The sequence below is a fragment of the Acinetobacter sp. AOR34_HL genome (assembly GCF_027854795.1).
GTDB classification, from domain to species: domain Bacteria; phylum Pseudomonadota; class Gammaproteobacteria; order Pseudomonadales; family Moraxellaceae; genus Acinetobacter; species Acinetobacter junii.
Genome location: NZ_JAKTID010000036.1, coordinates 1 through 57,671, shown reverse-complemented (window position 1 = coordinate 57,671; position 57,671 = coordinate 1). Strand labels below are relative to the sequence as shown.

At 38.9% G+C, this 57,671-nt stretch carries 56 protein-coding genes (1 of these 56 running past the window's edge); 27 read left to right on the top strand and 29 right to left on the bottom strand.

What is annotated here, in order from left to right:
- Window positions 1-1,538 carry the 3' portion of a glycerol-3-phosphate 1-O-acyltransferase PlsB gene (plsB, locus tag MKL32_RS05805; RefSeq protein ID WP_270900299.1) on the top strand. The gene continues 1,018 nt to the left of window position 1, outside the view, so only the last 1,538 of its 2,556 coding nucleotides appear in the window; the start codon falls outside the window, past its left edge; its stop codon occupies window positions 1,536-1,538.
- Window positions 1,539-1,597: 59 nt separating this feature from the next.
- Here plsB and MKL32_RS05800 read toward each other — a convergent pair whose 3' ends face one another.
- Window positions 1,598-2,563 (bottom strand): putative solute-binding protein, encoded by a 966-nt coding sequence (locus MKL32_RS05800; RefSeq protein WP_151711279.1) that lies wholly within the window; start codon window positions 2,561-2,563, stop codon window positions 1,598-1,600.
- Window positions 2,564-2,687: 124 nt separating this feature from the next.
- Complete coding sequence (locus tag MKL32_RS05795) at window positions 2,688-3,506, bottom strand: NAD-dependent epimerase/dehydratase family protein (RefSeq protein ID WP_151816762.1); 819 nt, start codon at window positions 3,504-3,506, stop codon at window positions 2,688-2,690.
- 19 nt (window positions 3,507-3,525) lie between these two features.
- On the opposite strand from MKL32_RS05795, the gene recG reads away from it, so the two are divergent.
- Window positions 3,526-5,571: an ATP-dependent DNA helicase RecG gene (gene recG / locus MKL32_RS05790; RefSeq protein ID WP_004964361.1), complete on the top strand. Its 2,046-nt coding sequence runs from the start codon at window positions 3,526-3,528 to the stop codon at window positions 5,569-5,571.
- Window positions 5,564-6,223, top strand: coding sequence for a ComF family protein (locus tag MKL32_RS05785; RefSeq protein WP_204379089.1), 660 nt, complete (start codon window positions 5,564-5,566; stop codon window positions 6,221-6,223). The genes recG and MKL32_RS05785 overlap by 8 nt, the downstream gene beginning before the upstream one ends.
- Here the strand turns inward: MKL32_RS05785 and MKL32_RS05780 are convergent.
- The gene (locus MKL32_RS05780; RefSeq protein ID WP_005403262.1) at window positions 6,213-6,599 is read right to left on the bottom strand and encodes an NUDIX hydrolase; all 387 of its coding nucleotides are present in this window, start codon (window positions 6,597-6,599) and stop codon (window positions 6,213-6,215) included. The two genes, MKL32_RS05785 and MKL32_RS05780, sit on opposite strands and share 11 nt — an antisense overlap.
- A gap of 9 nt (window positions 6,600-6,608) precedes the next feature.
- On the bottom strand, window positions 6,609-7,193 hold the full coding sequence (locus MKL32_RS05775) for a TIGR00730 family Rossman fold protein (RefSeq protein ID WP_004964372.1): 585 nt from the start codon (window positions 7,191-7,193) through the stop codon (window positions 6,609-6,611).
- 150 nt (window positions 7,194-7,343) lie between these two features.
- Here MKL32_RS05775 and MKL32_RS05770 point away from each other — a divergent pair, with 150 nt between their 5' ends.
- Window positions 7,344-8,357, top strand: coding sequence for a magnesium and cobalt transport protein CorA (locus MKL32_RS05770; protein ID WP_004964376.1), 1,014 nt, complete (start codon window positions 7,344-7,346; stop codon window positions 8,355-8,357).
- A 1-nt stretch (window position 8,358) separates the two neighbouring features.
- Window positions 8,359-8,886 carry a hypothetical protein gene (locus MKL32_RS05765; RefSeq protein ID WP_039047480.1) on the top strand — a complete coding sequence of 176 codons (528 nt, stop codon included), beginning with the start codon at window positions 8,359-8,361 and terminating at the stop codon, window positions 8,884-8,886.
- 54 nt (window positions 8,887-8,940) lie between these two features.
- On the opposite strand, the gene MKL32_RS05760 is transcribed toward MKL32_RS05765, so the two are convergent.
- The 9 genes from MKL32_RS05760 to dxs all read right to left on the bottom strand — a co-directional run bounded on the left by MKL32_RS05760 (window position 8,941) and on the right by dxs (window position 17,808).
- Window positions 8,941-9,228, bottom strand: coding sequence for an STAS domain-containing protein (locus MKL32_RS05760; RefSeq protein WP_004964385.1), 288 nt, complete (start codon window positions 9,226-9,228; stop codon window positions 8,941-8,943).
- An 11-nt stretch (window positions 9,229-9,239) separates the two neighbouring features.
- Window positions 9,240-9,872: an MlaC/ttg2D family ABC transporter substrate-binding protein gene (locus MKL32_RS05755; RefSeq protein ID WP_004909421.1), complete on the bottom strand. Its 633-nt coding sequence runs from the start codon at window positions 9,870-9,872 to the stop codon at window positions 9,240-9,242.
- Between the two features lie 19 nt (window positions 9,873-9,891).
- Window positions 9,892-10,566 carry an outer membrane lipid asymmetry maintenance protein MlaD gene (gene mlaD, locus MKL32_RS05750; protein ID WP_004909422.1) on the bottom strand — a complete coding sequence of 225 codons (675 nt, stop codon included), beginning with the start codon at window positions 10,564-10,566 and terminating at the stop codon, window positions 9,892-9,894.
- Window positions 10,566-11,342, bottom strand: a complete 777-nt coding sequence (gene mlaE / locus MKL32_RS05745) for a lipid asymmetry maintenance ABC transporter permease subunit MlaE (RefSeq protein ID WP_004909424.1) — start codon at window positions 11,340-11,342, stop codon at window positions 10,566-10,568. The genes mlaD and mlaE overlap by 1 nt, the downstream gene beginning before the upstream one ends.
- A complete protein-coding gene (locus MKL32_RS05740) occupies window positions 11,339-12,157 on the bottom strand; it encodes an ABC transporter ATP-binding protein (RefSeq protein ID WP_004909426.1) in 819 nt (272 codons plus the stop codon). The genes mlaE and MKL32_RS05740 overlap by 4 nt, the downstream gene beginning before the upstream one ends.
- Before the next feature lie 95 nt (window positions 12,158-12,252).
- Complete coding sequence (locus MKL32_RS05735) at window positions 12,253-12,468, bottom strand: hypothetical protein (RefSeq protein ID WP_004909429.1); 216 nt, start codon at window positions 12,466-12,468, stop codon at window positions 12,253-12,255.
- A gap of 111 nt (window positions 12,469-12,579) precedes the next feature.
- A complete protein-coding gene (locus MKL32_RS05730) occupies window positions 12,580-14,508 on the bottom strand; it encodes a DEAD/DEAH box helicase (RefSeq protein WP_270900298.1) in 1,929 nt (642 codons plus the stop codon).
- 451 nt (window positions 14,509-14,959) lie between these two features.
- On the bottom strand, window positions 14,960-15,790 hold the full coding sequence (locus MKL32_RS05725; protein ID WP_151760306.1) for an inositol monophosphatase family protein: 831 nt from the start codon (window positions 15,788-15,790) through the stop codon (window positions 14,960-14,962).
- Window positions 15,791-15,912: 122 nt separating this feature from the next.
- Window positions 15,913-17,808, bottom strand: a complete 1,896-nt coding sequence (gene dxs / locus MKL32_RS05720; RefSeq protein WP_005403268.1) for a 1-deoxy-D-xylulose-5-phosphate synthase — start codon at window positions 17,806-17,808, stop codon at window positions 15,913-15,915.
- A 306-nt stretch (window positions 17,809-18,114) separates the two neighbouring features.
- Here dxs and ribA point away from each other — a divergent pair, with 306 nt between their 5' ends.
- The 3 genes from ribA to aroE all read left to right on the top strand — a co-directional run bounded on the left by ribA (window position 18,115) and on the right by aroE (window position 20,995).
- Window positions 18,115-18,717, top strand: coding sequence for a GTP cyclohydrolase II (ribA, locus tag MKL32_RS05715; protein WP_005403269.1), 603 nt, complete (start codon window positions 18,115-18,117; stop codon window positions 18,715-18,717).
- A gap of 131 nt (window positions 18,718-18,848) precedes the next feature.
- Complete coding sequence (gene hemF / locus MKL32_RS05710; protein ID WP_201898013.1) at window positions 18,849-19,790, top strand: oxygen-dependent coproporphyrinogen oxidase; 942 nt, start codon at window positions 18,849-18,851, stop codon at window positions 19,788-19,790.
- Window positions 19,791-20,206: 416 nt separating this feature from the next.
- Window positions 20,207-20,995 carry a shikimate dehydrogenase gene (gene aroE / locus MKL32_RS05700; RefSeq protein WP_039047484.1) on the top strand — a complete coding sequence of 263 codons (789 nt, stop codon included), beginning with the start codon at window positions 20,207-20,209 and terminating at the stop codon, window positions 20,993-20,995.
- Window positions 20,996-21,044: 49 nt separating this feature from the next.
- Here aroE and MKL32_RS05695 read toward each other — a convergent pair whose 3' ends face one another.
- Window positions 21,045-23,366, bottom strand: coding sequence for a hypothetical protein (locus tag MKL32_RS05695; protein WP_204379097.1), 2,322 nt, complete (start codon window positions 23,364-23,366; stop codon window positions 21,045-21,047).
- A 239-nt stretch (window positions 23,367-23,605) separates the two neighbouring features.
- Here MKL32_RS05695 and MKL32_RS05690 point away from each other — a divergent pair, with 239 nt between their 5' ends.
- Window positions 23,606-25,429 carry an acyl-CoA dehydrogenase C-terminal domain-containing protein gene (locus MKL32_RS05690; protein WP_004909455.1) on the top strand — a complete coding sequence of 608 codons (1,824 nt, stop codon included), beginning with the start codon at window positions 23,606-23,608 and terminating at the stop codon, window positions 25,427-25,429.
- Window positions 25,430-25,482: 53 nt separating this feature from the next.
- Here MKL32_RS05690 and MKL32_RS05685 read toward each other — a convergent pair whose 3' ends face one another.
- Window positions 25,483-26,151: a hypothetical protein gene (locus MKL32_RS05685; RefSeq protein WP_075696874.1), complete on the bottom strand. Its 669-nt coding sequence runs from the start codon at window positions 26,149-26,151 to the stop codon at window positions 25,483-25,485.
- Window positions 26,152-26,494: 343 nt separating this feature from the next.
- Between MKL32_RS05685 and MKL32_RS05680 the strand changes: the two genes are divergently transcribed.
- Complete coding sequence (locus tag MKL32_RS05680) at window positions 26,495-26,764, top strand: PspC domain-containing protein (protein ID WP_204379087.1); 270 nt, start codon at window positions 26,495-26,497, stop codon at window positions 26,762-26,764.
- Between the two features lie 64 nt (window positions 26,765-26,828).
- Here MKL32_RS05680 and MKL32_RS05675 read toward each other — a convergent pair whose 3' ends face one another.
- Window positions 26,829-27,938 carry an HPP family protein gene (locus tag MKL32_RS05675; RefSeq protein ID WP_204379086.1) on the bottom strand — a complete coding sequence of 370 codons (1,110 nt, stop codon included), beginning with the start codon at window positions 27,936-27,938 and terminating at the stop codon, window positions 26,829-26,831.
- A gap of 196 nt (window positions 27,939-28,134) precedes the next feature.
- Here MKL32_RS05675 and MKL32_RS05670 point away from each other — a divergent pair, with 196 nt between their 5' ends.
- Complete coding sequence (locus MKL32_RS05670; RefSeq protein WP_151760311.1) at window positions 28,135-28,887, top strand: sulfite exporter TauE/SafE family protein; 753 nt, start codon at window positions 28,135-28,137, stop codon at window positions 28,885-28,887.
- A 113-nt stretch (window positions 28,888-29,000) separates the two neighbouring features.
- The gene (locus tag MKL32_RS05665; RefSeq protein ID WP_204379085.1) at window positions 29,001-30,416 is read left to right on the top strand and encodes an SLC13 family permease; all 1,416 of its coding nucleotides are present in this window, start codon (window positions 29,001-29,003) and stop codon (window positions 30,414-30,416) included.
- A 51-nt stretch (window positions 30,417-30,467) separates the two neighbouring features.
- On the opposite strand, the gene MKL32_RS05660 is transcribed toward MKL32_RS05665, so the two are convergent.
- A complete protein-coding gene (locus MKL32_RS05660) occupies window positions 30,468-31,262 on the bottom strand; it encodes a TIGR03915 family putative DNA repair protein (protein WP_204379084.1) in 795 nt (264 codons plus the stop codon).
- A gap of 2 nt (window positions 31,263-31,264) precedes the next feature.
- Window positions 31,265-32,527, bottom strand: a complete 1,263-nt coding sequence (locus tag MKL32_RS05655; RefSeq protein WP_204379083.1) for a putative DNA modification/repair radical SAM protein — start codon at window positions 32,525-32,527, stop codon at window positions 31,265-31,267.
- Window positions 32,528-32,828: 301 nt separating this feature from the next.
- Here MKL32_RS05655 and glyQ point away from each other — a divergent pair, with 301 nt between their 5' ends.
- On the top strand, window positions 32,829-33,818 hold the full coding sequence (gene glyQ, locus MKL32_RS05650) for a glycine--tRNA ligase subunit alpha (protein WP_004964427.1): 990 nt from the start codon (window positions 32,829-32,831) through the stop codon (window positions 33,816-33,818).
- The gene (gene glyS / locus MKL32_RS05645; protein ID WP_204379082.1) at window positions 33,818-35,887 is read left to right on the top strand and encodes a glycine--tRNA ligase subunit beta; all 2,070 of its coding nucleotides are present in this window, start codon (window positions 33,818-33,820) and stop codon (window positions 35,885-35,887) included. Before glyQ ends, glyS begins: the two co-directional genes overlap by 1 nt.
- A gap of 45 nt (window positions 35,888-35,932) precedes the next feature.
- Here the strand turns inward: glyS and MKL32_RS05640 are convergent, their stop codons facing one another.
- The 3 genes from MKL32_RS05640 to MKL32_RS05630 are packed head-to-tail and all read right to left on the bottom strand — an operon-like array spanning window position 35,933 to window position 39,166.
- The gene (locus MKL32_RS05640) at window positions 35,933-36,652 is read right to left on the bottom strand and encodes a retron system putative HNH endonuclease (protein ID WP_070154435.1); all 720 of its coding nucleotides are present in this window, start codon (window positions 36,650-36,652) and stop codon (window positions 35,933-35,935) included.
- Window positions 36,649-38,217, bottom strand: coding sequence for an AAA family ATPase (locus tag MKL32_RS05635; RefSeq protein ID WP_204379081.1), 1,569 nt, complete (start codon window positions 38,215-38,217; stop codon window positions 36,649-36,651). The genes MKL32_RS05640 and MKL32_RS05635 overlap by 4 nt, the downstream gene beginning before the upstream one ends.
- A 1-nt stretch (window position 38,218) precedes the next feature.
- Window positions 38,219-39,166, bottom strand: a complete 948-nt coding sequence (locus MKL32_RS05630) for a retron St85 family RNA-directed DNA polymerase (protein WP_204379080.1) — start codon at window positions 39,164-39,166, stop codon at window positions 38,219-38,221.
- Between the two features lie 363 nt (window positions 39,167-39,529).
- On the opposite strand from MKL32_RS05630, the gene MKL32_RS05625 reads away from it, so the two are divergent.
- The 3 genes from MKL32_RS05625 (at window position 39,530) to MKL32_RS05615 (ending at window position 41,172) form a co-directional block, all read left to right on the top strand.
- Window positions 39,530-39,946 carry a hypothetical protein gene (locus tag MKL32_RS05625; RefSeq protein ID WP_005403282.1) on the top strand — a complete coding sequence of 139 codons (417 nt, stop codon included), beginning with the start codon at window positions 39,530-39,532 and terminating at the stop codon, window positions 39,944-39,946.
- A 36-nt stretch (window positions 39,947-39,982) separates the two neighbouring features.
- The gene (locus MKL32_RS05620) at window positions 39,983-40,429 is read left to right on the top strand and encodes a hypothetical protein (protein ID WP_004909481.1); all 447 of its coding nucleotides are present in this window, start codon (window positions 39,983-39,985) and stop codon (window positions 40,427-40,429) included.
- Window positions 40,430-40,584: 155 nt separating this feature from the next.
- A complete protein-coding gene (locus MKL32_RS05615) occupies window positions 40,585-41,172 on the top strand; it encodes a hypothetical protein (protein ID WP_004909486.1) in 588 nt (195 codons plus the stop codon).
- 57 nt (window positions 41,173-41,229) lie between these two features.
- Here the strand turns inward: MKL32_RS05615 and MKL32_RS05610 are convergent, their stop codons facing one another.
- Window positions 41,230-42,501 (bottom strand): hypothetical protein, encoded by a 1,272-nt coding sequence (locus tag MKL32_RS05610; RefSeq protein WP_151816716.1) that lies wholly within the window; start codon window positions 42,499-42,501, stop codon window positions 41,230-41,232.
- A 121-nt stretch (window positions 42,502-42,622) separates the two neighbouring features.
- Here MKL32_RS05610 and MKL32_RS05605 point away from each other — a divergent pair, with 121 nt between their 5' ends.
- Together MKL32_RS05605 and MKL32_RS05600 are read left to right on the top strand one after the other, a co-directional pair.
- Window positions 42,623-43,402 (top strand): class I SAM-dependent methyltransferase, encoded by a 780-nt coding sequence (locus MKL32_RS05605; protein WP_125297294.1) that lies wholly within the window; start codon window positions 42,623-42,625, stop codon window positions 43,400-43,402.
- Between the two features lie 18 nt (window positions 43,403-43,420).
- Window positions 43,421-43,963 (top strand): hypothetical protein, encoded by a 543-nt coding sequence (locus tag MKL32_RS05600; RefSeq protein ID WP_112986986.1) that lies wholly within the window; start codon window positions 43,421-43,423, stop codon window positions 43,961-43,963.
- 46 nt (window positions 43,964-44,009) lie between these two features.
- On the opposite strand, the gene MKL32_RS05595 is transcribed toward MKL32_RS05600, so the two are convergent.
- The gene (locus MKL32_RS05595; RefSeq protein ID WP_026057391.1) at window positions 44,010-44,573 is read right to left on the bottom strand and encodes a hypothetical protein; all 564 of its coding nucleotides are present in this window, start codon (window positions 44,571-44,573) and stop codon (window positions 44,010-44,012) included.
- Window positions 44,574-44,774: 201 nt separating this feature from the next.
- On the opposite strand from MKL32_RS05595, the gene MKL32_RS05590 reads away from it, so the two are divergent.
- Entirely contained in the window at window positions 44,775-45,410 is a 636-nt protein-coding gene (locus MKL32_RS05590) for a class I SAM-dependent methyltransferase (protein ID WP_039047069.1), read from the top strand.
- A 1-nt stretch (window position 45,411) separates the two neighbouring features.
- Here MKL32_RS05590 and MKL32_RS05585 read toward each other — a convergent pair whose 3' ends face one another.
- Window positions 45,412-45,879 (bottom strand): Holliday junction resolvase-like protein, encoded by a 468-nt coding sequence (locus tag MKL32_RS05585; RefSeq protein WP_004909502.1) that lies wholly within the window; start codon window positions 45,877-45,879, stop codon window positions 45,412-45,414.
- Between the two features lie 130 nt (window positions 45,880-46,009).
- Between MKL32_RS05585 and MKL32_RS05580 the strand changes: the two genes are divergently transcribed.
- From MKL32_RS05580 to yccS, 4 genes are all read left to right on the top strand, one after another.
- Entirely contained in the window at window positions 46,010-46,654 is a 645-nt protein-coding gene (locus MKL32_RS05580; RefSeq protein ID WP_004909505.1) for a ParA family protein, read from the top strand.
- A 121-nt stretch (window positions 46,655-46,775) separates the two neighbouring features.
- Window positions 46,776-47,873 (top strand): AI-2E family transporter, encoded by a 1,098-nt coding sequence (locus MKL32_RS05575; protein WP_039047116.1) that lies wholly within the window; start codon window positions 46,776-46,778, stop codon window positions 47,871-47,873.
- A gap of 107 nt (window positions 47,874-47,980) precedes the next feature.
- Window positions 47,981-48,562 (top strand): superoxide dismutase [Cu-Zn] SodC, encoded by a 582-nt coding sequence (gene sodC, locus MKL32_RS05570; RefSeq protein ID WP_270900297.1) that lies wholly within the window; start codon window positions 47,981-47,983, stop codon window positions 48,560-48,562.
- 228 nt (window positions 48,563-48,790) lie between these two features.
- Window positions 48,791-50,941, top strand: a complete 2,151-nt coding sequence (yccS, locus tag MKL32_RS05565; protein ID WP_270900296.1) for a YccS family putative transporter — start codon at window positions 48,791-48,793, stop codon at window positions 50,939-50,941.
- A gap of 20 nt (window positions 50,942-50,961) precedes the next feature.
- Here the strand turns inward: yccS and craA are convergent, their stop codons facing one another.
- Both craA and MKL32_RS05555 read right to left on the bottom strand, forming a co-directional pair.
- Window positions 50,962-52,197, bottom strand: a complete 1,236-nt coding sequence (gene craA, locus MKL32_RS05560) for a chloramphenicol efflux MFS transporter CraA (RefSeq protein WP_270900306.1) — start codon at window positions 52,195-52,197, stop codon at window positions 50,962-50,964.
- 364 nt (window positions 52,198-52,561) lie between these two features.
- On the bottom strand, window positions 52,562-52,933 hold the full coding sequence (locus MKL32_RS05555; protein WP_129261515.1) for a hypothetical protein: 372 nt from the start codon (window positions 52,931-52,933) through the stop codon (window positions 52,562-52,564).
- A gap of 182 nt (window positions 52,934-53,115) precedes the next feature.
- On the opposite strand from MKL32_RS05555, the gene MKL32_RS05550 reads away from it, so the two are divergent.
- From MKL32_RS05550 to MKL32_RS05540, 3 genes are all read left to right on the top strand, one after another.
- Window positions 53,116-53,988, top strand: a complete 873-nt coding sequence (locus tag MKL32_RS05550) for a DUF4349 domain-containing protein (protein WP_151711274.1) — start codon at window positions 53,116-53,118, stop codon at window positions 53,986-53,988.
- Window positions 53,989-54,096: 108 nt separating this feature from the next.
- Window positions 54,097-54,687, top strand: a complete 591-nt coding sequence (locus tag MKL32_RS05545; RefSeq protein ID WP_262578495.1) for an NAD(P)H-dependent oxidoreductase — start codon at window positions 54,097-54,099, stop codon at window positions 54,685-54,687.
- 12 nt (window positions 54,688-54,699) lie between these two features.
- Window positions 54,700-55,014, top strand: coding sequence for a putative quinol monooxygenase (locus MKL32_RS05540; protein WP_262578497.1), 315 nt, complete (start codon window positions 54,700-54,702; stop codon window positions 55,012-55,014).
- Between the two features lie 259 nt (window positions 55,015-55,273).
- Here MKL32_RS05540 and MKL32_RS05535 read toward each other — a convergent pair whose 3' ends face one another.
- The 3 genes from MKL32_RS05535 to MKL32_RS05525 all read right to left on the bottom strand — a co-directional run bounded on the left by MKL32_RS05535 (window position 55,274) and on the right by MKL32_RS05525 (window position 57,655).
- A complete protein-coding gene (locus MKL32_RS05535; protein ID WP_262578499.1) occupies window positions 55,274-56,038 on the bottom strand; it encodes a nucleotidyltransferase domain-containing protein in 765 nt (254 codons plus the stop codon).
- Window positions 56,039-56,136: 98 nt separating this feature from the next.
- On the bottom strand, window positions 56,137-56,841 hold the full coding sequence (locus tag MKL32_RS05530; protein WP_243483912.1) for a hypothetical protein: 705 nt from the start codon (window positions 56,839-56,841) through the stop codon (window positions 56,137-56,139).
- A 67-nt stretch (window positions 56,842-56,908) separates the two neighbouring features.
- The gene (locus MKL32_RS05525; RefSeq protein WP_004912080.1) at window positions 56,909-57,655 is read right to left on the bottom strand and encodes an IS5 family transposase; all 747 of its coding nucleotides are present in this window, start codon (window positions 57,653-57,655) and stop codon (window positions 56,909-56,911) included.
- Window positions 57,656-57,671 lie beyond the last annotated feature (16 nt).

Here is a 57,671-nt window from a genome sequence, read left to right as displayed (position 1 = left end):
TTGCTGCTGGCGACAACCTCAATCTTCCATTTGTAGGTCAATTACTTCGTGGCGGTGGTGCATTCTTTATTCGTCGTTCTTTCCGCGGTAATGCACTATATACATCTGTATTTAAAGAATATCTTTACAGCATTTTGTCGCGCAACACCCCGATTGAATACTTTATTGAAGGTGGACGTTCACGAACGGGACGCCTATTGCCACCTAAAACAGGTATGTTAGCCATGACGATTCATGGTCATCTACGTGGACGTGCCAAACCAATTGTATTCGTGCCAACCTATATCGGTTACGAACGCTTGATGGAAGGTTCAACTTACGTTGGCGAGATGCAAGGTAAGCCTAAAGAAGCAGAATCTATTTTTGGTATCTTAAAAACCTTACGCAAAATCGAACGTATTTTTGGTAAGGTACATGTGAATTTTGGTGAGCCTGTTTTCTTAGATGATATTTTGAAGCAGCATCAAGCAGAAAATATCCAAATCGAGAAAAATGATGCACCTATTCCAGCTGAAATTTCGAAAGTCGTTTCTAGCTCAGCAAATCTAATCTTAGAAAATATTAACCGTGCGGTTGTCATTAACCCTGTTTCATTATTATCTCTGATCTTATTGGCAACGCCGAAGCATACGCTTGATGAAGAAATTTGTGCTAAGCAACTTGATATTTATCGTGATTTAGCGACTCAACATCCTTATGATGAACGCACTCAAGTGACTTCATTATCTGGCAAAGAAATTATTGCCTATGGCTTGAAATTAAAACTGATCAAACGTGTTCACCATGTGCTTGGTGATATTATCGCGATCGAAGACAATCAAGCGGTATTGTTGACTTACTTCCGTAATAACATTTTGCATGCCTTTGTTTTACCTTCACTTGTTGCATCTTTAGTGGAACACAACGGAAAGATCAATAAATTAGATTTAAGTAATGTAATTCGTACTTTGTATCCATTCTTAAAAGCTGAATTGTTTATGAAGTGGCAAGCTTCTGAGTTGCAACAACATATCGACAGCTATGTAAATGCTTTGGTTCAAATTGGTTTAATTTTCCAAGACCATGACGGTAATTTATTTAGCCCTACTCCAAACAGTGAAGAGCACCAAAAATTACTGACCTTGGCAATGCCAGTAAAACAAAGTCTTGAACGTTATTATATGACGTTGGCACTGATCACTCAGCGAGGCTCAGGCAACATTTCAACCAAACAAGTTGAGGAGTTAAGCCACTTATTAGGTCAGCGCTTATCTGTGTTATATGAATTCAATTCACCAGAATTCTTTGATAAGGCCTTATTCCAAAGCTTTATTAAAGTTCTGACTCAGCAAAACTATATTCGCAACAACGAGCAAGGCTTCATCGAATATGATGATAACTTTAGTGAAATGGCTGCAGGTGCTCAGTTAGTTCTAGATGAAACCACTTTACAGATGCTGCAACATATTACTACGTTTAGTGATGAAGAATTAGCTACTGCTTTGGAAGCAATGGCTTCTCAGCAAGCGAAACGCCGTCTAAAACGTAAGAAATCATAATCTCAACGTTCATCTCGAAATACAAAAGCCAAATCTAAGATTTGGCTTTTTTATCTTTCTCATTTGCGACATTCAAGATATTTTGGGTCATCGATACATCGAAGTCGTTTAATCAATTCTACAAAAAAAGCATCGTAGTATCCTTGTTCAACATATCGATTACGGATTTTCGCAACTAATGCTTCATAACCTTGTTTCTCAAAGTCTGAAATATCTGCCCAGTAATAAGCAGGCAAGTGATTTTCCGATTGAATCGCCTGTGCGGCCAATACATTACTATTTTTGACAAACCATGTACGAACATGATGCCCAAAATTTGCAGGATATGATTTTGGTTTAATCACAATATTCATTGCAAAATAAGCAACTGGGAAATTCACAACCTGTGTCGCTTCACCAAACTCTTTCTTGAGATTGTAGGGTAAAATTCCATAAGCAGGCGCCGCTAGAATATCAATCTTATGCTGTTTAAATAAATCAATTGCATTAGAAAAATCAACATAAGTCGCTTTAGCAGCAACACTTTGTACTAAAGCTTGTTGTGGTGGGTTATCTTCTAGAATCCCTATGCGCTTGTTTTTGAGTTGGGATACTTTACTGATCTGTTGAGTATTCATGATCATATATGCCGTTCCGATCGGAATCATACCAACCACTTCATACTTCGAACTGATCATTCTTTTTTCAACATTCGGATTATTCATAAGTTGCAAAAACATTCGTGCAACACGATTATTCGAAATTAAGCCAATTCCACCAGTGCTTCCCATAAATGAGTTGTAGCGGTAGGTATTAAAGTTTGATGCGATTAAACCTGTACATTTATTTTGCTCAAAAGCCTGAATCGCATCTTTTTCAATTTTAAAATAGCTGAATTTTAATTGAACTTGGCTTTGCATATCTTGCAAACGACGACTGATATCGCCTTTAGAACTCAAAGGCTCAAAAACACACCAAACCTGCTCACCAGCCCAGCTTGTTGTTCCCATAAATAACAGCAAAATTAAATAAATTATTTTTCTCATATACAACCTTCAATGCCTCACTGCAAACTACGTGCAAACTTAGGCAGTTCCTTAACGGAATGTGTTGGTAATTATCAATCAAGATTCATACCAACTTTTCAATCATGATCGCAGTTTAATCTAATTATTTTTCATTAATATGTACGAACAGCGCGGCTTCATAGTCATTAAAGCAAATCAAATGGTCAAATTCAAAACCAGTTTTAGCAATTCGAGTCGCATAAATACGCTTTCCAGTGTGCTGTTCAGACTCCAATTTCAATGCTGTCAAACCTAATTTTCGCTGAAACCAAAGCAAAATTTCATGCATCGCAATAGGTCTATTATTACTGAGAATATAACTTGATTCAGGACTTTCCAAAGTCGCCAACAAAGCTAAAAAACGAGCTAAATCATTTATATGAATACGGTTACTAAAGTGAATCGTCGGATAGCTCTGTGTACGCTGGGCAAGCTTTTTTAAACGCTCAACGGATACACCATAAATACCTGTTGGACGAACAATCACAGCCTGTTGTGGATAGTAGGATTGCCATAATAACTCCATTTTTCGTAATAGCTCTCCTTGTTCATCTATTGGACGTATATCAGACTCATCATCCACAAGCTCTCCTGAGTTTTCACCATAAACGCGTGTTGAAGAGACGATAATGATCCGTTTGACAGGATGATGTTGTAAAGCTTTAGCAATTGGTTCCACACTATCGACATAGGTATGTTGATAAGCATCAATTCCACTTTCACTTGGTGAAAGAATCACATATACCACATCGATTGGTTCAAATTCACTTAAATCAAGATGATGAGCATCTTGAATATGGTGTGTTGCGTAATGATCTGTTTTTTCAGTACGGCTAATTGTGCTAATGTGGTGACCTTGCTCAAATAAGTGTTTAGCGACACGCTGAGATGTTTTACCATAACCAATAAATAAAATATGCATACCGATCCTTGACCAAAAAATGACTTCAGTCCAGCAATTACAAGGCGTTGGTGCTGCCGCAGCAAGCCTACTAGAAAAGCTCCATATTTTTAGCACGGATGATCTACTGTTTCATCTTCCGCGTGACTATGAAGATCGTAGCACTATTATTCCAATGAATCAGCTGGTTGTTGGACGTAGTTATTTGCTTGAGGGGGAAGTTAAATCTATTGATTTCCCACCAGGAAAAAAGAAATCCTTTGCTGCGTTGCTACAAGATGATTTTGGCAAAGTCACCTTACGTTTTTATCATATTTATAAAGGTTTAACGGATCGTATAAAACCAGGTGCACGTTTAAGAATCTTTGGTGAAGTGCGTGTCGGTGCACGAGGCTTAGAGCTTTATCATCCTGAAATACAAGTCATTCAACGACATACCGCATTACCCAAAACTCAGTTAACAGCGATATATCCAAGCACGGAAGGTCTAACACAACCTAAGTTGCGTGAATATGTTCGCCAAGCACTAGAACATCATAGCGATGCTTTACCTGAATTACTGCCCGCCAAATACAGTAATGGCTACGAATTAAAAGAAGCTCTGCACTATATTCACGAACCACCGATTGATGCCAATATGGTACAACTCAATCAAGGCTCACATCCTGCACAGCAACGATTGATTTTTGAAGAACTGGTCGCGCATCAAATCAGCTTACTTACACGTCGTGCTTATATTCGACAAATAGCAGCACCTCGCTTTAGCAGCAGCAAAGTTTTAGCAAAGCGCCTTTTAGATGCCCTGCCTTTCCAGATGACCAACGCACAAAAAAGGGTTTCTAAAGAAATTCTACATGATCTGAAGCAAGATCAACCCATGCTGCGTTTAGTTCAAGGAGATGTGGGTGCAGGTAAGACATTGGTTGCAGCCGTTGCAGCATGCCATGCTTTAGAAGCTGAATGGCAAGTGGCGCTGATGGCACCCACCGAAATCTTGGCTGAACAACACTATTTAAATTTCAAACGTTGGTTTGAGCCTTTAGGCATAAAAGTAGCTTGGCTTTCAGGTAAACAGAAAGGTAAAGCACGAACATTAGCAGAGCAGGAAATTAAAGAAGGTCACTCACAACTCGTTGTCGGAACGCATGCCCTATTCCAAGACAATGTAGAATTCTCGAAGTTGGGCTTAGTGATTATTGATGAACAACACCGCTTTGGGGTAGATCAACGACTTGCATTACGTAATAAAGGCGTTGATCAATTTACACCACATCAATTAGTGATGACAGCGACCCCTATTCCACGCACACTCGCAATGAGTGCTTATGGTGATTTAGATACCTCAATCATTGACGAGCTACCACCTGGACGAACCCCGATTCAAACTGTCACGATTCCTCTGGATCGTCGAGAAGAGGTCTTACAACGTATCGCCAGTAACTGTCGTGAAGGTAAACAAGCCTACTGGGTTTGCACTTTAGTTGAACAATCTGAAACCTTGGATGCCCAAGCAGCAGAAGCAACTTTTCAAGAAATTAAAGAACGCTTCCCTGATCTAAATGTGGGATTAGTACACGGCAAAATGAAAGCTGATGAAAAGCAAGCTGTCATGCAAGCCTTTAAAGACAACCAGTCACAACTTTTGATTGCCACCACAGTGATTGAAGTGGGTGTCGATGTGCCCAATGCATCCATTATGGTGATTGAAAATGCGGAACGACTTGGACTTTCTCAATTACATCAGTTACGTGGTCGAGTTGGTCGCGGTGCAACAGCTAGTTTTTGTGCCCTACTCTACAAAACGCCACTATCACAAAATGGACAAGAACGTCTTTCCATCTTGCGTGAAAGCAACGATGGCTTTGTGATCGCTGAAAAAGATTTGGAAATACGTGGTCCAGGTGAATTACTAGGTACCAAGCAAACTGGTGATATGGGGTTTCGTGTCGCACGCTTAGAACGTGATGACCATTTGCTCACCCAAGCACATTATGTTGCTGAACAATTACTCAAAGATTATCCACAACATGCTGAAGGACTATTAAAACGCTGGCTACCTGAAGCACCTCGATACGCTTATGTTTAAATTATTGAGCCGAGGAGCACAACAAGTTGCTGATTATTTCACAGCATGTCACTTATGCGATATTGGTGTCAGAGCACACCATGGTGTTTGTCAAAGTTGCTGGCAACAATTACCATGGTTAAAACATAAAATCGAACGACATCAGCAAGATATACTTGTTGCCTGTCATTATGAATATCCGATCAGCCAACTCATTCAACAATTTAAATACGAGCAACAGTTACATCATCTTCGATTACTTAGCGGACTATTACTGGAACTTAAGCTGCCAAAAGTACATGCCATCGTACCAATGCCTATTTCAAATGATCGACTGATGGAAAGAGGTTTCAATCAATCACTTTTAATCGCTAAGGAACTGAGCAAAGTATTGAATATTCCAGTATGGCAGCCCGTGCAACGACTAGCCCAACATTCTCAAAAAGGTTTAAGCCGCTTAGAGCGATTGGAAAATATAGAAGATCAATTTGTCGCTAAAACACATCTTCAATTGATTTATAGAAAAGTGCTGATTATTGATGATGTCGTGACCACAGGCAGCTCTATCAATGCCCTCAGTCAAGTATTAAAACAGTTGGGGTGCCAACATATATACTCAGCCTGTTTAGCCGCTGGTGGTGTTAAACAGGCAAATCATGATGTTATTGTTTAAGACACCAAGGAATGACAACCTCGGTAGTTAATGGTGCAAGCAAAATAGACTCTTCATGCAAATCAATCCATTTCATTTCCGCGATTTCAGCCGCAATTTCAGGTTGTTGATGGAGTTCGACAACAAACAGATGGCTAATTAATTGATGATCAGGTTCATTTGCTGTTGCTGTCTCATATCGCCCCAAATACTGCTTGATGTCACAAGTAGACCCAATCTCTTCTAAAATTTCGCGCTGAATTGCTATTTCAGGCGCTTCATTGGGTTCAAGCTTTCCGCCAACTTGCATAAACACACGCGTGTTCTTTTTTCTTACCAATAACAACTCATTTTTGTCATTCATGATAATGGCAGCAGCGACAGTGATTGTTTTCAAAGGTTATCCTCAAGCTTGAATTTCATTGCGAGACGTCCATTTCGGAACTGCGGGTTGATATTTCTGAAATGCTGCTAAAATATCATGAATATTATCAGACACAATCAAGGTATCTACAAATCGAGCTTGGCTAAAACCATGCTCAACTGAAGTTTGTAACATTTTAATCAGATCATCATAAAAGCCATTAATATTTAAAAATGCACAAGGCTTTTGGTGAATCCCTAATTGATTCCATGTCCACTGCTCGAAAATTTCTTCCAAAGTCCCTGCACCGCCAGGTAATGCAATAAAACCATCTGCCAATTCAGCCATCTTGGTTTTTCGTTCATGCATATCTTTCACAACATATAGTTCGCTAAGTTCAGCATGCGCAAGCTCACGATCAACCAAAGCTTCAGGAATAACACCAATCACTTTGCCACCTGCTTCAAGCGCACTATTGGCAACCACACCCATTAAGCCAGAACGACCACCACCATAAACAAGGGTCAAACCTTGTTCAGCAATTATTTGACCTGTTGCTTGAGTGATTTGTTCATAAACCACATCATTACCGAGAGAAGAACCGCAAAAAACACATATAGAATTCATACAATTAAAACCGTTTTATATAACTGTCATGCTGATAAAGTAGGCTATGAAACAAGATTTTTGACAAAATAGCGTTTAGGCAAGTGTTTTTAGTTCAATCCTTGTCTAAAATACACGCTGACTTTCATAAACTGCGCGAGGAAAAAAGACATGCTTGAAGCCTTTTATGCCACAGAGCGCGGTAGTCTAGAAGATGCAACGATCAATGGGAGTTTTGATCTGCATCCTGAATTAGTTTGGATTGATTTAATCGCTCCATCACAAGAAGAACAACAATGGGTACTTGATGCTTATGAGCGCAACTTACCTACTCTCAAATCACTTGAAGACATTTCCTCATCCGCACGATTTTACCGTGATGATGATGGTATTTTGCATATCAGCACATATTTTTTAACAAAGAATAAAAATTATCAGGTAGATGGTGATACTGACGACTCATCACATATGCTTGCAATGGTACAAACCGTCGCATTTATTTTGCATAAAGATCGTTTATTTACCATGCGTGGTGAGAAGCTCGTCGCTTTCCGTGCATTCCGTGCCCGTGCGCGTCGCAATGACTATGATATGGACTATAAAGATCCGACGTGGATCTTATTAGGGTTACTAGAAGCAAAGCTTGATGAACTTGCGGATATCTTAGAAGATATCCACAAAGACTTAGAAAGATACTCCACAGAAGTACTCAATAATCATCATCGTGAAAAGATCTTAGATCTAGATGACATGATTACACGCCTAGCACAACAAGAAGATATGCTTGGAAAAGCACAATTATGTTTGATTGATTTGCGTCGAGTTCTTACCTTTTTATCTCGCCCACGTGCATTAGGCAGTCATATCTATGATGCAGATATTCGAGAATTAAGCGAGGATGTACGCTCACTGGTCGAGCACGATGCTTTCTTATTCCAAAAAGTACGATTCTTACTCGATACCACTTCTGGGTTCATTAACACTGAACAGAATGACACGATTCGTCGATTCTCTATTTTACCAAGTATGCTTGCACCACCTATGCTGATTGCAAGTATTTATGGGATGAATACAGATGAATTACCATTTGCTCACGGAAGTTTAAGCTTTCTCATCGTCGCTGGCATATTAATGGCTTTCTTAGTACTACCAATGGTCTACTTCAGATGGAAGAAATGGATATAAAATGAAAGGGTTATTCCTTTGTATAGGCATAACTCTTTCGATACCCACAACTTTTGCCTGCGCACCGCTTTCCCCAAATGATGTGTTTATTGCCCGCGTTAAGTCTGTTCAGAAGATCAATTCAATTAATCATACTAAATTCAAATTACAGCATCCTGACTTTGTATTTAAAAATTTGTTATCTAAAATCATTTCACCAAGACCTAAAGAATGGATGAGTGACTTTCCAGTTAAAACGATAAAAACGAATGACTTAATTATGGGCTTAGCATACCCATCAAATCATAATACATCCCAAAAATATCAAATTGTTTCTTTAGCATTATTAGATTGCAAAGAAAATACCATATCGATTGATCTTCCTATTGCATCATTTGCCGCATGGAATAGAAGAATTAAAGGCTGTAATAATGAATCATCTATCAGATTACTAGATGGTTTTTTAGAACATGACGAAAGCTTTTATTTAAAAAAACTACATCAAAAATATCCAACTTGCGAAGCTCTTTTTTCAGCTTATCCAAAATAATACTAATAAAAAAGAGAGCTTTAATAGCTCTCTTTTTGTAATCTACAAAACCAATTAAATTAACTTTAAGTCATCTTGTAGATGGCAAGCTTGGATGATCTTTAACATCTTTTCAGAAACATTTTTAAAATGTAATCCTTTACTCTCTGGAGTTTGACGTAACCATTGCACCAAAACAGCCAAAGATAAAGTATTACCATTTTCAAGCTGAGCAAGGTCAACAACTAAAGGAAAACTTTGATGTTGCTGAATATATGCTAAACCTGATTGATAAACTTGCTCTGCATTTTCAAAATCAATCGTCTTAGGAACGACGAGTTGTTGGTCGATATATTGAATCACCCGTCACCTACTTATTTTTTATTTACAGCTGCATCAGCATCTGGTTTAAAGGTCGCAATCGCTTTATCAATATTTCCACCATTACGCTGAACTGTAGCAGCAAACTGGTTACGGAATTGTAAGCCTAGATCAATACCAGAAACATTGATATTACGCACTTTCCATTGATCCCCTTTGTCCGTTAATTGGAATGACACAGGGATCTTCTCGCCATTATGCATAAAGTCTAAAGTCACCACAGGATTTTTGCTGTTAGTCGACTTAAACGGACGCATTGTATAACTTTCATTAGTATATTTCGCGAAAGCACCGCCATAGTTTTCGATAATCACTTCACGGAAGTTTTTCTCAAATTGAGCACGTTGTGCAGCATTCGTGTATTGGTTATTTGCATAAGTACCCAATACGATACGAGTAAATGCTTGCGAATCTACATATGGATCAAGATTTTGACGGATAATCGTTCTGACCAAAGCTGGATTGTTTTGCAACTTCGGTTTATCAGCTTTCAAACGAGTAATTAAACCATCTGCAACACGTTTTACGAAATCAGGTGGGGTCTCTTTTGGCGCTGCAAAAGCGGCACTCGCAAGCATTGTCGATAATACGCTTGCTGTCAGTGTCTGTTTCAATAATGTATTCACTTCAATCTCCTAACCTGAATTACTCAACAAACGAAGGTTCTGCATCATCCGTAGCAGGTTGAGAAGCTGAACTTTCTGTTGATGAGCTTGATGTGGATTTACCCGCACCACCAGTAATAAATTTACTGATTAAATCTTCTAAATCCATTGTGCCTTGAGTGTTTGAAACGACGTCACCACGTTTCAAGTAGTTGACACCACCACCTGGTACGACTTTCAAATATTTTTCACCCAATAAGCCATTGGTTGCTACCATTATATAAGCATCTTCGTCCAGACTCGTGATGGAGGTCATGTTACCGATCAGTTGCTGTTCCATTTCTTTTTGTTTCGCAGCATCAGCTTGTTGATAATCAGAGCTATAGCGTAATTCCTCAAGTGCATTCTTCTGAACTTCTTTTAACTGCTCAGCATTAAAGCTCGTTAACTTACCATCCAATTCGAATTTCACAGTCGCTAAACGTGTGATTGGATCTAATGTAATAGATTCAACACGACCAATCGTTACACCACTCATCGTAACTTTTGCACGTGGTTTTAAACCATTCACATTGTCAAACTGCGCTGTCATGCTGTAGCTATCACGTAAATTTGTGCCAACTAAACCACTGACTTTCATTGCAAGAAAAAATAGAGCGATACCGAAGATAATGACAAAAATACCTACGGCCAGCTCACTAGTACGTGATTTCATTAAATCCCTCCGAACATGACCGCAGTCAACACGAAATCAAAACCTAATACACAAAGTGAAGAATACACGACCGTTCTCGTCATCGACGTCGCAATACCTTCTGGAGTTGGATCGCAGGCATAACCTTGATATACCGCTACCCATGTACAAATCAATGCGAACACTACGCTTTTGATAATGCCATTAACAACATCATGTCCAAATTGCACACTACTTTGCATTCCACCCCAAAATGAACCTTCGTCCACTCCGAGGAAATCAACACCAACTAATTTTCCACCGACAATACCAATTGCAGCAAAAATGACAGTCAGCATCGGTAAACTTACAATACCTGCCCATAAACGTGGTGAAACGATTTGCTTTAACGGATCAACACCAATCATTTCCATACTGGCAAGCTGTTCGCTCTGTTTCATCGAACCGATTTCAGCAGTAAGTGCCGAACCAGCACGTCCTGCAAATAATAATGCGGCGACTACAGGTGCAAGCTCACGAAGTAATGTCAAAGACACCATCGTCCCTAACATTGCTTCACTACCGACATTCACCAAAATCGAATAGCCTTGTAAACCCAGTACCAAACCAATGAATAAACCAGAGACAGAGATAATCAATAATGACATCACTCCGACACGGTACATTTGGTAGATAAAACGCTGAAATCCGCCTTTGGATGGCATTGAAAATAAAATCTGAATCAACATTAGTGACGCTGCACCAATGCCTTTCACCCGCTCAATAACGAGTCTACCTAACCAGGCAATCGTATTCATGGACGAACCTCGTTATCTAAATAAGCTTGATGAGTAAATTGATATTCGACAGGTCCTTCAGCTGATCCTGTTAAAAATTGGCGCACAAATGGTGAAGCATGATTTTCTAATTGTTCAGGTGTACCTTCACCCTGAATTTTACCTTCAGCAACAACATAAATATAATCAGCAATCGATAAGGTCTCTGCCACATCGTGCGATACGATAATCGTTGTTAAATCTAATGCTTCACGTAAAGAACGAATTAATCGAGTTAAAACACCTTTCACAATCGGGTCTTGCCCAGCAAAAGGTTCATCATACATAATCAATTCTGGATCAAGTGCAATCGCACGTGCTAAAGCTACACGACGATTCATGCCTCCAGAAAGTTCCGATGGCATTAATTGTTCTGCACCGCGTAAACCAACAGATTCAAGCTTTAAGGCAACAAGCTCTGCAATGATATGTTCAGGTAACTTCGTATGAGCTCGTATCGGAAATGCAACATTTTCATATACCGACATATCAGTAAACAGCGCACCACTTTGAAATAACATTCCCATACGCGCACGAGCTGTAAATAGCTCAGGACGAGACATTGCTGCTATATTTTTACCATCGATTAAAACCTCACCCCGATCAGGAGTTAATTGTCCACCAATGAGTCTTAATAATGTTGTCTTACCTGTACCTGACGGCCCCATGATTGCAGTAATCTGACCACGTCGAATTTTGAGACAAACATCATCATAAATGACACGTTCCCCTCGATTAAAGCTCAAGTGTTTAACTTCAATTAAGGCTTCAGTATCGCGAGGAGTTTTATTATTCATAAGGGCATTCATTCCTGCACTTTTTATGCACGCATACTATACACTGAAAGATTAAGCACTTGTTTTTATTTTGATAAGGGATGTATCAAGATTATTTAATTTATGTAGTTATTCTTAGACGCGGATTCACTCGCAACATGCATCGTATTATTGGCATTAAAACTGTCAGAATTGTTTTCATCAAACAATGCATATGCAAAGAATAATCCATTACATAACATGAGAATGACAAATAGACACGGTAGCCCTTCATTGCAAACGAAAGACCATGCTTGAGCAACAAAACTGTTATTTTGCTTAACATTATTCATTTTTTATATAAAATTTGAACTAGAACACATTTTTCCCGATTCTACATGAATATCAAGTAATAAAAAAGCCAGTTTTTCAACTGGCTTCTTCATTTTATCGTTTTTTAACGATTAGAAGTCGTTTTTACGACGACGGTCGCCACCGAAAGTTTCTTCACGTGTACCGCGTACTGGACGATCTTCACCAAATTTACGCTTAGGACGGTCTTCACCACCGAATGTACGTTTTGGACGATCTTCACCACCAAAGCTACGCTTTGGACGGTCACCGAAGCCACCTTCACGTTGAGGTGCTGGACGATCACCAAAATCACGTTTCGGACGATCACCGAAGCTTCCTTCACGACGTGGTTTATAATCTACACGATTACCACGGTTGTCATCATTCGAGTCAAAACGTGGTTTATCGTTGTAGCCACCTTCACGACGTGGACGATCAGAATTGAATTCACGACGTGGGCGATCTTCACCACCAAATGTACGCTTTGGACGATCATCAAAACCACCTTCGCGGCGTGGACGATCAGAATTGAATTCGCGACGTGGACGATCTTCACCACCAAATGATGGACGTTCACCACGTGGTTTATCATCAAAGTTACGACGTGGACGGTCTTCAAAACCACCTTCACGACGTGGACGATCAGAATTGAATTCGCGACGTGGACGATCTTCACCACCAAATGATGGACGTTCACCACGTGGTTTATCATCGAAGCTACGACGTGGACGATCATCACCACCTTCACGACGTTTGAAATTGCTTTCGCCTTCAAAACGACGACCGCCACCAAAACCACCACGACCACGACCGCCGCCATCACGACCACCGCGACCACGACCGCCGCCATCACGACCTGAACGTGCAGGAGGTGGAGATGGCTCTAAACCTTCAATTTCAGACACATTTAAACGTGCATCTAAATAATCTTCTAAAGCACGGATTTTGCCACGCTCACGATAAGTCGCAAGTGTAATCGCTTGACCTGTACGACCCGCACGACCTGTACGACCAATACGGTGTACATAGTCTTCATTTTTCATCGGTAAACCGAAGTTAATTACGTGAGAAATGGTTGGTACGTCTAAACCACGTGCTGCAACATCAGTTGCAACTAAGATTTTTGCACGACCTTCACGAATACTACGTAAACGACGGTTACGAACTGTTTGTGGCATAGCACCATGCAATGCAACAACTGAGTGGCCTGCTTCAGCCAATTCTTCAGCAAGCATGTCTGTATCTTCTTGCGTGCTTGCAAATACAACAGCTTGATCTACTGACTCGTCAGATAACCAGTGTGTAAGTAATTTTTTCTTATGCTCAAAGCCATCAGTCCAATGTAATGTTTGAGTTACATCAGTATTAGTACTGTGGCCTGTTTCGATTGCGATACGTTGTGGATCATTCATCATACGTTCAGCAAGACGAATAATACGATCAGCAAAAGTAGCAGAGAACATTAATGTTTGATTACGGTTTGCAGCTAACTCACCAATTGCTTCTAGATCTTCAGAGAAACCTAGATCAAGCATACGGTCAGCTTCATCGACGATTAAAGATTCAACTTTATCAAGTTTCAATTGACGACGATTAACCAAGTCAAGTAAACGACCTGGAGTAGCAACAATAACTTGCGCGCCTTTAAGCTGTTGAATTTGCTTACCAAAAGGCATACCACCCATAATTGCAGCAATACGAACACCTTTCATATGACGTACAAATGCAATCGCATCTTGGCTTACTTGTTGAGCCAATTCACGCGTTGGGCATAAAACTAAAATACTTGGTTGGGTAATCGCTTTCATGCGCTCTTTAAATGGCACGAAAGTTTCTTGACCAGCTAAAGCATTTAATGTTGGGAGTAAAAATGCTGCTGTCTTACCAGAACCAGTCTGGCTAGAAACTAATAGATCTTTTCCTTCTAACGCAGCTGGAATCGCTTGTTCTTGCACAGGAGTTGGACTAGTAAAACCTAAACCTTCTAGGGCTTGTTGTAAGGTTTCGTGCAAAGAAAATTCGGCAAAAGTTTTGCTCATAGAGAGTTTCACCCTAATGGGTGCTCCATTTTAATAAATACAAAAAATAGACATCGGCAAAAAGCGGCAAAGCGACTCAAGCTGAAAATATATGAAATTCAGCGGCAATCCGGATAACGACGATGTGGACTAACGCACGCTTGATTACTGCCTCAACCTGAAGAATCGCTAAGCGATTTGGGCGCAAGATGTGGTCCTCTCTATGGACAGCGTGCGCATAATATGAATAGAACTGAATGTTCAGGTAATGAACTGGAATTTAAGTGCGTGGGCGGATTATAGCAGAATAATTTTAAAAGTCACCCTTTTTAATAGGTTTTTCTACTGGATCACCTTTATTATTTGTATCTGACCGATTAAAGAAGATGAAATTATAAAAATAACTCCTTCATTATTATCAGATCATAATAAAAAAAACCCTCAAATTATTGAGGGTTTTTTAATCTAAAATTTATTTTGCAGCTTCGCTCCATGCTGGAACTACTGCTTGCATTAGTGGTTTTAACATTTTCATTGAACAAGCAATGACTTGACCATTTTCCATTGAATCATTACCACCACGAGCATCCACAACCACACCGCCCGCTTCTTTAACAATTAACTCACCTGCAGCGATATCCCATGGTTTTAAACCTAATTCAAAGAAACCATCAAAACGACCCGCAGCAACATATGCCAAATCTAATGCTGCTGAACCTGCACGACGAATTTGAGCTCCAGATTTTGTGACTGCCAATAACGAAGCAAAGTGTTGCTCTGCATAAGAAACGATTTCACCATTACGCTTTGCACGATAAGGATGACCGACTGCTAGGAATGTTTTATCTAAACTATCTTTGACATTTGCACGAATACGGCGTTGATTCATTACTGCGCCACGACCACGGCTTGCAGAGAATAATTCATCACGAACTGGATCATAGATCACACCGTGTTGTGTCACGCCTTTGTGTTGTACAGCGATAGAAATACAAAAGTGAGGGAAACCATTGATAAAGTTTTGAGTACCATCTAAAGGATCAATCACCCAACACCAATCAGCGTCGTGACCTTTACCTTCTTGCATACCAAACTCTTCACCTAGGAAGCTATGATTTTTATAGCTTTTGCGAAGTGTATCTATTGTAAGTTGTTCCAAATAACGATCAACACGTGTTACTGGACCATCAATGCCTTTTTCTTCAACTTGTAAATCGAGTTTATGACGATTTTGATGTGCCTTTAAAAGCTCTTGACCAACTGTTTGAGCCGCACGCGCAGCCATAACCACCATAGGTTCCATTGAACACCCACTACAAATTTGAAGATTTTGACAAAGAATAATGCATAAAAGCCCTTACATTCTATCAAATATAAGGGCTTTTAGGGGAAAAATGTTTACGAAAAATTGTTTCCGTTATTTATCTAAAACCAAGCACGTTCAATTGAAGCTAAAATCCCATACGCATCCAAACCACAATCGGCAAGCATTTGTTGATGTGTAGCTTGATGTAAAAACTCATCTGGCAAACCCAAATTGAGGATTGGCTTTACGATTTTTGCTTGTGCGAGGAATTCATTTACTGCACTTCCCGCACCTGCCATCACGGCATGTTCTTCAACAGTTACGAAAAGCTGAGTTCGTTCAGCAAGTGTGCGTATCATTTGTTCATCCAATGGCTTCACAAAACGCATATTTACCACACGCACACCTATTGCATGCTTATTCGCAAATTGTTGCGCTGCTTCGACTGAAGCTACCACTCGACTCCCGAAAGCCAAAATACTAATCTGCTGATCTGCATCCAAATTAAATTCTGCAACAATTTCAGCTTTACCAATCTCTAAGGCAGTCATTTGTTGTTGAATTTCTACACCTGTTCCAGCACCACGTGGGTAACGAACTGCTGTTGGACCTTTATAATGATATGCAGTGTGTAGCATTTGACGACATTCATTTTCGTCTTTTGGCGCCATAATCACCATATTAGGTACAGTACGCATATAGGCATAATCGTATGCACCTGCATGCGTTGGACCATCTTCGCCAACTAATCCAGCACGATCAATACCAAAAGTGACATCTAAATTTTGCAATGCTACATCATGAATCAACTGATCGTAGCCACGTTGCAAGAAGGTTGAATAAATCGCGACAACAGGCTTTAAACCTTCACACGCCATACCCGCTGCTAAAGTCACTGCATGCTGTTCAGCAATCGCAACATCAAAAAAGCGCTCTGGGTATTGCTGTGCAAACTTCACCATGCCAGAACCTTCACACATTGCAGGTGTGATCGCTAATAAACGTGCATCTTGTGCAGCTTCGTCACATAACCACTGTCCAAATACATCTGAATATTTAGGTGGTGATTTTTTAACTGGTGCTGAAGCAGTAGGTGTAATCTTAGTAATGGCATGATAGGTAATCGGATCTGCTTCTGCTGGAGCGAAACCTTTACCTTTTTTAGTGTAAACGTGAACTAATCGCGGACCTTTGCGTTTTTTTAATGCGTGGAAGACTTGAGCAAGTTGTTCAACATTGTGCCCATCAAAAGGTCCGAAATAGTCAAAACCAATCGCTTTAAATAAGTTATCAGCTGCATCTGTTGCAGATTGATGCAAACGCGAATTGTATGTCCATTTTGGATGTGGCTGAACATAAGCTTCGCCCTGTTCATTTACATTGACCAATTGACCAGTTTCCCAAATCGCAGCGAGATGTTTTGCAAAACCACCCGTGCTGCATGAGATCGACATATCATTATCGTTCAATACCACGATTAGATCAGCATTATGTGCAACAGCATCATTCATGGCTTCAAAAGCCATCCCTGCTGTCATTGCACCATCACCGATAATCGCAACAACTTCGCAAGGCTTTTGCTGATAACGGCGAGCGAGTGCCATGCCTAATCCAGCAGAAATTGCTGTTGAAGAATGTCCTACACCGAAAGTATCAAAATCAGATTCATCTCGTGCTGGAAATGCAGCTAAACCACCTTTACTACGAATTGTGGTAATACGTTCTCGACGCCCAGTCAGGACTTTGTGAGGATATGCTTGATGCCCTACATCCCAAACTAAACGATCATCTGGTGTATTGAAACAGTAGTGCAAAGCAACTGTCAGTTCAATCACACCTAAATTTGCGCCAAAGTGACCACCACTTTGTCCTGCTGCATACAAAATATATTGACGCAACTCATCTGCCACTTGAGGGAGTTGGCTTTGCTCGAGCTGACGTAATTGCTCAGGATGATCGATTTCATCCAACAATGGCGTAACAGGGCGTTGAGTTGGAATTTCGGTATACAACATAATGTGGCAAAGCCTTTTTAAGCCTGGCAAATCCGAAGCTGGGTTAAATGGGGGTGATCATACAATTAAATATGATGCACCTTCAATCAGCCACATGTGCGAATGATGTAGTGCTGAACATTCTCTTGCATACATTTACAGTATAGCCATCAGATTATCCTGAATTATGTCACTGTTTATCAACTATTATTATGTGCTTTGTATGAAAAAGAAAAACTTGTGTGAAAAATCAGACATTCTAATTCACGCAATCTTCACACATTAGGCTATACTTTGACAGTTTTTCTGATAATGGTGAATAAATCTGTGCCGATTGAATTTATTGCAACATCAAAGCTACCAACTGCTTTCGGTGACTTCAATATTTCCGTGTTTCAAGACCCAAAGACGGGTGAAGAACATGTGGCGCTTTCTAAAGGTTTAGAAACTCCACCAAATACTCCTGTTTTAGTTCGTATTCACTCAGAGTGTCTTACGGGCGACGCTTTTGCCTCACTGAAATGTGACTGTGGTCCTCAACTGCAAGCAACCCAACGTTTGATCAATGAAGCAGGTCAAGGTGTCATCCTTTATTTACGTCAAGAAGGTCGTGGCATTGGATTGACCAATAAAATCCGAGCTTATGCACTCCAAGATCAAGGGCATGATACGGTTGATGCTAATCTTCTGTTGAATCTTCCTGCTGATGCACGTCGTTATGATATGTGCAGTATTATGCTCGATCATCTCCAAGTGAAAGAGGTTAAGTTGATTACTAACAATCCTCTAAAACTTAAAGCACTCACCGATCTTGGTATTAATGTTGTTGAACGTGTACCACTTACTGTTGGAAAAAATCCGTTCAACGAGCAATATTTAAAAACCAAACGTGAGCGTATGGATCATCTTTATCAAAAAGATGACTTCTGATTCACCTTCTTAAACGTTTAAAAATAAAGCAATCAAGGGATTTTTAATCAGAATGATTAAAAATCCCTTATTTTTTTTATGGTTTTATGTTTTGATGTTACTAATACATAGATCACCTCAAGAGGATCATCATGCAGCATCCAACTTCAGCTGATATTCAACGTGTTCGTGAATTTTTACTTGATCTACAAACACGAATTTGCGCAGGTTTAGAACAACAGGAACGGGCAGGCGGTGGAACCGCTGAGTTTATCATTGATGATTGGGAGAGAACCGAAGGCGGTGGTGGTCGCTCTCGAGTTCTACAAAATGGTGAAGTAATCGAAAAAGGTGGGGTGATGTTTTCCCACATTAACATCAGCAAACTACCTGCTTCAGCGACAGAACGCCATCCACAGATTGCTGGTGCAAAAGCACAAGCCTTGGGCGTTTCATTAGTCATTCATCCTAAAAATCCTAATATTCCAACCTCACATGCTAATGTTCGTTTATTTGTAGCCGAACCTGAAGGTCAAGATCCTGTGTGGTGGTTTGGTGGTGGCTTCGATCTGACACCTTTTTACCCAGATGATCAAGATATTCAAAATTGGCATCAAACCGCTTATGACTTATGCAAGCCTTTTGGTGAAAATGTTTATGCAGAACATAAACAATGGTGTGATGATTATTTCTATTTAAAGCATCGTGATGAACAACGCGGCGTAGGTGGACTGTTCTTTGATGATCTCAATCAGTGGGATTTCGAAACTTGTTTTAAATATATACAAGCCGTTGGAAATGGATACTTAGAGGCGATCTTACCTATTTTTGAAAAGCATCGTGAGCAACCCTATACAGAAGCACAACGAGAGTTCCAACTTTATCGTCGTGGGCGTTATGTAGAATATAATTTGGTTTATGACCGTGGCACTTTGTTCGGCTTACAAACTGGTGGGCGTATTGAGTCAATTCTAGTAAGTTTACCGAATCTAGCAGGTTGGTCGTATCGTCCAGAATGGGATGCTGACTCGCAAGAGAAACGACTTACAGACTATTATTTAAAACCAAGAGATTGGTTAGGTTTAACAAAATAATCCCTACTCTACATCCCTGTTTTTATAAATCAGGGATGTGTTTTATTTGTACATTCATTTAAGTTCTAAATATAAAGATCTCAGTGTTGTTAATAGGGTTATGAATTAAATCTGATCTAAAACTTTGCATCAAAGACTTACTCAAACTTTGAGGCTGTTTGATCAAAGTAATCAATAACTGTAAAAATTGTCCGTGTGACAATCACTACGATGATTAATATTTGCAATGCTTTCGGCATGTCTAACAAGAAAGATACTCATAACATAATTTGTATAAATCTCAGCAAAATTCAGTCTTATCTGAACATGTTCTGAAAATTAAATCAGCCTGTAATATGGTGCGAGATGTAAATCAATATTGCGGCACACCATGTATCTTTAATAAACTTTGACCACCGCAATCAAGCTGATGACTCATGACGAAACAATTTGCTGTTATTGGAAATCCAATTGAACAATCCCGCTCACCAGAATTGCATCATGCTTTTGCAGCAAAAACCGGCGTTGATTTAAATTATAAAAAAATTCTTGCTCCGCTAGATGGTTTCGAGTCCGCAGTTAAAGCGTTCTTCGATCAAAATGGTGTTGGCATGAATGTCACTGTGCCTTTTAAAGAGCAGGCCTTTGCGTTATGTGACCAACTCACTGAACGTGCCAAGATTGCCAAAGCAGTCAATACTTTATGGATGCAAGACGGTCAACTATACGGTGATAATACCGATGGGCAAGGTTTAGTTGCGGCAATACAAGCTTTGAATTGGAACTTAGCAAATAGCCATATTTTGATTTTGGGTGCGGGTGGCGCAACACGCGGTGTGATTTATCCTCTGGTTCAAGCTGGTGCAAAACAAATCGTGATTGCCAACCGTACATTAGCCCGTGCAGAACAATTGGTTGAAGATTTAAAAACGGCTGTGCCCGATACTAAACTACATGCAATCAGCCTAGATCAACTGACAGGTGAGTTTGACATCGTCATTAATGCGACTTCGGCAAGTTTAACGGGTGAAGCTTTGCAATTACCCCAAACACTTATTTTTCATCACGCCTACGAAATGGCATACGGAAAACCATCAAGTTTCCTTGATCAAGCCCTTATGAGACAAGTCCCCTCTACAGATGGATTCGGCATGCTAGTGGGGCAAGCCATTGAAGCTTTCTCTATTTGGAATGGCGTGAAACCTGAATTAAAAGACTTCTTATAAATCAAACCATAAAAAGAACCTGCATGATGCAGGTTCTTTTTTAACTGAATTATTTTGTGCTTATCATTTTCTGATAAACATCTTTGAAGATTTCATAATCAATAAATTCATTATGTTCAATTTTCAATGCCTTCAATGATTTATCAGAAAGCTGATTTTTACGTGCGTCTATATATACTTGCCCCAGCACATTCGCTGTTTGCTCCAACAAGCTCTTTTCTTCGTTCGAAATACCATTGGTTTGTTCAAACTGGATTTGATATTGTTTCGCAAACAATTGCTGTGGTTGCTTATATTGAGCTTTTAGCTTTTTCCATTGCTGACGGTCTTGGTCACCACGCATTGCATCAGTCACTAAACGATTTACAGCTTGACCCAACTTATCATCAAACTGATCTTCTTGCTCCAAATGGTGTTTTTTCTGTAAGCTTTCGATCTGTTTTAGAGCCTTACCTTCAGGACTATATACCTCTTCATCTGAGAACCAATAAGCATAAACACTTGCGACTTCTTGTAGCTCTTGAGAAGTGTAACGTTTTGCAAGGATTGGATTACTCTCAACCAATTTAGCAATGAACACCGCTTTGTAGGTTTGTTCATATGACTGCGTAGCATCGTAACGCTGCTCAGCAATTACTTTGAGCTGATCATCCAAAGATAATGTATAAAGCTGTGCTGAGCGCTCTTGAATGCCTGTTTGACCTAATTTTTCAGAGAAACTGCCGATCGCTTGTTCAAGGATAGAACCCTTACTCGCTTCCGCCCATGTTTTAGCTTGCTTTAACTGAGCTTGAGCAATCGGGGTTGCTTTACCGTAATTTGTCACCAGCATATCTGCTTTGATATTAAAGCTCGACTTCAGCTCAGGCAGTGCATAATTTAAGTCATAATCAAGTTTGACTGCACGCCCTTGCGCATCCAAGCCAACATCCATCACGAAAGGATTACGCTTTTCAACAGGTGGTAATGCTTTTTGAATGTCTGCTTGATGCTTCAGCCAAAGTGCTTTAAAGCCCTGATCATCAATAAATTGATTTTGATCGTATTGAACAAACTCTTTTTCAACTGCGACCAATTTCTCAATATAAGACAAGAAACCCGATGGCGTTTTCTGCTCACCCAAAACATCGACATCGTACATGGTTTGACAATACTGAATATCACCAAAATTTGTTTTGGCAGCATTTTGTAATGCCGTACATTGCTCGCCTGTTAGCACATGTTCTGTCGCGGTGGCAGACTCTGCAACGGCATCAGCCTCTTCTGTGATATCTTCAGCTTCTTGAGCCACATCCTCTGCTGCGACTTTGGTTGCATCTGCCTCTTCAGTATATTCATCCTCTGGCTCTTCTACTCCAAAGTGTTGATTCACTAAACGATACAACTCTTGGCTCACCACACTCGCATCATCAGCTGCTGCCTTTGAATTTAATAAAGTGCCACTTTGTTCAGCCTTTGAAGCAGTGTCTGTTTTGTCTTGCTCTGAAATCAATTTTTCAAGATTTTGCTCATCAAATTTCAAAATACTTTGCATTAAGTATTTTTCATTCACTTTGCTATATAGATTCGCTTGCAGAACCAGCTCTTCAATTGTGGTTTTTAAACGAATTTTCTCTACCACACCCGCAGCTTGATCAGCAGAACTCACCGACAAAGTTTGGATACTGTTTGGATCAGCTAAACGATAGTAAATAGCACTCGATGCTTTGATGTATTCTGCAAATTTCTTGTAATCAACTTGTTTAAACAAACCTTGGTATTTTGAAAAATCTAAATACGCTAAATTGTTCTGATTTTCTTTATTCACCAAGTACGGCATCAATGCAAAATAATTGATGTAGAACTTGTAGTTATTTAAATCCAAAACCATCGGAACTTTCGCTTGAACCAATAAGGTTGGTTTTTCATAACGAGCAGTGAGGTTAAACGAGCCCATCTTTTGTCGATAATGCACAGATCCATCATACTCAAATTGCATATCATTTAAAATGTTAGCCATTACTCGAGCAAATTTATCAAACTTGCTATTGCCCAAACCTTTCGGTTGCTCTGCCAAAGCTTTATATAGTGCTTGTTTTTGTTTTGCATCCAAATTGACTTTTTGCTCGCGCAAATATTGATCAACCTTTTGTTTCAAAGCAGCATCTAAAACATCTTTCTGTTGATCTGCTTCAGCTTTATGCTGATCAAGGTCAACATGAATATTAAATTTCCCCCGATAGTCGTAGCTCGGATATTCGTACATCGCATTGATGCTATTTATTGCTTTTTGCTCTAAACTAGAAGAGCTTGAATTGGTTTTAATGACATGCTGAGAACAACCTGAAATACTAAGACCAAACAAACATAATGTTAAATATTTTAAACGCATAGCTTTATCAAACACCTTTATATCGTTATATTTTCAATTACTAAATGGATCATTTTCATATTCAAAACGAGTCTAAAACTTTAGCAGAAAATTGAATTTTCAACTAAGTGTTTTTAGCCTTAATTAGCTTTTCTGACAGTCTTTTCCACAGTGTTTATCAATGTATTTTTATCACCACTGTGAATAATCAAAGTACTGATACAGATAATCCACAACGATTCAAATACAGGATTAAGATTATGCCAGCTTATAAAGCCCCGCTCCGTGATATTCGCTTCTTAATGAATGAAGTGTTCGATTATCCAGCACATTACCAAACTTTGACAAGTGGTCAAAATGCTGATGCTGATACAGTTGACATGATTCTTGAAGGTGCGGCTGATTACTGCGAAAACGTACTTTCTCCAATCAACCAGTCTGGCGACGAAGAAGGTTGTACTTTTAACAACGGCGAAGTAACTACTCCTAAAGGCTTCAAAGAAGCATACGACCAATTTGTAATGGGTGGTTGGCAAGGTCTTTCTTATCCAGAAGAGTTTGGTGGCCAAGGCTTACCAATGTCTTTAAACCTTATCAAATCAGAAATGATGGGTACTGCGAACTGGTCGTTCACGATGTATCCTGGTTTAAGTACAGGTTGTATGAACACCATCATGCAATTCGGTACTGATGAGCAAAAAAATACATATATGCCTAAACTCGTTGAAGGTACTTGGTCTGGCACAATGTGCTTAACTGAGCCTCAATGTGGTACTGACTTAGGTCAAGTAAAAACTAAAGCAGAAGCTGCTGCTGACGGTACTTACAAAATCTCTGGTACAAAAATCTTCATCTCTGCAGGTGAGCATGATTTAACAGAGAATATCATCCACATCGTACTTGCACGTCTTCCAGATTCACCTGCTGGTACTCGTGGTATTTCGTTATTCATCGTACCTAAGTTCATCCCAACTGCTGATGGTGGTGTAGGTGAGCGTAACACGGTTTCTTGTGGTTCGATCGAACACAAAATGGGTATCCGTGCTTCAGCAACTGCTGTATTGAACTTTGATAACGCAACTGGTTACTTAATCGGCGAAATCAACAAAGGTTTACATGCCATGTTTACCTTCATGAACACTGCACGTATTGGTACAGCTGTTCAAGGTATCGCACACGCTGAACTTTCTTTCCAAGGTGCTTTACCTTATGCGAAAGACCGTATGTCTATGCGTGCACTTTCTGGTAAAAAAGAGCCAGAGCGTGTTGCTGATGCGATCATTCACCACGCAGACGTTCGCCGCATGCTTTTAACTCAAAAAGCTGTAGCTGAAGGTGGTCGTGCAATGATTTATCACGCTGCCAAACTTGCAGATAAAATGGCTGATGCGCTGGCAAGTGGTGATCAAGCTGCTTATGAAGCTGCCGATGACAAACTTGGTTTCTATACTCCAATTCTTAAAGGTTTCTTGACTGAATTAGGTTTGGAAGCTGCAAACCATGGTATCCAAGTATATGGCGGTCATGGTTTCATCAAAGAATGGGGCATGGAACAAATCGCACGTGATGCACGTATCTCAACATTGTATGAAGGTACAACGGGTGTCCAAGCACTTGACTTATTAGGTCGTAAAGTGCTTTTAAGCTCAAAAGGTAAAGTTGTTCGTGACTATACTGCTGAAATCTTAAAATTCTGTGCTGCACATGCTCGCAACAAGTATTTACGTCGCTTCGCTTGGGACTTAACTAAGCTTTGCGCTCAATGGAATACATTAACTGTTCGCATCATGCTTGCAGCGCGTAAAGACCGTGACATCGTATCTTCTGCTTCTAATGATTTCTTGATGTTCTCTGGTTATGTAATGATGGCTTACTTCTGGGCTCAACAAGCTGTAATCGCTTCTGAAAAATTAGAAGCTGGTAACGGTGCTGAAACTCCAGAATTCTATAAAGCAAAAATCAAAGTTGCAGATTTCTACTTTGACCGTTTATTGCCACGTGCTCAAGGTCATGCAGAATCAATGGTATCGACTTCTCGTACATTGACTTCTCTTGCACCAGAACACTTCAGCTTCGATTACTAATCGAAACTGCATAAAAAAGAGCGCTTAAGCGCTCTTTTTTATATTTGAATCCATCATGATTTTACTTTTTCAAAAACATAGGCTTTCTTAGGAAACGGATATTCGTTAAAAAACTTCCGATTTTGTCCGTGATCACCATTCCAAATCTTGTCTAAATTCATCACCAAATCTTGATTCGCATTAATTTTATAGTACAAATTCACATCCGCTGCATCACAACGAATCATGATTTCATTTTGATCTTTATGAACATGCCAATGAACCTGCTTACAGGTCTGTTCAATTTTGGCAATATTCTGTGATGAATCAGTGCCCAAACGTCCAAAGCTGGTATTGGTCCAAAATACAGATCCATCATCTAGTAAATTAATAATATATTCGGCTTCGTTTTCATTGTTCACACATCCAGCAAAAGGATCAGAACATGGAATACGCGCATGATAACGCCCAGCATAGATCAAATCTTGCGGTGATGGTTTTTCTATATGTTTCGATGCAACATGAGGAATGGTTGCCTGACCTGCTACTTTAGTTAAAGCAACACCTTCACTGGAAACTGCTTGATCATCTACAAGCACAGTCGATACAGCCGCCTCAACAGGTTTAGGCTGGGTTTGACTGTGTGATATCGCTGGTTCAGGATGATGACCATCACATGCTGTCAAACCTAAAACCAATAGAGTTCCTACACTGAGGGGCTGTAAGAATAACCGAAACTGCATATTCATCATTCTCTAACATCAACATCGTTCATTTTATTCAAGACCTCTCCACCCCGTGTAAATCATAAAGAACAGGATATACATTTACACATCTACAAAAGGAATAGAAATAAAGTAACGATGAGTCTGAAATCGCAGGTTGCTATCGCAAGATGCGTTAAGTCGGTGCATTTTAGGCGATAGTGTCGGTTTTTCCATCAATTCTTTACATACCGTAACTATTCTCTCGCTTACAGAAACTTTAAAAAAATGAATTTGACCCTATCTCTAATATAACAACAGCACATTATCTCAATTTTTTGATTTTTCCCTGTTGTTTCATTTATTTAAGGAGAAAAACTCGATGGCCAATTCTGGTTTATATCGCTCAAACCAACAAAGCATGATCGCTGGTGTAATGGGCGGTATTGCGGAACGTTTTGGTTGGAATGTGAATTTACTACGTTTAATCTTTGTGATTATTTCAATTATGAGCGCCGCTTTCCCAGGTATTTTGGTGTATTTAATCATGTGGTTAGTCATTCCAAAAAGACAGGCGAATCGGGTTGAGCATGTACAAGGTTACAACCAACCTGTTAAAACAGTGTATGAAGATCAAGGAATCAAACGTTAATCTTATTTTTTAGTTTGGTCGCTACGGTTGGATTTACCCCTATACAACCGTAGCTTTTTTTTGCTCACAATACAGATGATTGTTGTTTGATTTGCTGATGCAAAGCCGCAATCATATCAGCCCGACTAATAATTCCAATTAAACGCAGCTCTTCGACCACAGGAATATAATTAAAAGATTTTTCAACAAAATAAGGTACAAGGTCTTGAATCGGTTGTAATGGATCAACTTTCACAACTCGACGACTCATGATCTGTTTCACATAATGTTGCCAAGAATTTCGCGGATCAGTGGCCCCTTTGAACCACTCAACGACTTCGTACAATGCCAGAGTTCCAACCAATTGATCTTGATCATTCACAACAGGCAGGCTCATTAAATTAACCGATTTAAACTTGTCCAAAGCCTGATGAATATCGTCATTCTCATATAATTTAATTACATCTCGACTCATAATGTCCTGACATACGAACGAATGATTTAATCGCTCATTCGCATGTTCTTGTGCTTCTAAAATGATTTTCTCTAAATCGTATTGGCTGATATCTAATAGTTCAGTGTGTTGCTCTAAAGCATATTCGATATCTTTGGGTTGAATCGATACTTTTTGAGTAGGTGTTGGGTCTTTGGAGCGTTCATTGAGATGAGGCATAGTCGGATAATTTCGCCCAATCAGTCGATTAAAAAACACTGCAAAAACAAGTAATAAAAGTGAGTTGAGCAATACAGGGTAAAGGATAAAATGAAAGCCGAGCTTATGTACAGCCTCTCCACCCAGAACCGCAGTAATGGCTACAGCTCCACTTGGTGGATGTAATGAATCTGTGGTCATCATCATAAAGATAGCCAATCCAACAGCCACACTAAATGCTGTGGTTAAATCAGGTAAAAGCTGGGTACATGCCACCCCAATAAATCCTGCTAAAGTATTACCAACCACCACATTCCAAGGCTGTGCTAATGGACTATTTGGAACTGCAAACAATAAAACGGAAGATGCACCCATCGGCGCGATATACCAGGCATTCATCCCGCCCAATACATACCAACTAATTAAAGAAGAAATCGCCAAACCACACAGTGCGCCAAAGCCTGAGAACAGACGTTCTTTCACTGGAAGAACTTTATAATTAGGTTTTAGTAAATTTATCCAGTCTAATTGGGTCAAGTTCACAATGCACCTTGTTGGTTGGATGTTTTGATTTTCGAACGAAGCAAGTATACGCGCAAAGCCAAATAAGGTGTATTCAAGTTACATCTTAAAGATATGAGATAATCTGATAATCTATTATTCAAGTAATTTTTACCAAATATTATAAATTAACCAATACCGATGATTGATCAATTCACTACTGCGCTAGAGAACTGTTTTGTATAAAACTGAGTTTTTAACACTGCTGCTGTGTGCATTAGCAGCATTACTACATGGTCTGAGTGGTTTCGGATTTCCGATGATCAGTACAGCAGCATTGTCTCTGTTTCACCCTCTACAGACTGCCGTCGCGATGGTACTTATTCCTTGTATTATCATGAATCTAAGTGTGTTAGGGACGCATGAAAAAGCCCCGATATCCCTATTATATTATGTAAAAAACTACTGGAGTCTTATCGGTAGTAGCCTGATTGGAAGCCTGTTTGGCGTCATGCTACTGCTTTATATTGATGAAAGTTATCTCAAACTGTTGTTAGGGATGGTCATTTGGCTCTATGTATTAGATCAATTTAGATCGCAACCTTTGCACCTACGTCGCTCAATTAAAAACATGCTCATATTTGGGTTGCTTGCAGGTGTGATCGGAGGCGCAACCAATGCGATGGCTCCATTTTTGATGATGTATTTGTTAAGTACACAGCACAGTAAAAATGACATCGTGATGATTACCAACATTAGCTTTCTTGCCAGCAAATTAATCCAGCTCTCGATACTCTACCCAACGCTTTTGACCTTTGATCAGGCACAGATATATCTATTGTGTGCAATTACGATTTTTTCATTATTTTTTATTTATCTTGGTTCTAAGATCAGAATTCATATTTCTCAACAAAAATTCAAACGCCTTATTTTAGTCATTTTGACTGTACTCGGTACCAATGCACTGTGGCAGGGAATCAACATGATTTAAAAAGATTTTACATAGATGGCAGAACTTAATATTTACTTCTAGTTCTTTGAGACTTTATGGTTATTCAGTTGTATACGCTATCGCAACTAGAACAACTCAAATAAGGATATTTTATGAATGTTCCTCACCTCGAAACACCCACTAATGCCATGCCCAAAGGTTTAATCCGTGGCTGGGTGATTATTGCAATTGCAGCACTGCTGTCTTTCGGTTTATATGAAATTTTGCCTTATGACCAAAATGCCAATAAAGGTCTAAGTCTATTGTTATTTATCGGTATTTTGTGGCTGACTGAAGCCATTCACATCACCATCACGGCATTACTAGTCCCTGTGCTCGCGGTTCTTGTCGGTATGCCAAGTGTGGGAGGAGATGGTGAGATTGAAGCTATTTCTACCACCAAGGCACTGAGTACTTTTGCTGATCCAACGATTTTTCTATTTTTTGGTGGTTTTGCCTTGGCAACTGCATTGCATGTGCAAAAACTTGATCGAAAAATTGCCATGTGGATTATTGCAATGTCTAGAGGGCATCTGGGAGTAGCTGTTTTAGCAATCTGTTTGGTCACAGCCGTTTTGTCGATGTGGATTTCAAATACTGCTACTGCGGCTATGATGCTTCCACTTGCATTGGGTTTGCTTTCACATTTTGATGCGCAAAAAGAACGTAAAACTTTCGTATTTATCCTCTTAGGTATTGCTTATTCAGCAAGTATTGGCGGTTTAGGTACTTTAGTTGGCTCACCACCCAATGCGATTGCAGCGAAAGCATTAGGCTATGATTTTGCAGACTGGATGAAAGTCGGTTTGCCTATGATGCTCATCATTTTCCCTGCGATGTTATTTAGTTTGTATATCGTGCTCAGACCTAAACTTAATCATCGTGTGGAATTCAGAACAGAAACTATCCCTTGGAACCGTGATCGTATTCTAACCATGTTAGTTTTCACTATCACTGCATTGGCATGGATTTTTGGTAAAAGCGTCAGCGAACAGTTTGGAATTACTCAACCTGATACATGGATTGCAGTTCTTGCAGCCTGTATGGTCGTGATCTTAGGAATCGCCACTTGGAAAGATATTGCAGACAATACGGACTGGGGCGTATTAATGCTATTTGGTGGTGGCTTAACTTTAAGTGCCGTTTTAAAAGACTCTGGTTCTTCTTTGGTACTTGGGCAAACTCTGGCAAATGCATTTGGTGATGCCTCACCATTCCTAGTCATCGTGATTGTAGCTGCATTTATTATTTTCTTAACTGAATTTACCAGTAATACAGCCTCGGCTGCTCTGCTGGTTCCAGTATTTGCAGCAATCGCTGATCAAATGGGAATTCCAAAAGAAATTCTTGTAGTTGTCATCGGAATCGGTGCTTCATGTGCGTTTATGCTCCCTGTCGCAACACCACCGAATGCGATTGTATTTGGTACGGGGCATATTCAACAAAGTGAAATGATGCGAATTGGATTTATCCTCAATATTTTATGTATCGCACTGGTTTCAATATTTGTTTACTGGTTTTTCCTCTAAATACAAAAAAGCGCTACGGCGCTTTTTTATCGCTTTGAATAAGAGAGAAGATCAAACGTATTTTTCATTCAAATATCGCCAATAACGTTTAGGCAAATATTGCACATGCAATTTCACATTCTGACGTTCTTTAATATTGATACTATTGAAATAATCTTTCCAAAGCTGATCATATAATTCTTCTTGTTCATCTAATTCTAATTGAAAGTTTTGACTGGCCCCATTTTCGATATTACAGTCAACCTGATGAGCATCTAAAGACACCTCATGAATCTCGTGTAAGTCATAATACAATCCATATTTTCGTTGTTCGTCATAAATCAACCAACGTTGATCTTGATAACGACGCTTAAAATGCGGCTGTATTAAAGGCAGCACATTAAAATCAGGGCGAACCAAACTTAAAAACAATCCATCTGTGGTTTTCTTAAAACGCACAAATGCTTCCATACGATGCTTTTCGCGTCCCACCTTTTTCGTCCATTGTGAAATCGCTAAAACACTAGGATGCGAATAATTCTTCTCAACTGAATGTTGATGTCGAAAGACATAGATACAGTAATTAAATAAATGCTGATAGGCATCCAAGGATTCCGATAAATAGGCAAAATAAAATTGTTTCAAAGATGAATGCGACAATTTCTGCTGTAAGGCTGACCAAACACGTGCTGCATGTTGCTCATGATTTGGAATTTCAACCACCGTGGCAAATAAACCATGCTGTGCGCCTTGGTTTAAACACAATTGCACGTGGAATTCTTTAAATTGAAAAGCACGAAATACGCAGTTGAGTAAACCGACCATAGAGCCATCAAAATAGTAATAAACCACACCATCACTGAGCATGTTTAGAATCCTAAACTCAACTGAGGTGACAGTTGTTTCAAGTACTTGGATGAACCCTGCGTTAATATTTGCTGACGAATATCAGTCGTAGAAAGTTCCTTTTGAAACCGTGGACTGTCTTCACAACGAATAAAAAACTTGGCACGTGAATACGCCACACCGAGTTGTTTCAGTAAATCAGTATGTATCTTGCCAAAACGACGCGCTTGCACGATTTTCTTGGCTGACTTTACGCCGATACCTGGTACACGAAGGATCATGCGATAGTCAGCACGATTTAAATCCACTGGAAACTGCTCAGGATGACGCAACGCCCAACTCAGTTTTGGGTCTACATCCAAATCTAAATGTGGGTGTTTTTCATTGACGATTTCATTGACTTCAAAACCATAAAAACGCATCAACCAATCACTTTGATAAAGACGATTTTCACGCAACAAAGGTGGCGCTGAACCGACTGCTGGTAAATAGTTATTTTCTGTGTTGATTGGAATATAACCTGAGAAATACACCCGTTTCAGTTTAAATTCCTTGTAATGTCGATCTGCCATCACAAGTACGTCTTGATCAGTTTCCTGATGTGCGCCGACCACCATTTGCGTGGTCTGCCCTGCGGGTACATATTTTGGCACATGCTTGATAATCTGGCGTTCATCTTTGAGTTGAATCAGTCGATCTCGCACTAGCCCCAAGTCTTTTTGTACTTCTTGATGTGATTTTTCAGGCGCAAACGCTTTTAATCCGACCTCAGTTGGCATTTCTAAATTGATGCTCATACGGTCAGCATAAAGTCCTGCTTCATGAATCAGCTCAGGCGATGCACCTGGAATAGTTTTCAGGTGAATATAGCCATTAAAATTTTCCTCTAGACGTAGTTTTTTCACCACTTGCAGCATGCGCTCCATGGTGTGGTCGGCTGACTTGAAAATACCTGAGCTCAGAAATAGCCCTTCAATATAATTACGTCGATAGAAATTAATGGTCAGGTCAACCACTTCCTGTACCGTAAATGCAGCACGTTTCACATCATTAGAACGGCGCGACACACAATAAGCACAATCAAAAATACAAACATTACTGAACAAGATTTTCAGCAATGAAACACAGCGCCCATCTTCGGTATAGCTATGGCAAATCCCTGCCCGACTGGCATCACCTAAACCTTTGTCTTTATTTTTACGGTCACTACCACTAGAGGAACAGGACACATCATATTTAGCTGCGTCCGCAAGAATTTGTAATTTTTCACGAATGCGATCAGACATAGCAAACACCTCAGTGACAACATCATTTCAAAGCTAACATTTCATGATTTGAAAATTAAGATTGGTAAAGATGTTATGCGTCATGAGGTGACGTTTATGTGAATGGTCTCCCATTCAGAACTTTGCCAACTGGGAAAATATGTCTGCTATGGGGTACGTTTTGAATTAACTCGAAAATTAAACAAAAGCGTTTAAATAATTTATTATCAGAACTTGTCGCTGAAACGCTTGAATCCTTTGCACTGCACCCGAAAATCCTTATACTTAACCACAATTTTTGTTTGATTCCAGTGGATGCACCATGAGTCGTGCTATATCGCATATTGATACATTTCAGGGCTTAATTCTTGCCCTACAAAACTATTGGGCGGAGCAAGGCTGCGTCGTATTACAACCATATGATATGGAAATGGGTGCAGGGACATTCCACACTGCAACTTTCTTACGCGCATTAGGTCCAGAAACTTGGAACGCGGCTTATGTTCAACCTTCACGCCGCCCGAAAGATGGTCGTTATGGTGAGAACCCAAACCGCTTACAACACTATTATCAGTTCCAAGTGGTACTTAAGCCAAACCCAGACAATATCCAACAGCTTTATCTTGATTCGTTAAAAGCGATCGGCATCGATACACTGACTCACGATATTCGCTTCGTAGAAGACAACTGGGAATCTCCAACACTAGGCGCTTGGGGCTTAGGTTGGGAAGTTTGGTTAAATGGTATGGAAGTGACTCAGTTCACTTACTTCCAGCAAGTCGGTGGTGTTGAATGCTACCCTGTTACTGGTGAAATCACATACGGTTTAGAACGTCTTGCAATGTACCTTCAAGGTGTAGACTCAGTTTACGATCTTGTTTGGACCAAAGGTCAATTCGGTACAGTCACTTACGGTGATGTATTCCATCAAAATGAAGTGGAACAATCGACCTATAACTTCGAATATGCGCCAGTCGATAAATTATTTGAATTATTCGATTTCTATGAAGCTGAAGCAGCTCGTTTAATGGATGCTGAACTTCCACTTCCTGCTTATGAGCAAGTGATTAAAGCATCGCATAGCTTTAACTTATTAGATGCGCGTGGTGCGATTTCTGTAACTGAGCGTCAACGTTATATTTTACGTGTTCGTACCTTAGCGCGTTCAATCGCTCAAAGTTATGTGGCTGCGCGTGCGAAACTCGGTTTCCCAATGGCAGAACCACATTTACGTGATGAAGTATTAGCGCAGTTAAAAGCACAAGTTGAAGCAGAAGCAGCCCAAGCTGAAAAAGCGAAGGAGAATAAATAATGACAAAGCATACTGTTTTATTCGAACTTGGCTGTGAAGAACTTCCACCAAAAAGCTTAAAAACTTTACGTGATGCTTTAAAAGCTGAAACGGAAAAAGGCTTAAAAGATGCAGGCTTAAATTTTGCTGCGATCGAAGCTTATGCTGCACCACGTCGTTTAGCGCTCAAAATTGTTGATATTGATGCTGCTCAAGCAGACACACAAAAACGTTTTGACGGCCCTGCTGTTCAAGCCGCTTATGATGCAGAAGGCAAACCAACTAAAGCACTTGAAGGCTTTATGCGTGGTCAAGGCATCACGGTTGATCAGCTTTCGACGTTCCAAGCAGGCAAAGTTGAAAAAGTTTGCTTTTTGAAAGATGTGAAAGGTCAAAGCCTTGATGCTTTACTGCCACAAATTTTACAAACTGCATTAGACAACTTACCAATCGCAAAACGTATGCGTTCAGCAGCAAGTCGTACTGAATTCGTACGTCCTGTGAAATGGGTTGTATTGCTAAAAGATGATCAAGTAGTTGAAGCAACTATTCAAGATCATAAAGCAGGGAATGTGACTTATGGTCACCGTTTCCATGCACCTGAAGCAGTGACTTTGGCGCATGCAAATGAGTACCTTGCTGCTTTAGAAAAAGCTTATGTGGTTGCAGACTTTGAAAAGCGTCAAGCAACCATTCAAGATCAAGTGAAAAAGTTAGCTGATGAAGTTAATGCAACTGCGATTGTCCCAGCAGACTTACTTGATGAAGTCACCAGCTTGGTTGAATGGCCTGTTGCATTACGTGCAACTTTTGAAGAGCGTTATTTAGCTGTTCCTCAAGAAGCATTGATTACCACGATGCAGGACAATCAAAAGTATTTCTGTTTGATCAATGCTGAAGGTAAATTACAGCCTTACTTCATTACTATTTCAAATATTGAGTCGAAAGATCCGATTCAAATTATTGAAGGAAATGAAAAAGTTGTACGTCCTCGTTTGTCGGATGCAGAATTCTTCTTCCTACAAGATCAAAAGCAACCGCTTGCATCTCGTAAAGAAAAACTCGCCAATATGGTATTCCAAGCACAATTGGGTACGCTTTGGAACAAATCAGAACGTATTGCTAAATTAGCCGTTGCCTTGTCACCAATTACAGGTGCAAATGCAGCCGATGCTGAAAAAGCAGCGTTACTCGCTAAATGTGATTTGACCTCTGAACTTGTAGGTGAATTCCCTGAACTTCAAGGGATTGCAGGCACGTATTATGCTCGCCTTGAAGGTGAGAATCATGAAGTTGCTGAAGCTTTAGGTGAGCAATACTTACCTAAGTTTGCGGGTGATGTATTACCACAAACCAAGACTGGTACAACGATTGCGCTTGCAGATCGTTTAGACACGCTGGTTGGTATTTTTGGTATTGGTCAAGCACCAACAGGTTCGAAAGACCCATTTGCATTACGTCGTTCTGCAATCGGTATCTTACGTTTGATCATTGAAAATGAACTCGATGTCACGATTGAAGAACTGGTTAACTTTGCGCTTCAAGGTTATGGTGACGTGGTTAAAGATCATGACAAGACGCGTGCGGATGCCGTTGCGTTCCTTGAAGGTCGTTACCGTGCTAAGTATGAAGACCAAGGCGTAGCAGTTGATGTGATTCAAGCGGTTCAAGCACTTGCTCCAAAATCTCCTCTTGATTTTGATAAGCGTGTGACTGCGGTCAATCATTTCCGTACTTTACCAGAAGCGGCTGCATTAGCTGCGGCTAATAAGCGTGTTGCCAATATTCTTGCGAAAGAAGCAACACCTGAAGGTGCTGTGGTTGAAGCGAATCTCGTTGAAGCTGCTGAAAAAGCGCTTTATGCAGAACTTCAAACATTGACACCAGTGGTTCAGCCTTTACTTGCTGCACGTAACTATACTGAAGCGTTGTCTAAGCTGGCTGCACTTCGTGCGCCAATTGATGCCTTCTTTGAAGGCGTGATGGTCATGGCTGATGATGCTGAATTGAAAGCCAACCGTTTACGTTTATTGGCTCAGTTGCGTGGCTTGTTTACAAGTGTTGCGGATATTTCGGTGTTGCAGCACTAAGATTTAGCTAATAAAAAACCCGCTTGAGAGCGGGTTTTTTATATTTTAGTAAGAAACATAATCAAGTTTACAAGTATAAAACTTCATATTAGTTGCCGTATTTGAAAATAAGGCTTCTTTCAAAAAATCTAGTGCTTCCTCAACAGTCTTCCCACTCTGAATTAAAATAGCTGATTGATTTTCCATTTCCTTTCTGACAGCCTCTCGAGCCTTCTTCAAATAAGTTTTCTCATTCAAATTAAGTTTTTCTATTGACTGCTTTGCTAAAACCTTAAGCTCAACTGGACATTGATCTGAAATAATAATTTCACCATCCATTTCAAAAGAAAATATTTTCGCATCTGCTGGAATATGCAAAGGGTTAAGTATTTCATTAGTCCAGTCATTATCTCCCTTAATAGCATCACAATGTAAATTAGGATTTGTATAACGATTATCGTCGATATGATTCATTGAACCACCATGACAACAACCAAATAAATTACTCCATGTTAGATGAGCATTTTCTTGAGTATTAGGTAAATAAGTTTCTGATTTTGGATAAAAATGTTCTACTCGAAAATCTTTAATTAAACTCGTATTAGATATTTCAAAATCAGTTTCACAATAGCAGCATATACCTAATTGATCTTCTTTGATTAGAGTACATACAGCCTTATAAGCTACTTGATCTTCATTCTTAAAATTTTCCCATTTAGCAGTTGAATTTTCATTTAGATATTTGGTTAAGCCTAAAGGTGCTTCAGATTTAGATATATGCCTCATTTTTTTGATCTTTTAAATTTTCTTAATGAAATTTCAACATCAATTCTATCTAACTCTGTTTCTTTATTTTTCCCCCACTCATCTAATTTTTGACGGAGCTCAGTACCACGCTCAGAGTCCCACTTATCTTGGTTCACTAAACTAATATACTCTTCAAGTAATTTAACTTCTTCTACTTCTTGTGGTCTTGGATCTACATAAAAGACATCCTCCAGAACTACATTCGACTGCGCACCTTTTGTAAATTTAGGTATCTCATATTTAAATGTATTTGTTTCATGATCTATGTATATAGAACGAATGCATTCAGCTTCTACCGTTGTTAAAATGTGAGGGCTATGAGTAGTCACAATAAATTGAATATTTGGAAATGACTCACGTAGAATCAAAATAATTTTCTGTTGCCAACTAGGATGTAAGTGCAGTTCAATTTCGTCTATAAGAACAATTCCTCTACCATCAAAAGGCGTATCAGATACGTCATTGAGTAAAAGCAAACGTCTTGCAATATCTCCTATTAGCCCAAACAAAACTCTTTGCCCATCAGAAAATTGATGTAAAAAGATAATTTCTCGTTCTAAATTTAAAGCTACTTTATCTTCACCATCATCTGCATTAACAAGTTCAATATGATTTAAATCAGGATATATTTTCCTAAATAATTCTTCCAAGAACTTAATTGCTTTTTTTGATTGATTGTTTGTTCGATCGTTAGGATACAATTCCAGAACTGATACCAAATCTTCATATAGTTCATATAAAGGATGATCTTTATTATTAGCACCTGCTTGCAATAAACTATCAACTTGGTTTCTAATTTTTAAACTATCAACATTATCAACAACAGTATTTGCTATCTTCAATAACCGAATCAACCATTCACTAAAGACATTAAATGACGCTTTTGAACTTAAAGAACCATCATATCCACTAAGTTTATCAAAATCTGATGCTCTTGCTTTTCTAGCATCTTTTGATAGTCTATCAATTCCGTATAGGGCAAAAAGTGGTAAATCAATACTTTTATAATTATTTAAAAGGCGAAATTTCTTACCAATTTCACGATATGAGACTAGATCACTTTTTAAATCGCTAAGGATGCCTTCGGGTAGGCGTGCTACCCTACCTTTGAATTTATAAGCATTTCCTATTTGAAACTCACAATCTATATATGCCCCTTTATCTTTATTAAGATTATTTACATCATCTACATCAATAGTCCCACCATTGGTATTTTCTTTACGAGCCGTAGCAGCAATCCACATCAAATTTTTACGAATCGACTCTAATAAACTCGTTTTACCAACTCCATTTTCACCTATTAATACTGTTAGATTTTTATGGAGATTTAGTTCTAGTTCTAAAATTTTTCTGAAGTTCGAAATAGTTAGTGTAGATAAAAAAAAGTCCGTATTTAGAATTTTTATTATATTTTCAAAAGCTATCTGTGCCTGCCCTTCATTTTTCTCAAAGCCTAATATACCATCTCTATAATTTATAAATACTTGAACTGCAGCCTCAAAATTTCCATTCTGTGCATTACTTAATAAATGACGTGTATTCATATCAATTTCCTACCCGAATTCTTTGAATTACATTCTGAGTATATTTTTTCTCAAGGGTTATTAAAAAATTTGGTTCAACATATTTTATAAAACCAAGATAACCTCTTAAATAACTTAAATCTTCAAGAGAAATTTTTTCTTCAATAAACTTGTGAACTAAATGCTTTATATAACGCTTTTTAGCTCTCCCTATTGAAAGCTCATCATCGTTAGTAATAGTAATACCTGTGACATGACGATTATGCTTTTTAGATGAAAAAACTGTTTTCAGATGATTAATTTTTATAGTGTTACCATAAAATTTAATCAATACATTTCTTACTTTATCAGGCATACTAAATAATAAATTAGGCGTATTTGTGGAGAACGTCATATCGTCTGCATAACGTGTATAAGTAATACCTTGTTCCTCGCAATATTGAGCAATTTCACAATCAAACGAAAACATGATGAAATTAGAGATAAAAGGTGAACTTGGTGCTCCTATACTTAGAACTAACTTATTTGAATATTTACTAGGCTTCCAAAAAAAAGTTTTTTCTATTATCTCTTTTTCTAACCAATCAAATTCTATGCCTGCTCTTTCACAAGCCTTCCAAAAAATTTTTGGCGTAATAGAACTAAAAAAATCAGTAAAATCCATTTTCAAAAAATAAATATTCTGAGAATGAATTTCAGCATTTCTCTTTATATCTTTCCCTTTAATATATGCCATACTTGAATCATGAACAGGAAAATATCCTTGAAAATGATCAATCAAAGCTCTTTGATAATCTTTTAATTCACGAATAGGTTGAGCAATAGTACGTGTACCTGAAGTTCTTTTAGGAATTTCATATCTTTTATATTTCTTTGGAGCTTCACCGAAAAATTTAAAAAAATCCGTTTTAGAATCAAAATTATGAACTTGCTTAGACATTAAATATTCAATAATATCAACTTTTGACATAATTTTTCCTAATTAAAAAGCTCAGGAAGTATCCTTCACTGAGCTTGATACTCTTTACTTAAGAGCAAAAGTTTCAATTGTTTGCGAACAACGTGAGCGAACAATTTAAACTTTTGTTCTTCAATGTGATTCATCAATAAGTTAGAGTCTGGCTAAACACCTGACTAGACTGTTAAGTCCTAAAGCTAAAGAGTAAAAATATAATAAAACAGTCTGTTCAACCAAACAATCTAAAGTTTTTAACTTTTCATAATATATATAGCAAAAGAGTATCAATTTCACATCACCTACATTCTTTTCTTGAACTTGGCGATAAGCTATAAAACTTGAATTGCAACATTATTGCCAAAAGGATAAAAGATGATGAAAAAAATATCTGCTCTGTGTTTAGCGACTACGCTGATCGCATCGTCTTCTCTCTGGGCAACCGAAAATACAACAGCCACAAATGCAAACACGACTACGGCTGAAAAAACACTCCCTTATGGTGACAACCCGAGCCTTGGTCGAGTATTGCTGTATAAAACAGGTAAAGGGCTACAAAACCTAGGTGAATCCATCCAAGGTGCATCGGAAAACACCTCACAAAAAATGAGTGAAAAGTGGAAAACCACAAAAGAATACACGGCTGAACAATCCGTCATTGTTCAGGAACAAACCGAAAAAGCCAAACAATATACTGCTAAAAAATGGCAAGACACCAAAGATGCCGTGATTGGAACCAATGATGGAAATATTCCTATTGAACGTGCTGAACTGAGCCAACCCTCATCAAATTAATACGATTGAACAAAATTTATAGGAATGAATGAAATAATGACAGTTATGCCTTTTAAAACCATTTTGCTTTGTTTAGTCAGTAGTATTGGCTTTACCGCGTGTTCAACGCTCTCTTCTCAAGCCGAGCAGCCTTTACAACAACTGCAACTGGTTCAGAACATTGATGCCCTACCCGATACCAAGACCAATGCCGCATCCTTAAATAAATACAAGAATCATTGTATGATCCAGTTTACAGGTTATTTTGATGGTGGGCAGAGTACGGAATCATGGGAATTTAAAGGCAATCAGTTAAGTCGGGCTTTTTCTGAGACCTATCAATATGTGCCGAATCGTTTATTCAATGCGACCACTGAAAAACCTGTATTAGATCAGAAAACCCGAAAAACCACAGTATTTGACATTCAGAAACCTGAGGTAAAACATAACTTTGACAAGTTAAAAAGCTACTTTAACCAAACCGTTTTGGACCAATGTGGCTAAGTTTGCCATCTCCACAATTTCTATCCAAAGTGTTTTTAAGCTGTAATCTAGTTGTAAAGTTTTGCTGAAATCCATAGCTTTCTCTCATTTGCTCGATATGATTCATTTGCGTTCATGAAGTGCCCCAACATGGCACATCTTTAAAGGAAACCGCAATGAAGAAAATGATCAAAACAGCTATCGTGACAACAACTATTCTCGCTTCTGCTTCTGTTTTTGCACAAAATGTAGGGGTAAATGCGAATGGATCTGCTCAAGTTAATGTTCAATCTGGTGGATTGGTAAAAGGCATTACAGGTGCAGTTGCTAACACAGCACAAGGCGTTGGTCATGCAGCACAACATGTTGGTCATGCGGCCGTCAACACAGGTGTGAATGCATCTCAGAAAACTGTCGGTACTGCTGCAAATATAGGATCAAAAGTGATTCATACTACGGGTACTGCCGTGAAAAATACGAAAGATTATGCTGTAGAGAAAGCCGTAGATGGTCGAACATTTGCTGCTGACAAAACGGCGGATGTGAAAAAACGTATTGCGGACAAGCAAGCAGCTTCTAAGGCGCTAAGCTTAGAAGCTCAAACCAATGCAAAAGCGCAGCTGAATAATAAAACAGCAGCGGTAGATGCCAAAACAGGCTTAAATGCAGATAAGAAAAATCTGCAAGCAGGCACTAACGTGGGTGTAAAAGTTTTAGGTGTAAATGCCAATGTAAACACCAATGCTAAAGTCGGCATTAATTAATTACTTAATACCCATCTAATAAATAAAAGCCCTTAGCAATGTAAGGGCTTTTTTTGTTTAACAGAGTTGTAATCGACTCTGCTCAGCAGAATGACTCTCAATAAAATGCGTCAGACCATCATCTTCACAACTTAAAGTCAGTTGCTTGTAACTAAGATTATAAAAATCTGGATATTGTTTAAATATCAGTGGTGATTGATCTAGAGGTAGAGCATCACCAAACTTGATCAGTTTATGAACCCCTCGATCATTCATGGTCAAGAAATAATATTCATCGTTTAAATTTAACTCAACTAGTGCATTCGGCTTTAAGTGCAAAGGCACAAGGTATTGTGAATTTTCCTGAATATGTTCTGCACTGTAGCTTTCAAGTTTTAAACTAACCAAGTTAAAAACCAAGAATTGGTTTTGTGGGGTACAGACATTGGCCGCTGCTGTTTGAATTTTTTGAACAAAATGTGCATGCGCACCTAATTTATGTAAATTCTGCTCAGTTCCCTGTCGCAATTTAAACAACTGTTGAACGAGTTTTTGTTTCATTACAGCATCAAAATATCGTTCATCAAGTGCAAAGTCATTGTTTTCTAAAATCTTTAACAATCCTTGTTGATGCTTCGATAAGGCAGCATCCAAAACATGACGATAGTAGAACTTACTTTGTTTTTTCACTTCACGCACACGGCGATAAAAATACGTCAGCTCAAACGGCTTTTCTACAAAATCATGTAACAGTTGCGAGCTTGCCAATACCGAAAGTGCTTCATGTGCTGTAAAGGGCAAATGAATAACATGCATCTGTGGCAACAAAGGTTTTATTTTTAAGAAATGCTCTTTATCTTCAGCAAAATAGGGATCATAGACAAGAATATACTCCCGAGATGCGTCGACCTCATCCGCCTGAATCTGCATATTTTGATGAATAGATGCATCAAAAAATTCTGCATAACGACGATCTTCAACAACTTCTGGATCAATCGAAAACTGTGGAACAAATGCCACAATTTTTTGCATATTCAACAAGTTTGAGTATTTTATTGCGGCATAGCCACCCATTGAACCGCCATAGCCCACTCGCTTTTCAAACTGTTCAAGAATTGGCTGAATCTGTTGTTGCATCTGCAACATGCTGGCCTTAGGAAACCATGTTTTTAATTTCGGCATTATGCCGATGACATTGTATTCATATTTAATTAATGATTTTTCAGCATTGATGGACATTCCTTTGGCTCGACTAATCAAATCGCCAAAAGAAACCACTAATGTGTCGCTTGAACCTTTCAAAAAAATAACGCGAATATGTTCATCTTCAAATATTATTTGCTTATCCATGCTCACACTGAAAAGTTGATCCTAGGTTGGTATCAAAAAGTCACCAAATCATGACTTTGCCAAACCCAAATTGCGGAGTATCTTATTTTATAGAGATAGAACAGATTAAAAAGCGCAAAAAATGACACAATCCCTACATCCTTCGGCGCAAAAAGGCTTCAGTTTAGGTGCTGAACTTTACCAACAGGTTCGTCCCAATTATCCACAAGAAATAGTGGTTTGGCTGCAAGATCGTCTCAAAATAGGTGAAAGTTCAACTGTTATAGACTTAGGTTCTGGGACTGGCAAATTCTTACCTTACCTGATTCAAACAGGTGCCAAAGTGCTGGCTGTTGAGCCTGTAAATGAGATGTTAAAGCAGCTCCAACAAAGCTACCCAGATATAGAGAGCTTTCAATCATCAGCAGATTCACTCCCCTTCAAAAATGCTTCTATTGATCGTGTTATTTGTGCGCAATCATTTCATTGGTTTGCAAATCAACTCAGCCTTTCTGATATCCATCGAGTCCTCAAACCATCAGGTCATCTAGGATTAATTTGGAATCAAAGAGACATCAATGTTGATTGGGTTCAAGCTTTAGCAGATGAAATAGCGCCTTTTGAAGGAGATACTCCACGTTATCATAGTGGTCGCTGGAAAGAAGTTTTCGATGATCAGGATTTATTCAAATTAAATAGTTTGCAGACCTTTCAACTGATACATTCTGGTACGGTAGAACAGGTAGTCAGCAAACGCTTATTGTCCACTAGTTTTATTGCAGCGATGCCCTATCCTAAACAACAACAGTTCAAAGCGAAATTTGAACAAATTGTATTTGATTTTACAGGACGATCTCCGCAAGATCAGATAGATTTCCCTTATATCACCTATGCCTATCACTTTCAGAAAATATCAAATTAATCAGGGATGAATATGTCCATGCCAACCGTTAAAACCACTTATGTCCTTGCAGCATTGTTTAGTTCAGTCCTTTTTCTCACAGGCTGTAACAAAGACAAAGAACCCACAGCAGCAACTGAAAATCAAACCAGCTCTAGTCAAGATGCGATTGGTCAATTGAATCAGACACCGATCAAGCAATTTCCTACGACCGCAGATGATGCACATGATATAGCTGTGTTGGATGACTATGATCGTCGCTTTACTGAGATGACTGATAGCATGGAAATCGAACTTGCCAAAATGAAGCAAGAAAATACGTTGACACCAGAGTTTGAAGCACAACGCCAAAAAGACAATGTGAACTCTGCACTCACAATGCTTAAAGATTTAGATCTAAAAACTGAACAAGGACGCTATATTCAAGGTTTGTTATATGATTATTGGGAAAGCCAAGCAAAGGCACTACAAAATACGACAGACACCAATCAGCAAGTTAATCAGTTAAATGAATATTTACATGCACAAAGTCAACTCCATCATTGGCGAAGTGCTCAAGCTACAGAAAATAAAAGCAATTAAATAAAAAACGAGGGTTATCCCCCTCGTTTTCTTGGATTAATTTGAATTAGATTTTCTGCTTTTCAATCCATTGAATCGAATTCACTCGAAATAACTCACATGCACCATCGCCAATATCTGTAGGTGATAGCGAAGACTTCCATACTAAGTCTTTATCACGGACTTCAACCAGTTCACCTTTTAACTGGACCAAATCACCACGTTTCACTTGTTTAATTTGTTTGGCAATTTCAGGATTGGCAGGAATGATGTGCATGTTCGATACCATTTGCATGGCTTGATCCGCAGGCACGGGAAGTTTGTCCATTTTCCAATTCAAATAGCGGTCATATTGACTGACTGAAATATTACGTGCGATTTCAGGATGCGCGAACAATCCCCAACTGACAGCATAATCAATCGGTGAAAACTTGGCTTGCTCATCATCTTGATAAACTTTAGATCCTAAAATACGAAAATTACCGTAGAAAGGCTGCAATACCGAAATCGATTGGTCTTTCACTTGAGGGGATAAACCTTTCGCAATATTGTATTCCACTCCACTGGCAGAAGCATGTGCCTGACCCAGTGCAGCCACCATGCATAAACTCATCCATAGACGCTTTTTCATGGCTTTTACTTCCTCAAAAATATGACTGATAGCAAATAAACTCGTTTGAGCTTTCATAGTATGCTTAGACCATGAGAAAAGTTGCTTTTTTTGGTAACAATCAAATAATCTTTAGTCATATTTTTGTGCAGTGTTTAGGGTCTGTTGACATTTCACATCTAGCTGCGACAGCCCCCCATTAAATCTACGAATGGATTCTCTATGATTTATCAGTTTTATCAACGCCGAATCTTTCCGCATTTACTCAATCAAGTCATGCAAACGGGCAGTTTGATGGATAAACGACGCGAATTACTCATTCCGATCGAAGGTGAAATTCTCGAAATTGGTTTTGGCACAGGTCTCAACATTCCATTTTATGGCAATGTAGATACCCTGTATGCGCTTGAGCCAAATCCAGATATTTATCATTTGGCGATTGAGCGTGTTCAGAATGCACCTTTCCACGTGAAACACGTCCAATCCAGTGCTGAAAAATTACCATTTGCTGATGCATCGCTAGACCATATTATTTCGACATGGACGCTGTGTAGTATCCCCAAACTGGAACAGGCATTAGCTGAAATCTATCGTGTGCTTAGACCTACAGGAACATTTCATCTCGTTGAGCATGTCAAACATCCAGAATCGGTAAAAATGCAATCTTTACAAACCTTACTGACTCCGATTCAGAAGCGCATTGGAGATGGTTGCCATTTAAATCGGGATATCGAACGGAGCCTAGCGCAAGCAAAATTCAAATTTATTGAAAAGCAATATTTTGATGCCGAGGGGATTCCTGCGATCGCACAAAAGATGCTACTTGCTCGAGTGCAAAAGATTTTGTTGAATCCTTGAACTAATCATCAAAGTCGATCCGTAAAGTTTCAAAACGGACTCGACCTTCTCGAACAGCTTGAGCAATCGCCTGTTGTCCTTTGCTCAAGCGCGCACCACCACTTTTGATATCTAATAAAATCACTTCAATATCTTCAGCATCGCCATCCCCATCACGAAAATCGGTATAGCCATCAAACACCACATAATCGACAGGATCACCAAGAAATTTGGCATCACTAGGTAAATATTGAAACTCAGGTAAGATCGGGGCAAATTGCTCGGCCATTTTTCCTTTTAATACTGCACGACTGGTATTCACACTACGCTTTTGAGCATCTAATAATGCCTGTTTATGCTCTAGTTCCAATTCAGCAATATATTTCTCATATTCAGCTTGAATACGACCATTGCGGCTATTTGATAAAATGAGAGTGGTAATCACAACCCCTATACAGCCACCAATCAACATCGCAAGCCAAACCGACATAAGTCATTCCTTTTTCAATAACGCTGCTATTTAACTGCAACATTAAACTTTTGTCATGTGTAGCACACTCTGTTCAAAAAGATGCTAAGGTATAGTGGAATACAAAACACACGTTAAAAAATCTAATTTCATGAAGACAATATTAATCGCAAATCAAAAAGGCGGCTGTGGTAAAACAATGACGGCGATTACGCTCGCCACTGCGCTCTCACAAAAAGGTTATAAAGTCGCTCTCGCAGATGCAGATAATCAAAAATCATCCTTACAATGGCTCAAACAACGCCCCGACTCTGTCACTAATATTCAAAGTCTCGATTGGCGACATGAGAAATCAATCGGCGAAGCTCCCAAAAATCTCGATTATTTAATTATTGATGCGCCTGGCGCTTTATCAGGTGAGCATGCTGAACAATTGGTGAGCGAAGCACATGCGATTGTGACACCATTACAACCTTCATTTTTCGATATTGATAGTACACGCCGTTTTCTCAAGCATCTTCACGAGATTAAACGTATTCGCAAGGGAAAAGTACAAATCTTATTGGTCGCAAATCGTGTCAAACCGAATAGCGCGAGCTCTAAAGATATCCAAGATTTCTTTAACAAGATTGAACAAGAACCTGTGGCATGGATATCAGAAAGAAGTGCCTATGGAACATTAGCCATGCAGGGTTTAAGTGTTTTTGATAAGCCACAAAAAAACTTTGTCAGCATCCAACATCAATGGCAACCTGTTTTAAACCAATTGGTCGATGACCCGAGCGAATGGTTCTAAGCACTGTACCTAAGGCTAATCTTTTGATCTTTAATGCTGAAATCCTATAGTGAAAATTTCACTCAGGGTGTTTTTCAGTTAATATGGTTTCAATTATCTTTTGGCACTAGAGAAAACCATGGTGCAACAATACGCTCCAACACTACAACGCGTTTTGCTGTTTGGATTGTTTTTTGTTTTATTGTTTTTGGGCTTTAGTATTCTTAAATACTTTATTGTCCCTGTTCTTTGGGCGGCTATTATCGCCTATATGACATGGCCCGTTTATTTATGGGTACAACGTCGTTTTTTTGGTGAGAACCGCCCTACACTGAACGCTACTATTATGATTACACTTGTAATTTTAGTGATTGGTATCCCATTTATTTTTGCGATTTTCATGCTGCAACTCGAAGGTCGTAATTTATATTTTAATCTACAAAAACAATTATTTTCAGGACACATTCAAGTCCCAGATTTTATTCGAAACCTCCCTATCATTGGCAAAGACATCAGTCGTACAGTCAATGAATTAAGTGCTGATCCGAATAGTATTACCAAAAATGTCGCTGAATGGATTCAAGGTCATCTCAGCTACGGTCGTTTTGTCTTGAGCGAGATTAGTCGTAACCTCGTCAAACTTACGTTTGCCATTATGACCTTGTTCTTCTTTTATCGGGATGGTCAGCTGATTCTGTCACAAGTGAGTCGTGCACTTGAAATGGTGATTGGTCCTCGTGTGCATCATTATCTTGAAACGATTTCTGAAACAACACGTGCAGTCGTTTACGGTGTAGGTTTAACCGCTGTAGCTCAAGCAATTTTGGCAGGTTTAAGCTATTTTGTAGCTGATGTACCCAATCCAATGTTGTTGACCATGGTGACCTTTATCTTGGCATTGATTCCTTTTGGAACTCCAATTTCATATCTCAGCGTCGGCCTATGGTTATTTGCTCAGGGTCAAACAGTTGAAGCTATTGGGGTTGTGGTATGGGGCTTATTAGTCGTCAGCAGCTCAGATAATGTGATTCGACCACTCGTGATTTCAGGAGCAACAAAAATCCCATTCATCTTAATCATGTTTGGTGTATTGGGTGGTATTGCCAGCTTTGGATTGGTCGGCTTATTTATTGGTCCAGTGATTTTGGCAATCTTATTAGCGATTTGGCGCGAATGGCTACATGAAAATATTCAAGAACCTATTGCTGCGATCGAAGCGCCACCAGAAACCAAATCCTAAATGCGATTTTGACCATTTATCTTGTCATACAGAATCTAGCTTGCGCGTTATCTCAGACTTTGTTTGAATCAATCAAATAAAGACAAAATAGATAAGGATAATTCGCAATGCTTTCAACCTTAAAACGGTATTCAATTTTTAGTGCAATCATGATGAGTATCAGTGCATGCTCATCAATTCCCTTAGACAATAATGCCGCAAAAATTCAGAAACAGCCCACTAGCTCCGACCATAAATATTTAATCCCGATCTATCTGGTTAGCGTCGATGGTATAGGTGCTTCGATTGGTACAGTATCCTTCCAAGAAAGTCCAAATGGTCTGATCATCACGCCTGCATTGTGGAAACTTCCATCGGGTGAACATGGTTTTCATATTCACGAGAAGCCGTCATGTGAAGCTGCAATGAAAGATGGAAAAATGGGTGCAGCACTGGCAGCAGGCGGTCATTACAATCCTGACAATATTGCCCATCACGGCACGCCAGAAAATGGTCATTTAGGTGATTTACCTGCACTCACTGTCAATGAAAAAGGCTTTGCAACCCAAGCCGTTATTGCACCTCGATTAAAGCTCTCCGATATTCAGGGACGTGCGATTATGATTCATGCAGGTGGGGATAATTATTCTGACACACCTAAACCCCTTGGTGGAGGTGGTGAAAGAATTGCTTGTGGTGTGATCAAGTAAAGATTGTGGGTATCTCAAAAGATATCCACAATTTAGGATTTTATTCACTTAATTTATCTATAAAGATGAATATAAATAAAAGATGAGCACGAATTTTGCTTAGTTTTATTAAATGAAAAATCAACAAAAATGGGTTGAAAAAATTGACACAATATCTTGATAAGCACATCATTTTAGCTACGCAATGTGGCTATATGGTGATAAATCAACACATAGCAAAATATAGTCGTGAATAGTCTTTATCATCTTTTTAATCGATTCCGATCAAACTCGATTCTACTGTTTTGCCTACAAATTTTGATTGTGTTGACAGGCACTACATTGGTGTTGCACGGATTGGGACTAGGTCAATTCATTGTTCCTGTTACATTAGGCGCAATTGCGGCTGCCCTCACAGACTTCGATGATCGTCTCAGTATTCGTCTACGCAATTTGGTCTATGTCTGTGTGCTGTTCTTTAGTGTTAGTACCATTTTAGAATTTTTAGCACCTTATAAATTTTGGTTTATCGTTTACCTTAGCCTGTCCAGTGCAGCACTGATTCTCATGGGTGCTTTAGGTCAACGTTATGCGACGATTTCATTTGGTACGATTCTCCTTTCGATTTACACCATGTTTGGTCTAGGTGAATATGCAAATTGGTATCAACAACCGAGTTATTTTGTCATCGGTGCTGTGTGGTACGGATTGACCTCGATCTTATTTTTTATGATCCGACCTACCCTACCCTTACAGGAGAAGATTTCAACGATTTTCAAAGAAATGGGGGAACTGCTACAGAGCAAAGCCAAGTTGTTTGATCCAGATAATGTCGACAATGTTGAAACACTATTATTTGAACTCTCACAAAAAAATGCACAGGTGGTGAATAGTCTAAATCAAGCAAAACAATCCTTACTTTCTCGACTTAAATCCTCACGCATCAATAACAGCAGCATCTATTGGCTAAACTTATATTATTTTGCGCAAGATATTCATGAGCAAGTCACCTCTAATTATTTGCACTATGAAAAAATCCATCAGAACTTTAGCCGTAGCGATTTAATTTTTCGTATTCAAAAAAATATGTTTCTACAAGCAACTGCCTGCAAAAAACTGAGTCAGGCTTTGCTGCATAAAAGTACTTATCAAAATACCCCACTCGCTGATGCTGCGCTTGCCCAATTAGAAGCATCCATGCAAGACTGGATTGCTCAACATCCAAATAATCTTGAAGTTAAAAACCTAGAACTAATTCTGAATAACTTAAAAAGTATTCATGAACAATTTGCTCAACTGCAATTTCCACAAAACATCGAAATACGATCAACACAGCATCAACAAGCTCATCTCAACTTACTAGATGAGGATATTCAAGGCTTTCAGGATTTATTGTTAAAACTAAAACAGCATCTAAGTCCTCAGTCTGCTTTATTTCGTCATGCAATTCGCTTAGCTATTGTGTTTGCCGTAGGTTATGCCGTGTCCTTGATGCCTTTTGCAAAAAATGGCTATTGGATTTTATTGACCAGTTTGTTCGTTTGTCAGATCACTTACTTTGCCACCAAAAGTCGCTTAAAACTTAGAACGATAGGTACGTTGTTGGGTGTGCTTTTAGGTGTGCCCGTTCTTTATTTTGTACCTAGTATCGAAGGACAATTGGTCATTACCGTAATTTGCGGGGTGTATTTTTTCTATTTACGTCAAAAAAAATATGCCCTCGCAACAGTGATGGCAACGCTGATGGTGTTGTTAATTTTCAATTTGAAAGGCGCAGGTTTCAGTATTATTTTACCGCGCATCTTTGATACGTTGATCGGCTGTGCAATCGCATGGTTAGCGGTTAACTTCATATGGCCAGATTGGAATTTCCGAAATATTCCTGAAAATATCCGCAAAAGCAGTCAAGCAACGCTCAATTATTTGCATGCAGTCGTCCAGCAATATCATCAAGGTCGCTCCAACGATCTTGAGTATCGAAAAGCTCGTCGTGCCGCCCATAATGCTCAGATTGAATTATCTAATATGATTTCTAGTCTGAGTACAGAACCTGAACCAAACCAAGAACTCATTCACTATGCATTTCGCTATTTGGTCTATAGCCATAGTCAGTTGAGTTATGTATCCGCACTGGGTCATCAACGTGAGCAAATTCAAGATCAAGATATTTTGAAATTATTAGACCAGAGTGAAATATTACTTAATCAAACATTGATCGAAAGACAAGCACTTCCAGAAAAGCACATCGAAGAGATGTTTAGTGAAATTGATCGTTTAAATTCAATGGCTCAAGTCTCAGAACAACAGCAACTATTGTTCAAACAAATGACGCTATTGCTCGAGACTCTGCCCGAATTGGTGATGTTAAAAAATAAACTACTTGAACTAGAAATTAAGTAGAACGTTTAGCTCAACGCTATTTAATGAATGCCTTGTTGCAGCCTTGTTTGCATATATTGCTTAAGTACCATTCGAGGTATGCCAAACCAAAAAGCTATCAAGGCAAAACTCGTCAATACAAATGCCCAAATATGAAAATAGGTATATAGCAGACGAACCACTTCAATAATTGAGAAGAAACTCACCATCATCAATATTGAAACAGCAGCTGCAACCGTTCCTTTCGATACGTCAGAGGACATCAATGCAAAACGATAAATCACTGAAAAGCTAATTCCCTCACCAAAACTAATTAAGGTCATACCGATCAGCAAACAAGGCACTAAATAGGTTTGCCAAATCACACCGAGCATCAAAAATAAAGTACCTACTAGCATAATCGGCAAACCCATTAAAATGGTTTTACCAAGTGCGTAACGATCCATAATTTTGATCAGAACGATATTGCCTGCAATCAAACCAAAAAACACAGGAAACTGCGCCAAGCCATATTGCACACTACTCAGCTTTAACTCATCCACGAGAATAATCGGTGACAAAGCAATCCACAGCATCAGTGGCATTCCTACAATCGGTAATGCAACACTTAAACCTAAAAACTGGCGATTACTAAATACTTGTTTGAAATCATCCCAAATATAACGAAAGGGTTGTTTCGCTTGTTTACGACTTTCTTGCGAGGCTGGCATAAATTTATTTAAGCCGAACCAACTGAGAAAAGAAATAAAAGCAATCGCCACAAAGCCCCAGTGCCATGACACATAATCAATCAGGAACGCGCCTAATACAGGTCCAAGCAAAGGCGCAAGCAAGGAGATATTTGCCATCAATGCCATGACTTTAATCGCATCACGCTCTTCAAAAGTTTCTTGAATTGCCGCATATCCAACGGCTGATATCACACTTAAACCAATACCCTGCAAGAAGCGCAAGGTCAGGAATTGTTGAATATTATGGGTCAATAAAATCAACAAACAGCAAATCGTAAAAAAAGCTACACCGGCCAATAAGACTTTCTTACGTCCAAGCCGATCTGAAAGTGGTCCCAGTAACCAAGCGACACTAGCACCACCCAATAAGTAAAATGACATTGAAGATGGTGCCCAAGTTGCGCTAACTGCAAATTGCTCTGTGATCGCCAACATCGCTGGCTGAATCAAGTCATTACCGATATAAACTGAAAACTCAAATAGCACTAAAGCCAATGGAAACATGAGCGTTATACGGTTTAACGTCATGCTTTGATTATTCGTCATCATGTTTTATTCACAAAAATAACCAATTCGTGTGCCGTCTATTTCTCTGAAAAAAAGAAAATAGATTCCGCACCACATCATTTTATGGTTTTGATTTAAATTAAATTTTGATTTCCATGCAGTGAGAGCGCATGTAAAAGTGTGAAAACACCGTATTCACAAGGTGTATTAAGAAAACAATTTATTTACGTGAGATTGGTAAAAAGTTTTACCCATTGGAAAAATTTCCAAGCGCAACTTTAGCACTTTTTAAAAATGACCGCAATTTAAGCAAAGCAAATCAATTGTGTGGATATGTGAATAACCAAAAAGTTATCCACAATTCTGCTCAACTTTCACACGACCTAAAAAGATAACTCACCATTTAAGGACATAGCTCAAACTGGAAAGTCTTGGTATTCCCTCCTCGAGCACATTGATAGCTTTGTTTTTTATTCACCACTTTCCAAGTCTCTTGATCACGTTTTAACTGATATTCAGTGCGAATAGCCGCTACCGAATCATCTAACTGCGCTTGCTCTACGGTAATCTCAGCATCTGTAGGATTTTCAGCACTATTAAATTGCTGATCAATTTTGAGATTGGTTTCATCATGAAACAAATTGGGTTGGTCAAGTAGTACTGCATGCATCGCTGTACTTTTTTGCACAGCAGCTTGTTGTTGTGACTGAGCCATCGGTTGATTACATGCAGTCAGAAAAATTCCACATCCTAAAATGATCCAAAGTTTATGCATTTTGTAGTCTTCCGATTTGCATTATTCTTTTATGCTACTATGCAAAAATGAACTGTCGAATAACAAAATGTATGCGACATATGAGAGATTTGTTGTATTTATCTATGCTTTGATAACAATTGTGATCCTCAAAATAAAACAAACCCATAACATCAATATCAGAAATTTTTAGGCATACACACATGTCAGATTTAGCAAAAAAGTTAACTCTAATTTTAATCATAAGCAGTTCAGTAATTGCTTGTTCAAAAAAGGAAGAAGCGCCTGCAGGTGAAGCTGCAATAGCCACTGAAAGTGTTGCCGCAGCGCAAGATACATCTCAAAGTCAGATTGCAAAAAATCCTGAGCAATTGCTCAGTGATCAGCAAAGCACCCTAGAACAAAGTCGACAATTAGTAAAAACAGCTCAACTGCAATTTGAAGTCAAAGATGTTCAAAAAACGACGGCTATACTTGAACAGCAACTCCTCAAACAAAATGGCTATATCGAAGAAAAACAAGTGAATTATCAGGTTAGTGATAGTTCGCAGCGCGAACGTCTCGATGGTCATATAGATGTTTATGAAAAAATCATCCCTACCGTACAACTTACGATTCGTGTTCCAAATGAACAAGTTACTGCCTTTTTGAATAGCCTGTTGCCTTTGATGTTGAACTTTAATAATCAAAGCTATGAAGCTAAGCGATATGAACTGAAACTGTTAGAAGAAAAACTTAATACAGCAAATCAAAGCCCTAGCACATCGAATACTGTCAATAATCAACTTCAACAATTGACTCAACTTGAAGTCAAAGATCGATTGGCTTACAGCACAATACGCATCGAATATTTTCAACAAGCACAGGTTCGCAAAACTCAAGATTTAAACATTCATCGTATTGCACATCTCGATAGCGAACCGTTAATGACTCGGATAGCCGATGCATTCAAAATTGGGCTTTCTTATTTTAAAGAAACTATTTTGTGGTTGATCCAATTCTGGGCATTTTTCCTTGTAATTGTTGCAGTTTGGTTTATTCGTAAAGCCTATAAATCTAGAAAACAAAACAGCTAATTGTTGATTTTTGATCAATAGTATTTTGCTTATTTGCGCATTTTTACTCATCAATAGATTCTCTAAAATGCACTCAAGTTTTAGAAATCTATTTTTGAGTTTCATTTTATGAGCAATATTTTAATTATTAATGGCGCGAAACAATTCGCTCACTCAAATGGTGAATTGAATGACACCCTGACTGAATTTTCAGCATCACATCTAAAAGCTTTAGGTCATACAGTACAAGTGACACGTACCGACAGTGACTATGATATCCAAGCAGAAATTGATAAATATTTATGGGCAGATGTGGTGATCTATCAAATGCCAGGTTGGTGGATGGGTGCGCCATGGACGATGAAAAAATATATTGATGATGTTTTTACGATTGGTCATGGTTCACTCTATGCAAGCGATGGACGTAGCCGTTCTGATGCTTCTAAAAAGTATGGTTCAGGTGGCTTGATTCAAGGTAAAAAATACATGTTGTCGTTGACATGGAACGCACCAATGGAAGCGTTCACTGATCCTGACCAATTCTTTCACGGCGTGGGTGTAGATGGCGTGTATTTACCTTTCCATAAAGCCAATCAATTCTTGGGTATGCAATCATTACCTACATTTATCGTGAATGATGTAATCAAAATGCCTGATGTCCCAAGCTACATCGAAGCTTATAAAGCACATTTAGATCAGCTTTTTGCGACTGCCCTTTAAGAGAGAAATGCTATGTTGACAATTATTGCCGAAATTCAGACACATGCAGGTGTAGAACACCGCCAAGCAGTGTTAGATGCTTTCCAAAAAATCATTCCAACTGTATTGGCAGAAGAAGGTTGTCACGGTTATGCCCCATTGATTGATCATTTACCAGCAATTGCGATGCAGACGCAAGATGAAAATAGCATTGTGATGTTAGAACAATGGGAAAGTACCGCTCATCTTGAAGCACATATGCAAACGGCGCATATGCTAAAGCATTTTGAAGCGACCAAAGCGCATGTGGCTAATGTCAAAGTGCGTATTTTGGAAAATGGGATTTAGAACAAAGATTGGTTATTTATCAAATCCTCATAAAATATATGATACTCGGTAATGTCATCTGCAACCTGCGTGATTTCAAGAAGATACTGTTTCTGCGATAAATTTTAATTAATACAAGAAGTGAACAGGTTTTGCAGATGACAATGCCTTTAGTTACTTTGGGCAAAACCAAAGTAACTCCAGCCGAAGGCTAATCTTGAATATGAATGAGAACACAATACGACTCCGTCAAGACAAAGAAAAATATAAGCAAATGATTTTACTGATAATAATACTGCTTCAAATGTCGGCTATATTCTGTTAAATAACACTCTAAGCCCTCTCGACGATCAGCTTTTTGCATCTCTTTAGCAGCCAACTGCTCAATCTTAGTTTCAAGTAAATTCAGAATAGCGGCTTGTTCCGCTTCAGGAAGTTGGGCTTTTTCTTTCTGCTGTTTTTTAATTTCCAAATAATCTTCTGCCCAATGACGTAATGGATCATGCTCAGAGACTTGTGAAAATAAATCGGTAATCAATAATTCTGGCATGACTTCTTGAGTGGCTAACTCTGCCGACATCAAACCACGAATCGAATAAAATACTTTCTTATAAGTAAAATTATCAGCAGTTTGCATCACTTTCATACCGCCTTTCGCCAGCGATAAGTAGTGGTGATATAGTGCACTATAGTCGATTCGCTCAATCAGTCCATCGCGAAAGCTTTGCCATTCTGGAAAAGCATTAAAATAAACAACATGCGCTCTGCCCCATTCCAAAACCGTTGGGTTACTTTTTGCCAGTAATCCAAACATTTTATCAAGATCATAAGAAACGAAGTCAAAATCACCATCCATGATTTCAATTAGATCACGGTACTTTTTATAGTCAAAATATTGGTCTTTACTGGTTAAATGAAAACCGCGCACATCATAGTCACTGTCAGGGCTTGCCATACCCCATAAACGGCTACCTCTTTCGATATAAAATAATGGTATGTCTTGGCGCTGTTGAAACAGTTTTTCGATTTCGTGATGGATGTTCATGTTAATTTTACTTCTATTTAAAAAAGTGCACTTACGAAAATACACTTTTTATTTAGCTTTTAATAAATTTGCATAACCTTAATAATTCTTAAGCTTACCTAACCTTTAAGATTATTAAGAATCGTATTATCGGGATTCGTCTGTTGATACCCTCCACCATTATCAACTGTACGATCATAAGCGGTATTTCCGTCACCATCTCGCCAATATCCATCAACTTGAGTACCAGATGATGTTGTATACCCTTCTACATGGTGCGGGTTTACAAAATGTGTATTATCTACATTGCTCCCTTCTACAGCTATACCCGAAGAAGGCGGAATATCAGTGGAATCACCAACGATATTAGTAACACCTGCGACCTCTAGAACCCCAACAGATAAAATAGCTGCTCCACCAATGATTGCAACCTCTTTCAGTGCTGATTTAGCTTTATCCATATCTTCATTGATAACAGCCTCAAAAACATCACCAACTTTATTGGCAGTCACAACAACTCCCCCAACCACACCTTTTGCTGTTGTTACAACAGTATTCCCTAATTGAGAAAGTCCTTGATCTCGCATTTGAGGATTATCATCTAATAAACCTTCAGTTGTCTTGCCAACTCCTGCAGATAGATGATTAAGAATTTTACCTGTTTGATGTGTTGATTCTTTAGCCAAAACCCCTACTTGTTTGAGTGATTCTGCACCTGTTATATCTGAAATAACACCACATGCACCGTTAATGGCTTCACCAGTTAATTTAGCAGTGCCTTCCACAATTTCTCCAAATTCTTTAAAGAATTTTGAAATACTCATATTTTATTATCCTCATTAATTTTATAATTTACTAGGGTCTGTTGACATTTACTGTTCATAATTAAACCTATAAAGGTAGCCATAAAAATATACAGGCTAAGGCAACAGCACTTTGATAATTTCTTTTGAGCTTGTCATATCGAGTAGCTATCCCTCTAAATTGTTTTAATCTACAAAACATATTTTCAACTAAATGCCTGATTTTATATAAATACCAGTCCATATGATCATTGTTCGATTGGCTATTTATTTTCTTTGGTATATTCGCTTTTGTTCCTGTTTTTCTGATCTGCTCACGCAGTGGTTCTGAATCATAGCCTTTATCTGCGCATACCACTTCTGTCTCTTTTAAATCTAATGTTGCTATTAAATCAGGTGCAACTTTGATGTCATGTGTAGTGCCATCGGTAATCATGAAATCAATAGGATTGCCATGTGAATCAACAATCAAATGTATTTTTGAGGAGTTTCCTCCTACACTTTTAGAAATGGATTGATTCGCTATACCGGCAGAATGTTGATGAGCACGTACGTGAGAGCCATCAATAAAAATCCACTCCATATCGGGGCATGATGCTAATAATTTGAATAATCTAAGCAACTTACCGCTGCTTGACCAACGATTAAAACGTTTGAAAATAGAGTTTGATTGACCGAAATAGGAAGGAATATCTCGCCACGGACAGCCTGTTCTAATTCTATAGAGAATAGCTTCAATAAAATTACGTAAATTTGAGTTGTGATGAATAGATAAATTACGCAAAATAGTTTTCAACTTTTGCCAGTGTTGATCTGTCAGCATGGTACGAGGCATAGCGAATAGTAAAATT

Excerpts from the sequence above, each read along its gene's own strand:
- MKL32_RS05800 (WP_151711279.1), bottom strand. The coding sequence starts at position 2,563 with ATGAGAAAAATAATTTATTTAATTTTGCTGTTATTTATGGGAACAACA.
- MKL32_RS05795 (WP_151816762.1), bottom strand. The coding sequence starts at position 3,506 with ATGCATATTTTATTTATTGGTTATGGTAAAACATCTCAGCGTGTCGCT.
- recG (WP_004964361.1), top strand. The coding sequence starts at position 3,526 with ATGACTTCAGTCCAGCAATTACAAGGCGTTGGTGCTGCCGCAGCAAGC.
- MKL32_RS05785 (WP_204379089.1), top strand. The coding sequence starts at position 5,564 with ATGTTTAAATTATTGAGCCGAGGAGCACAACAAGTTGCTGATTATTTC.
- MKL32_RS05775 (WP_004964372.1), bottom strand. The coding sequence starts at position 7,193 with ATGAATTCTATATGTGTTTTTTGCGGTTCTTCTCTCGGTAATGATGTG.
- MKL32_RS05770 (WP_004964376.1), top strand. The coding sequence starts at position 7,344 with ATGCTTGAAGCCTTTTATGCCACAGAGCGCGGTAGTCTAGAAGATGCA.
- MKL32_RS05765 (WP_039047480.1), top strand. The coding sequence starts at position 8,359 with ATGAAAGGGTTATTCCTTTGTATAGGCATAACTCTTTCGATACCCACA.
- mlaD (WP_004909422.1), bottom strand. The coding sequence starts at position 10,566 with ATGAAATCACGTACTAGTGAGCTGGCCGTAGGTATTTTTGTCATTATC.
- mlaE (WP_004909424.1), bottom strand. The coding sequence starts at position 11,342 with ATGAATACGATTGCCTGGTTAGGTAGACTCGTTATTGAGCGGGTGAAA.
- MKL32_RS05740 (WP_004909426.1), bottom strand. The coding sequence starts at position 12,157 with ATGAATAATAAAACTCCTCGCGATACTGAAGCCTTAATTGAAGTTAAA.
- MKL32_RS05735 (WP_004909429.1), bottom strand. The coding sequence starts at position 12,468 with ATGAATAATGTTAAGCAAAATAACAGTTTTGTTGCTCAAGCATGGTCT.
- MKL32_RS05730 (WP_270900298.1), bottom strand. The coding sequence starts at position 14,508 with ATGAGCAAAACTTTTGCCGAATTTTCTTTGCACGAAACCTTACAACAA.
- MKL32_RS05725 (WP_151760306.1), bottom strand. The coding sequence starts at position 15,790 with ATGGAACCTATGGTGGTTATGGCTGCGCGTGCGGCTCAAACAGTTGGT.
- dxs (WP_005403268.1), bottom strand. The coding sequence starts at position 17,808 with ATGTTGTATACCGAAATTCCAACTCAACGCCCTGTTACGCCATTGTTG.
- hemF (WP_201898013.1), top strand. The coding sequence starts at position 18,849 with ATGCAGCATCCAACTTCAGCTGATATTCAACGTGTTCGTGAATTTTTA.
- aroE (WP_039047484.1), top strand. The coding sequence starts at position 20,207 with ATGACGAAACAATTTGCTGTTATTGGAAATCCAATTGAACAATCCCGC.
- MKL32_RS05695 (WP_204379097.1), bottom strand. The coding sequence starts at position 23,366 with ATGCGTTTAAAATATTTAACATTATGTTTGTTTGGTCTTAGTATTTCA.
- MKL32_RS05690 (WP_004909455.1), top strand. The coding sequence starts at position 23,606 with ATGCCAGCTTATAAAGCCCCGCTCCGTGATATTCGCTTCTTAATGAAT.
- MKL32_RS05685 (WP_075696874.1), bottom strand. The coding sequence starts at position 26,151 with ATGCAGTTTCGGTTATTCTTACAGCCCCTCAGTGTAGGAACTCTATTG.
- MKL32_RS05680 (WP_204379087.1), top strand. The coding sequence starts at position 26,495 with ATGGCCAATTCTGGTTTATATCGCTCAAACCAACAAAGCATGATCGCT.
- MKL32_RS05665 (WP_204379085.1), top strand. The coding sequence starts at position 29,001 with ATGAATGTTCCTCACCTCGAAACACCCACTAATGCCATGCCCAAAGGT.
- MKL32_RS05660 (WP_204379084.1), bottom strand. The coding sequence starts at position 31,262 with ATGCTCAGTGATGGTGTGGTTTATTACTATTTTGATGGCTCTATGGTC.
- MKL32_RS05655 (WP_204379083.1), bottom strand. The coding sequence starts at position 32,527 with ATGTCTGATCGCATTCGTGAAAAATTACAAATTCTTGCGGACGCAGCT.
- glyQ (WP_004964427.1), top strand. The coding sequence starts at position 32,829 with ATGAGTCGTGCTATATCGCATATTGATACATTTCAGGGCTTAATTCTT.
- glyS (WP_204379082.1), top strand. The coding sequence starts at position 33,818 with ATGACAAAGCATACTGTTTTATTCGAACTTGGCTGTGAAGAACTTCCA.
- MKL32_RS05640 (WP_070154435.1), bottom strand. The coding sequence starts at position 36,652 with ATGAGGCATATATCTAAATCTGAAGCACCTTTAGGCTTAACCAAATAT.
- MKL32_RS05635 (WP_204379081.1), bottom strand. The coding sequence starts at position 38,217 with ATGAATACACGTCATTTATTAAGTAATGCACAGAATGGAAATTTTGAG.
- MKL32_RS05630 (WP_204379080.1), bottom strand. The coding sequence starts at position 39,166 with ATGTCAAAAGTTGATATTATTGAATATTTAATGTCTAAGCAAGTTCAT.
- MKL32_RS05625 (WP_005403282.1), top strand. The coding sequence starts at position 39,530 with ATGAAAAAAATATCTGCTCTGTGTTTAGCGACTACGCTGATCGCATCG.
- MKL32_RS05620 (WP_004909481.1), top strand. The coding sequence starts at position 39,983 with ATGACAGTTATGCCTTTTAAAACCATTTTGCTTTGTTTAGTCAGTAGT.
- MKL32_RS05615 (WP_004909486.1), top strand. The coding sequence starts at position 40,585 with ATGAAGAAAATGATCAAAACAGCTATCGTGACAACAACTATTCTCGCT.
- MKL32_RS05610 (WP_151816716.1), bottom strand. The coding sequence starts at position 42,501 with ATGGATAAGCAAATAATATTTGAAGATGAACATATTCGCGTTATTTTT.
- MKL32_RS05605 (WP_125297294.1), top strand. The coding sequence starts at position 42,623 with ATGACACAATCCCTACATCCTTCGGCGCAAAAAGGCTTCAGTTTAGGT.
- MKL32_RS05600 (WP_112986986.1), top strand. The coding sequence starts at position 43,421 with ATGCCAACCGTTAAAACCACTTATGTCCTTGCAGCATTGTTTAGTTCA.
- MKL32_RS05595 (WP_026057391.1), bottom strand. The coding sequence starts at position 44,573 with ATGAAAAAGCGTCTATGGATGAGTTTATGCATGGTGGCTGCACTGGGT.
- MKL32_RS05590 (WP_039047069.1), top strand. The coding sequence starts at position 44,775 with ATGATTTATCAGTTTTATCAACGCCGAATCTTTCCGCATTTACTCAAT.
- MKL32_RS05585 (WP_004909502.1), bottom strand. The coding sequence starts at position 45,879 with ATGTCGGTTTGGCTTGCGATGTTGATTGGTGGCTGTATAGGGGTTGTG.
- MKL32_RS05580 (WP_004909505.1), top strand. The coding sequence starts at position 46,010 with ATGAAGACAATATTAATCGCAAATCAAAAAGGCGGCTGTGGTAAAACA.
- sodC (WP_270900297.1), top strand. The coding sequence starts at position 47,981 with ATGCTTTCAACCTTAAAACGGTATTCAATTTTTAGTGCAATCATGATG.
- craA (WP_270900306.1), bottom strand. The coding sequence starts at position 52,197 with ATGACGAATAATCAAAGCATGACGTTAAACCGTATAACGCTCATGTTT.
- MKL32_RS05555 (WP_129261515.1), bottom strand. The coding sequence starts at position 52,933 with ATGCATAAACTTTGGATCATTTTAGGATGTGGAATTTTTCTGACTGCA.
- MKL32_RS05550 (WP_151711274.1), top strand. The coding sequence starts at position 53,116 with ATGTCAGATTTAGCAAAAAAGTTAACTCTAATTTTAATCATAAGCAGT.
- MKL32_RS05545 (WP_262578495.1), top strand. The coding sequence starts at position 54,097 with ATGAGCAATATTTTAATTATTAATGGCGCGAAACAATTCGCTCACTCA.
- MKL32_RS05540 (WP_262578497.1), top strand. The coding sequence starts at position 54,700 with ATGTTGACAATTATTGCCGAAATTCAGACACATGCAGGTGTAGAACAC.
- MKL32_RS05535 (WP_262578499.1), bottom strand. The coding sequence starts at position 56,038 with ATGAACATCCATCACGAAATCGAAAAACTGTTTCAACAGCGCCAAGAC.
- MKL32_RS05530 (WP_243483912.1), bottom strand. The coding sequence starts at position 56,841 with ATGAGTATTTCAAAATTCTTTAAAGAATTTGGAGAAATTGTGGAAGGC.
- MKL32_RS05525 (WP_004912080.1), bottom strand. The coding sequence starts at position 57,655 with ATGCCTCGTACCATGCTGACAGATCAACACTGGCAAAAGTTGAAAACT.